Source organism: Sinorhizobium sp. B11 (assembly GCA_039725955.1).
Lineage (GTDB): Bacteria > Pseudomonadota > Alphaproteobacteria > Rhizobiales > Rhizobiaceae > Rhizobium.
This window is the reverse complement of record CP091033.1, coordinates 2,072,851-2,128,683: the sequence shown is the minus strand read 5'-3', so window position 1 is coordinate 2,128,683 and position 55,833 is coordinate 2,072,851. Positions and strand designations below refer to the sequence as shown.

Annotated in this window: 56 protein-coding genes and 2 pseudogenes (2 of these 58 cut by a window edge); 36 read left to right on the top strand and 22 right to left on the bottom strand. The window is 60.8% G+C overall.

Annotation, left to right across the window (positions count from 1 at the left end; translation table 11 throughout):
- The 3 genes from LVY75_09695 to repA (LVY75_09685) form a co-directional block, all read right to left on the bottom strand.
- A protein-coding gene (locus LVY75_09695; GenBank protein ID XAZ20376.1) for a DUF1612 and helix-turn-helix domain-containing protein crosses the window boundary here: on the bottom strand, positions 1 to 1,020 show its 5' portion. Its footprint begins 111 nt before the window's first position; only the first 1,020 of its 1,131 coding nucleotides appear in the window; the start codon lies at positions 1,018 to 1,020; its stop codon lies off the left edge, out of view.
- Positions 1,021 to 1,216: 196 nt separating this feature from the next.
- Positions 1,217 to 2,206 (bottom strand): plasmid partitioning protein RepB, encoded by a 990-nt coding sequence (gene repB / locus LVY75_09690; protein ID XAZ20375.1) that lies wholly within the window; start codon positions 2,204 to 2,206, stop codon positions 1,217 to 1,219.
- Positions 2,203 to 3,399, bottom strand: coding sequence for a plasmid partitioning protein RepA (gene repA, locus LVY75_09685; protein ID XAZ20374.1), 1,197 nt, complete (start codon positions 3,397 to 3,399; stop codon positions 2,203 to 2,205). The genes repB (LVY75_09690) and repA (LVY75_09685) overlap by 4 nt, the downstream gene beginning before the upstream one ends.
- Before the next feature lie 201 nt (positions 3,400 to 3,600).
- Here repA (LVY75_09685) and cobF point away from each other — a divergent pair, with 201 nt between their 5' ends.
- From cobF to LVY75_09660, 5 genes are all read left to right on the top strand, one after another.
- Complete coding sequence (cobF, locus tag LVY75_09680; protein ID XAZ20373.1) at positions 3,601 to 4,365, top strand: precorrin-6A synthase (deacetylating); 765 nt, start codon at positions 3,601 to 3,603, stop codon at positions 4,363 to 4,365.
- Positions 4,366 to 4,442: 77 nt separating this feature from the next.
- A complete protein-coding gene (gene cobG, locus LVY75_09675; GenBank protein XAZ20372.1) occupies positions 4,443 to 5,804 on the top strand; it encodes a precorrin-3B synthase in 1,362 nt (453 codons plus the stop codon).
- Positions 5,805 to 5,806: 2 nt separating this feature from the next.
- A complete protein-coding gene (locus tag LVY75_09670) occupies positions 5,807 to 6,439 on the top strand; it encodes a precorrin-8X methylmutase (protein XAZ20371.1) in 633 nt (210 codons plus the stop codon).
- Complete coding sequence (locus tag LVY75_09665) at positions 6,436 to 7,161, top strand: precorrin-2 C(20)-methyltransferase (protein XAZ20370.1); 726 nt, start codon at positions 6,436 to 6,438, stop codon at positions 7,159 to 7,161. The genes LVY75_09670 and LVY75_09665 overlap by 4 nt, the downstream gene beginning before the upstream one ends.
- Positions 7,158 to 7,922, top strand: coding sequence for a precorrin-3B C(17)-methyltransferase (locus LVY75_09660; GenBank protein ID XAZ20369.1), 765 nt, complete (start codon positions 7,158 to 7,160; stop codon positions 7,920 to 7,922). Before LVY75_09665 ends, LVY75_09660 begins: the two co-directional genes overlap by 4 nt.
- Here LVY75_09660 and LVY75_09655 read toward each other — a convergent pair.
- Positions 7,886 to 8,656: a cobalt-precorrin-6A reductase gene (locus LVY75_09655; protein ID XAZ20368.1), complete on the bottom strand. Its 771-nt coding sequence runs from the start codon at positions 8,654 to 8,656 to the stop codon at positions 7,886 to 7,888. The genes LVY75_09660 and LVY75_09655 overlap by 37 nt on opposite strands.
- Here LVY75_09655 and cbiE point away from each other — a divergent pair.
- Together cbiE and cobM are read left to right on the top strand one after the other, a co-directional pair.
- On the top strand, positions 8,655 to 9,884 hold the full coding sequence (gene cbiE / locus LVY75_09650) for a precorrin-6y C5,15-methyltransferase (decarboxylating) subunit CbiE (GenBank protein XAZ20367.1): 1,230 nt from the start codon (positions 8,655 to 8,657) through the stop codon (positions 9,882 to 9,884). The genes LVY75_09655 and cbiE overlap by 2 nt on opposite strands.
- A gap of 4 nt (positions 9,885 to 9,888) precedes the next feature.
- A complete protein-coding gene (cobM, locus tag LVY75_09645; protein XAZ20366.1) occupies positions 9,889 to 10,647 on the top strand; it encodes a precorrin-4 C(11)-methyltransferase in 759 nt (252 codons plus the stop codon).
- Between the two features lie 2 nt (positions 10,648 to 10,649).
- Here the strand turns inward: cobM and LVY75_09640 are convergent, their stop codons facing one another.
- Both LVY75_09640 and LVY75_09635 read right to left on the bottom strand, forming a co-directional pair.
- Positions 10,650 to 11,462: a TIM barrel protein gene (locus LVY75_09640; GenBank protein ID XAZ20365.1), complete on the bottom strand. Its 813-nt coding sequence runs from the start codon at positions 11,460 to 11,462 to the stop codon at positions 10,650 to 10,652.
- A 152-nt stretch (positions 11,463 to 11,614) separates the two neighbouring features.
- The gene (locus LVY75_09635; GenBank protein XAZ20364.1) at positions 11,615 to 12,643 is read right to left on the bottom strand and encodes a LacI family DNA-binding transcriptional regulator; all 1,029 of its coding nucleotides are present in this window, start codon (positions 12,641 to 12,643) and stop codon (positions 11,615 to 11,617) included.
- A 133-nt stretch (positions 12,644 to 12,776) separates the two neighbouring features.
- Between LVY75_09635 and LVY75_09630 the strand changes: the two genes are divergently transcribed.
- The 4 genes from LVY75_09630 to LVY75_09615 are packed head-to-tail and all read left to right on the top strand — an operon-like array spanning position 12,777 to position 16,264.
- Positions 12,777 to 13,865 carry a fatty acid desaturase family protein gene (locus tag LVY75_09630; protein ID XAZ20363.1) on the top strand — a complete coding sequence of 363 codons (1,089 nt, stop codon included), beginning with the start codon at positions 12,777 to 12,779 and terminating at the stop codon, positions 13,863 to 13,865.
- Positions 13,866 to 13,889: 24 nt separating this feature from the next.
- Positions 13,890 to 14,204 (top strand): MocE family 2Fe-2S type ferredoxin, encoded by a 315-nt coding sequence (locus LVY75_09625; GenBank protein XAZ20362.1) that lies wholly within the window; start codon positions 13,890 to 13,892, stop codon positions 14,202 to 14,204.
- Between the two features lie 8 nt (positions 14,205 to 14,212).
- Positions 14,213 to 15,439 carry an FAD-dependent oxidoreductase gene (locus tag LVY75_09620; GenBank protein XAZ20361.1) on the top strand — a complete coding sequence of 409 codons (1,227 nt, stop codon included), beginning with the start codon at positions 14,213 to 14,215 and terminating at the stop codon, positions 15,437 to 15,439.
- A 21-nt stretch (positions 15,440 to 15,460) separates the two neighbouring features.
- A complete protein-coding gene (locus LVY75_09615; protein XAZ20360.1) occupies positions 15,461 to 16,264 on the top strand; it encodes a 3-methyl-2-oxobutanoate hydroxymethyltransferase in 804 nt (267 codons plus the stop codon).
- A 9-nt stretch (positions 16,265 to 16,273) separates the two neighbouring features.
- Here LVY75_09615 and LVY75_09610 read toward each other — a convergent pair whose 3' ends face one another.
- Positions 16,274 to 16,585 (bottom strand): type II toxin-antitoxin system RelE/ParE family toxin, encoded by a 312-nt coding sequence (locus LVY75_09610; GenBank protein ID XAZ20359.1) that lies wholly within the window; start codon positions 16,583 to 16,585, stop codon positions 16,274 to 16,276.
- Complete coding sequence (locus LVY75_09605; protein ID XAZ20358.1) at positions 16,582 to 16,827, bottom strand: type II toxin-antitoxin system ParD family antitoxin; 246 nt, start codon at positions 16,825 to 16,827, stop codon at positions 16,582 to 16,584. Before LVY75_09605 ends, LVY75_09610 begins: the two co-directional genes overlap by 4 nt.
- A 155-nt stretch (positions 16,828 to 16,982) precedes the next feature.
- On the opposite strand from LVY75_09605, the gene LVY75_09600 reads away from it, so the two are divergent.
- The 11 genes and pseudogenes from LVY75_09600 to LVY75_09550 all read left to right on the top strand — a co-directional run bounded on the left by LVY75_09600 (position 16,983) and on the right by LVY75_09550 (position 27,728).
- The gene (locus LVY75_09600) at positions 16,983 to 17,879 is read left to right on the top strand and encodes a hypothetical protein (GenBank protein XAZ20357.1); all 897 of its coding nucleotides are present in this window, start codon (positions 16,983 to 16,985) and stop codon (positions 17,877 to 17,879) included.
- 71 nt (positions 17,880 to 17,950) lie between these two features.
- Positions 17,951 to 18,923 (top strand): annotated as a pseudogene (gene nadA / locus LVY75_09595) (quinolinate synthase NadA).
- Positions 18,920 to 20,464 carry an L-aspartate oxidase gene (locus LVY75_09590; protein ID XAZ20356.1) on the top strand — a complete coding sequence of 515 codons (1,545 nt, stop codon included), beginning with the start codon at positions 18,920 to 18,922 and terminating at the stop codon, positions 20,462 to 20,464. Before nadA ends, LVY75_09590 begins: the two are co-directional and overlap by 4 nt.
- A gap of 1 nt (position 20,465) precedes the next feature.
- Positions 20,466 to 21,365 (top strand): carboxylating nicotinate-nucleotide diphosphorylase, encoded by a 900-nt coding sequence (gene nadC, locus LVY75_09585; GenBank protein ID XAZ20355.1) that lies wholly within the window; start codon positions 20,466 to 20,468, stop codon positions 21,363 to 21,365.
- 214 nt (positions 21,366 to 21,579) lie between these two features.
- On the top strand, positions 21,580 to 22,392 hold the full coding sequence (locus LVY75_09580) for an aldo/keto reductase (protein XAZ20354.1): 813 nt from the start codon (positions 21,580 to 21,582) through the stop codon (positions 22,390 to 22,392).
- A 244-nt stretch (positions 22,393 to 22,636) separates the two neighbouring features.
- Positions 22,637 to 22,829: pseudogene (locus LVY75_09575) on the top strand (glycerol-3-phosphate dehydrogenase).
- Between the two features lie 354 nt (positions 22,830 to 23,183).
- Complete coding sequence (locus LVY75_09570; GenBank protein XAZ21380.1) at positions 23,184 to 25,139, top strand: toxin; 1,956 nt, start codon at positions 23,184 to 23,186, stop codon at positions 25,137 to 25,139.
- A 102-nt stretch (positions 25,140 to 25,241) separates the two neighbouring features.
- Positions 25,242 to 25,385, top strand: coding sequence for a hypothetical protein (locus tag LVY75_09565; protein ID XAZ20353.1), 144 nt, complete (start codon positions 25,242 to 25,244; stop codon positions 25,383 to 25,385).
- A 12-nt stretch (positions 25,386 to 25,397) separates the two neighbouring features.
- Complete coding sequence (locus LVY75_09560) at positions 25,398 to 26,660, top strand: YcaO-like family protein (protein XAZ20352.1); 1,263 nt, start codon at positions 25,398 to 25,400, stop codon at positions 26,658 to 26,660.
- A complete protein-coding gene (locus tag LVY75_09555; protein XAZ20351.1) occupies positions 26,657 to 27,403 on the top strand; it encodes a toxin in 747 nt (248 codons plus the stop codon). Before LVY75_09560 ends, LVY75_09555 begins: the two co-directional genes overlap by 4 nt.
- A 58-nt stretch (positions 27,404 to 27,461) precedes the next feature.
- Positions 27,462 to 27,728, top strand: a complete 267-nt coding sequence (locus LVY75_09550) for a hypothetical protein (protein XAZ20350.1) — start codon at positions 27,462 to 27,464, stop codon at positions 27,726 to 27,728.
- Positions 27,729 to 27,773: 45 nt separating this feature from the next.
- Here the strand turns inward: LVY75_09550 and LVY75_09545 are convergent, their stop codons facing one another.
- The 3 genes from LVY75_09545 to LVY75_09535 form a co-directional block, all read right to left on the bottom strand.
- Positions 27,774 to 28,181, bottom strand: coding sequence for a helix-turn-helix domain-containing protein (locus LVY75_09545; GenBank protein XAZ20349.1), 408 nt, complete (start codon positions 28,179 to 28,181; stop codon positions 27,774 to 27,776).
- A gap of 221 nt (positions 28,182 to 28,402) precedes the next feature.
- Positions 28,403 to 29,227 (bottom strand): amidohydrolase, encoded by an 825-nt coding sequence (locus LVY75_09540; GenBank protein ID XAZ20348.1) that lies wholly within the window; start codon positions 29,225 to 29,227, stop codon positions 28,403 to 28,405.
- Positions 29,228 to 29,300: 73 nt separating this feature from the next.
- Positions 29,301 to 30,086 (bottom strand): IclR family transcriptional regulator, encoded by a 786-nt coding sequence (locus tag LVY75_09535; protein ID XAZ20347.1) that lies wholly within the window; start codon positions 30,084 to 30,086, stop codon positions 29,301 to 29,303.
- Between the two features lie 368 nt (positions 30,087 to 30,454).
- Here LVY75_09535 and LVY75_09530 point away from each other — a divergent pair, with 368 nt between their 5' ends.
- The 8 genes from LVY75_09530 (at position 30,455) to LVY75_09495 (ending at position 40,102) form a co-directional block, all read left to right on the top strand.
- Positions 30,455 to 31,189: an SDR family oxidoreductase gene (locus LVY75_09530; GenBank protein ID XAZ20346.1), complete on the top strand. Its 735-nt coding sequence runs from the start codon at positions 30,455 to 30,457 to the stop codon at positions 31,187 to 31,189.
- A gap of 60 nt (positions 31,190 to 31,249) precedes the next feature.
- On the top strand, positions 31,250 to 32,527 hold the full coding sequence (locus tag LVY75_09525) for an L-fuconate dehydratase (protein ID XAZ20345.1): 1,278 nt from the start codon (positions 31,250 to 31,252) through the stop codon (positions 32,525 to 32,527).
- 728 nt (positions 32,528 to 33,255) lie between these two features.
- Complete coding sequence (gene repA / locus LVY75_09520; GenBank protein XAZ20344.1) at positions 33,256 to 34,476, top strand: plasmid partitioning protein RepA; 1,221 nt, start codon at positions 33,256 to 33,258, stop codon at positions 34,474 to 34,476.
- Positions 34,473 to 34,670 carry a hypothetical protein gene (locus LVY75_09515; GenBank protein ID XAZ20343.1) on the top strand — a complete coding sequence of 66 codons (198 nt, stop codon included), beginning with the start codon at positions 34,473 to 34,475 and terminating at the stop codon, positions 34,668 to 34,670. The genes repA (LVY75_09520) and LVY75_09515 overlap by 4 nt, the downstream gene beginning before the upstream one ends.
- A complete protein-coding gene (gene repB, locus LVY75_09510) occupies positions 34,670 to 35,662 on the top strand; it encodes a plasmid partitioning protein RepB (GenBank protein XAZ20342.1) in 993 nt (330 codons plus the stop codon). Before LVY75_09515 ends, repB (LVY75_09510) begins: the two co-directional genes overlap by 1 nt.
- Positions 35,663 to 35,869: 207 nt before the next feature.
- A complete protein-coding gene (locus LVY75_09505) occupies positions 35,870 to 37,081 on the top strand; it encodes a replication initiation protein RepC (GenBank protein ID XAZ20341.1) in 1,212 nt (403 codons plus the stop codon).
- 329 nt (positions 37,082 to 37,410) lie between these two features.
- Complete coding sequence (locus tag LVY75_09500) at positions 37,411 to 37,995, top strand: sugar transferase (GenBank protein ID XAZ20340.1); 585 nt, start codon at positions 37,411 to 37,413, stop codon at positions 37,993 to 37,995.
- 118 nt (positions 37,996 to 38,113) lie between these two features.
- A complete protein-coding gene (locus tag LVY75_09495) occupies positions 38,114 to 40,102 on the top strand; it encodes a polysaccharide biosynthesis protein (protein ID XAZ21379.1) in 1,989 nt (662 codons plus the stop codon).
- Between the two features lie 148 nt (positions 40,103 to 40,250).
- Here LVY75_09495 and LVY75_09490 read toward each other — a convergent pair whose 3' ends face one another.
- The 5 genes from LVY75_09490 to LVY75_09470 form a co-directional block, all read right to left on the bottom strand.
- A complete protein-coding gene (locus tag LVY75_09490) occupies positions 40,251 to 41,228 on the bottom strand; it encodes a L,D-transpeptidase (protein XAZ21378.1) in 978 nt (325 codons plus the stop codon).
- A gap of 109 nt (positions 41,229 to 41,337) precedes the next feature.
- Positions 41,338 to 41,688 (bottom strand): hypothetical protein, encoded by a 351-nt coding sequence (locus LVY75_09485; GenBank protein ID XAZ20339.1) that lies wholly within the window; start codon positions 41,686 to 41,688, stop codon positions 41,338 to 41,340.
- Positions 41,689 to 41,926: 238 nt separating this feature from the next.
- Positions 41,927 to 42,664, bottom strand: a complete 738-nt coding sequence (locus LVY75_09480) for a dienelactone hydrolase family protein (GenBank protein ID XAZ20338.1) — start codon at positions 42,662 to 42,664, stop codon at positions 41,927 to 41,929.
- A 309-nt stretch (positions 42,665 to 42,973) separates the two neighbouring features.
- The gene (locus LVY75_09475; GenBank protein ID XAZ20337.1) at positions 42,974 to 43,231 is read right to left on the bottom strand and encodes a hypothetical protein; all 258 of its coding nucleotides are present in this window, start codon (positions 43,229 to 43,231) and stop codon (positions 42,974 to 42,976) included.
- A gap of 123 nt (positions 43,232 to 43,354) precedes the next feature.
- A complete protein-coding gene (locus tag LVY75_09470; GenBank protein ID XAZ20336.1) occupies positions 43,355 to 43,627 on the bottom strand; it encodes a hypothetical protein in 273 nt (90 codons plus the stop codon).
- Positions 43,628 to 44,039: 412 nt separating this feature from the next.
- Between LVY75_09470 and LVY75_09465 the strand changes: the two genes are divergently transcribed.
- A complete protein-coding gene (locus tag LVY75_09465) occupies positions 44,040 to 44,966 on the top strand; it encodes a sterol desaturase family protein (GenBank protein ID XAZ20335.1) in 927 nt (308 codons plus the stop codon).
- Between the two features lie 81 nt (positions 44,967 to 45,047).
- The gene (locus LVY75_09460; GenBank protein XAZ20334.1) at positions 45,048 to 46,091 is read left to right on the top strand and encodes a substrate-binding domain-containing protein; all 1,044 of its coding nucleotides are present in this window, start codon (positions 45,048 to 45,050) and stop codon (positions 46,089 to 46,091) included.
- A gap of 21 nt (positions 46,092 to 46,112) precedes the next feature.
- Here LVY75_09460 and LVY75_09455 read toward each other — a convergent pair whose 3' ends face one another.
- From LVY75_09455 to LVY75_09435, 5 genes are read right to left on the bottom strand one after another with little or no spacing between them, the layout of a single operon-like run.
- On the bottom strand, positions 46,113 to 47,378 hold the full coding sequence (locus LVY75_09455; protein ID XAZ20333.1) for an ABC transporter substrate-binding protein: 1,266 nt from the start codon (positions 47,376 to 47,378) through the stop codon (positions 46,113 to 46,115).
- Positions 47,379 to 47,403: 25 nt separating this feature from the next.
- Positions 47,404 to 48,243: a carbohydrate ABC transporter permease gene (locus tag LVY75_09450; GenBank protein XAZ20332.1), complete on the bottom strand. Its 840-nt coding sequence runs from the start codon at positions 48,241 to 48,243 to the stop codon at positions 47,404 to 47,406.
- Positions 48,240 to 49,166, bottom strand: coding sequence for a sugar ABC transporter permease (locus LVY75_09445; protein ID XAZ20331.1), 927 nt, complete (start codon positions 49,164 to 49,166; stop codon positions 48,240 to 48,242). Before LVY75_09445 ends, LVY75_09450 begins: the two co-directional genes overlap by 4 nt.
- Positions 49,159 to 50,322, bottom strand: a complete 1,164-nt coding sequence (locus tag LVY75_09440) for an ABC transporter ATP-binding protein (GenBank protein XAZ20330.1) — start codon at positions 50,320 to 50,322, stop codon at positions 49,159 to 49,161. The genes LVY75_09445 and LVY75_09440 overlap by 8 nt, the downstream gene beginning before the upstream one ends.
- Entirely contained in the window at positions 50,319 to 51,155 is an 837-nt protein-coding gene (locus tag LVY75_09435; protein XAZ20329.1) for a metallophosphoesterase, read from the bottom strand. The genes LVY75_09440 and LVY75_09435 overlap by 4 nt, the downstream gene beginning before the upstream one ends.
- Between LVY75_09435 and LVY75_09430 the strand changes: the two genes are divergently transcribed.
- A complete protein-coding gene (locus LVY75_09430) occupies positions 51,126 to 51,596 on the top strand; it encodes a hypothetical protein (GenBank protein XAZ20328.1) in 471 nt (156 codons plus the stop codon). The genes LVY75_09435 and LVY75_09430 overlap by 30 nt on opposite strands.
- 37 nt (positions 51,597 to 51,633) lie before the next feature.
- Complete coding sequence (locus tag LVY75_09425; GenBank protein XAZ20327.1) at positions 51,634 to 52,368, top strand: hypothetical protein; 735 nt, start codon at positions 51,634 to 51,636, stop codon at positions 52,366 to 52,368.
- 14 nt (positions 52,369 to 52,382) lie between these two features.
- On the opposite strand, the gene LVY75_09420 is transcribed toward LVY75_09425, so the two are convergent.
- A complete protein-coding gene (locus tag LVY75_09420; GenBank protein XAZ21377.1) occupies positions 52,383 to 53,303 on the bottom strand; it encodes a LysR substrate-binding domain-containing protein in 921 nt (306 codons plus the stop codon).
- A 145-nt stretch (positions 53,304 to 53,448) separates the two neighbouring features.
- On the opposite strand from LVY75_09420, the gene LVY75_09415 reads away from it, so the two are divergent.
- Positions 53,449 to 55,593, top strand: coding sequence for a TonB-dependent siderophore receptor (locus tag LVY75_09415; GenBank protein XAZ20326.1), 2,145 nt, complete (start codon positions 53,449 to 53,451; stop codon positions 55,591 to 55,593).
- Positions 55,587 to 55,833: the 5' end (the start) of an iron-siderophore ABC transporter substrate-binding protein gene (locus tag LVY75_09410; GenBank protein XAZ20325.1), read on the top strand. It continues 659 nt past the right edge of the window; the window shows 247 of its 906 coding nt (coding positions 1–247); the start codon lies at positions 55,587 to 55,589; the stop codon falls past the right edge of the window. Before LVY75_09415 ends, LVY75_09410 begins: the two co-directional genes overlap by 7 nt.

The following is a 55,833-nucleotide window of genomic DNA, read 5'->3' as shown; positions in this document are numbered from 1 at the left end:
CATGGCGGCCGACACCATCGGCCGCGACAGAATGAAATTAGCAAGCTGCGGCAGGCTGCTGTTCGAGCGGCGGCCGCGGAAGCGTAGCTCCATTTGCGTGCGCGCCAGCGACAGGCGATCGATCTCCTTGAGGCCGGTGACGGCACTCTCCCGCATTGCATCGAGAAATGCCTGCAGGCGCGTAATTCGGTCGCGCGAACGCCGGCGTTCGTGACGGATCTGTTTCAGCCCCGTGTTGAACGAAAAGAGATGCGAGGTGACCTTGCCTCTCGCACGCAGGCTGCTCGCAATCAGCAGGCCACCCAGCCAATGCTGGCGGCGCAGGGGCTCGATGCGCTCCCAGGCGTCGAAGAGGATGGCGGCCGTGAGGCTCGGCGGCAGTTCGTCGGCAAGCGGGATCAGACCGCGCCACTCCTGAAGCCGCTCTTCCTCATTCCATTCATCGTCATCGAACAGGCCGAGCGGATCCTCATCGCGCGGCGAAGGGATGGCCTCCGCCAGCTCATCCGCAACGCTCTTGCCCGCGTGGCGATCGAGAAGTCTTTGCGAGCGGGCAAGCAGAGCGTCGAGCTCGGCGATTTCGGCAGCAAGCGGCGCCTCGTCGTCCTCGTCCTCCGGTTCGCTCTCGATGCGCTCTGTACCATCCGCGTTGGGCGCCCTCTCCTGCCCTTCCAGCATGCTGGCGGTCAATACGCCGAGGCCCGCCGGGGTCAGGGCCCAGCCGGGATCGGCGGTCTCGATCCTGCGGCGCGTCCGCAACACGGAATGGGCTATCGTCAGCTCATGGCTCGGTGCGCGGCTATCCATACGGGCGTCGTGCAGAACGAGATCTTCGACATGCACAAGCTCGCCCGCCACCCACAGGGCACCGGCCGCATCGAAGAAATGGCTGCGCGCGGCAAAGCCCTGCCCCACCGGGGAGCGTGCCACACGCTCATCGAGCCGCGCCAGCGCATCTTCCGCCCCGGCAATGGCCGGAAGCAGCGTCTGGAGCATTGCGGCATCAATTTCGTAGCGCATTGTTAGGCTTAATGGATTCTCACAAAGGGAAGCAAAATCCGCATTTCCTTCCGTCAGTTATCTCACTGTGCGAGGGCACGGACAACATCACCGATACCGTTGCAGCAGTTTTCACCCGGTTTTTCGGATCGCATCGCTGCCCACATCGTGATCACCAACAAGATCGGAGCACGGACAACGCTCCGATTGCTCTGCCTCAGTCGGCTTTCCCTGCCTTGTAGGCCTCGTAGAGTTCATCGAGACGGCCGGAAAGATAGGCACCGAAATCGGGCGCATCACCGGTCTTGAGCGCGATGGTGAAGGATGTGCCGGAACTCTTGATCCGACCGGCGATCCTGCCGCCATTGGCGGGCCGCCATTCGTATTCAGTGCTTTCAGCCTTGACTTCTTCCTTCTTCGAAAGCTCCGCGACAACGAGTTCGAAGCGACGGTCGCTCTCGACGGCATTGAAGGTGGAAGAGCCGATCAGCTTCGTCAGACGCGCGGCGGCTGCATCCGTCCAGTCCTGAGCCAGTGCCATCCAGCGTCTGCGACCGATTCCGGGCGCAGCACCCACGGCCTGGACGATATCGGCGGGAATGGCCTTTGCCACGGAGATCAGCTTCGACAATTCCGTCTTGTCGGTCGAGAGCGCCTTCATGATGACGGGACGATCAAACTTCTTGAATTCGAGGTTGAGCGCGAAGACGGCTCGCTCAATATAGGAGAGATTGCGCCGCGCAGAATTTTCGATGCCCTGGGCGATGACCAGATCGGTATCGTCGAGCTTGCGGATGACGGCCTGCACCTTGCGGCCGAGCAGCTTGACGGCCTGAAGACGACGATGACCGTAGGCAACCTGGTAGCGGCCGTCATGATGCGGGTTTCGCCGCACAAGGATCGGCACTTCCTGGCCGTTTTCCGCAATCGACTGAACCAGCTCGTCTTCCATGTCGAGCGGCTCATCGGCGAGGCGATCACGAATGAAGGAAGAATCGATCAGATCAGGATCGAGTTCAACGATGTGTTCGCCCGACAGCAGCGCCTCTTCCATCGCCCTGCTCTCTTCCTCCATGCGGCCGAGAGTCAATGCCATGGTACGCACCGGGCCGGCAGCACCACGCACGGATGTCTCCTCGAAGTTGGCCGCGGCCAACTCCTGCGCCGTGTCGGTGAACAAGCCCTTCAGTCGATCTCGTCTGCTCATCTGCGGCCCCATGCTTTATGGATGCTGGCAAGAATCTCGCCATTGGCGGCGTTAACCGATTCCAGTGCCCGGTCATAGGTGGAGCGGCGAACCTGCCCCTTTTCGATTTCGTAGAGGGTCTGTTTGGTCAGACCGGCATCGGCAATCGCCGTCGATTTCAGGATCGTCGCCGTCAATACGTCATCGCCAAAAAGGCTGCGCAAGAGCGCCACGATCTGCGACTGCGGTCCGTCGAAAGGCTCATGGCGGGTGACGACATATTTGATGAAATCATGCTGAAGGTCGCCGCCGGCCTTGCGCACGACCGAAAGAAGATCCGAGGTCATCAGCAGGAACTGCGACATGGAGGCCACATCGACCATCTGCGGGTGAATGGTGATCAGGAGCGAGGTGGCAGCACAGACGGCACCGAGCGTCAGGTAGCCAAGTTGCGGCGGGCAATCGATCACGACGATATCGTAATCCTTCTCAACCTCCGCAATCGCATTGCCGACGCGACGGAAAAACAGCTCTTCCGGCTTCTGGCGATCGTTCAGCGCCCGCGGTGTCTCGTGCTCGAATTCCATCAGTTCGAGATTGCCGGGCACCAGATCAAGACCATCGAAATAGGTCTTGCGGACGATATCCTTCAGCGGGCGACGATGCGCATCGTATCGGATCGCACCATAGAGCGTATCGCCATCGGCCAGGTCGAACTCCGGCTGGACGCCAAGCAAGGAGGAGAGCGAAGCCTGCGGATCGAGATCGATCGCCAGGACTCGGTAACCTTCCAGCGCCAGGTGCTGAGCCAGGTAAAGCGTGGTCGTCGTCTTGGCCGAGCCACCCTTGAAATTGGTGATGGCAATGGTCTGCAACTTCTCGCCATCGCGCCGCGACGGCAGGTAGGAAAGAGCATCCTTCGGCTTGATCTTCGCCATGTGCTGGCGCAGTTCGTTGATCTGGCTGAGCGTATAGGAACGGCGGCCATTCTGCGACACATCGGGTTGCGGACCTTTGCCATCAAGCGACAGTTGGCGAAGATAGCCGTCGGAGACACCGATCATCTGGGCTGCCTCTCCTGACGTGAAAGTCCGGAGTGTCTTTTGCGAAAGCGGTGGGAAAAGTTTGTCACGCAGCAGCTTGAGCTGACGCGAAAGCTGCGTGGCATGCCGCTCGATGCGAATATCGGTAGTCGATACGCTAATGTTGTCCAAAACACTTGCCCCTTCTTAAAGCGCTTTTTCATCAACATAGCGTCAAAAAGCGTATCGAAGATGACATGATTCGGGGCGAGGCGACAATAAAAACGCTGATAACCATGTGGATAGAAAGTTGGCCGCGGCCAACTCGTCCGCCCACACTTGCGAAAGATCCGCGTTAGCGGCAGAAACCTCTGAAACCCGAGGGGAGATAACATGCGGCACATCCATATTATCGGCATCGGCACAGGCAATCCCGAGCATCTTACCATTCAGGCGATCAACGCGATGAACGCTGCCGAAGTCGTGTTCATTCCGACGAAAGGTGCGGTGAAGTCCGATCTCGCCGCAGTGCGCCGGGACATCTGTGAGCGGTATTTGACCGGCAAAGGCGTCCGCATCGTTGAATTCGAGGTACCGAAGCGCGCAACAAAGGACCGGAGTTATGTCCAGAGCGTGGACGACTGGCATGCCGCGATCGCCCATATCTATGAAGGGCTGATCGGCGACCTGTCGCAACACGGGGCCGGTGCCTTCCTCGTCTGGGGCGATCCGAGTCTCTATGACAGCACGATCCGTATTATCGAAAGAGTGCGCGGCGGCGCCGCCTGCTCTTTCGACTATAGTGTCGTTCCCGGCATCACCAGCATCCAGGCGCTCGCAGCCAGCCATCGCATTCCTCTCAATCTCGTCGGCAAGCCTGTCGAAATCACCACCGGCCGGCGACTGACTGAAACGGGGCTGACACATGAAAGCACCGTCGTCATGCTCGATGGCGAGCAGGCCTTTGCGAAGATCGACGATCCCGATGCCGAGATCTTCTGGGGCGCTTATCTCGGCACGGAGAACGAAGTGATCCGTTCGGGCAGGCTTGGCGATATGGCCGACGACATCCTCCGGCTCCGGGCCGAAGAGCGAGAGCGACATGGTTGGATCATGGACATCTATCTGCTGCGCAAGGGACGCGATTTCGAGGACTGATTGTTCCGGTCGACGAACCGATCTCGCTTTGCTGCCTCCGGCGCGATCATGTAAGAGATGGGCCAAAGGATGGACGAATGCGCAGCGCTGCTGGCAAAACCTTGGACGCAGAGAGGCCTGATGTCGTAGGCATGCAACGCGGCGCCTGCCCAGCGCTTGCAACTCCCATGCAAACCGGCGACGGCCTGATCGTCCGCCTGCGGCCGGCGGGCGGCGCCCTCACGACCTTGCAATTCCGTCAGTTGGCTTCGGCAGCGGCGCGACATGGAAACGGTATTGTTGAAATCACCGCCCGCGGCAACCTGCAGATCCGGGGCCTTCGCAGCGAGTCCGTCGGGCCGCTGGCTGCGGAGATCGATGCTGCCGGCATCATCCTACCTGATGGCGTGGCGATCGAGATATCGCAGCTGCACGGCATCGATGGCAACGAGATCGCCGATGCGGCGGACATGGAAGCAATGCTGCGGAGCAAGCTCGGCGACCTTCTCCGCTCTCCACACCTTGCTCCGAAACTCTCCATCCTGATCGATGGGGGTGGTCAGTTTTCATTGTCCGCTCTTATTGCCGATATCCGCATCGTCGCACAGCCCGAAGGGCAATGGCTGGTTTCAATAGCCGGCGATGAAGAGGGCGCGATCCCACTGGCGCTCGGCACCGCTAGAGCCGCTGTCGACGCAGTAGGCGATCTGCTCCAAATGCTGATTGCACACGGCAGGCGGGCTCGCGCCCGCGACATCGATGCGGCAATGCTGCGCGCGCATTTTCCGCAGATCGATAACATTCGATCCATCCGTCCCGTGCGAAGGAAATCGTCCTTCGTTGGCATCACGAGACTGCTGAACGGCGACGCGGTACTCGGGGCGCGCCTGAAATTCGGCCAGGCAAAGGCCGCCGATCTGATTTCCTTTCTCACTTCGGCTGAAAGCGCCGGCGCAAGGGAAATCCGGCTGGCTCCGGATCGTGGTTTCTTCCTGATTGGTTTAGCCGAGGCGGCAATCCCGGACATTCAAAATGCAGCCGTCGATCATGGCTTGAGCGTCACCGCGAACGAGCCGGCCGAGCAGATCGCTGCCTGCGCCGGGGTGGGGGCGTGTGCCTCGGGCTTCTACGATACCAGAGCTCTCGCCGGCCAGTTGATCGAGCAGGTTCCCGATCTCTTTGACGGCTCGCTGAAGCTTCACCTCTCCGGCTGTGCGAAGGGTTGCGCGCACCGGCGCGCCGATCTGGCGATTGTCGGTTCGGCCGAAGGCTACGGCCTTGTCATCAACGGGCTCGCTTCAGACGGACCGGCCGCAAGGATTGCTGGCGGACAGATCGATTTCGCTATAGAGAGGCTCGCCCGGCTGATCGAAGACAAGAGAGGCGCCGGCGAGTCGAGTGCCGATTGCCTGAGAAGGCTTGGGCCTATTGGTCTCGCCAAGGCGCTGCAACAGGAATAGCAATGCCAGACTACGATTATATCCGCAGCGGAGACGCGATCTACGAGCGCTCCTTCGCGATCATTCGCAGCGAAGCCGATCTGTCGCGTTTTTCGCCTGAAGAAGCCGACGTCGCCGTGCGCATGATCCATGCATGCGGCCTGGTCGAGGCGGCGCAGAATTTCGTCTTCTCGCCCGATTTCGTTCACGCCGCGCGCATTGCCTTGCAGGACGGCGCACCGATCTTCTGCGATGCAGAAATGGTGGCGCATGGCGTGACCCGTGCGCGCCTTCCGGCCAAGAACGACGTGATCTGTACCCTGCATGATCCGCGCACCCACGAGCTCGCCCATCAGACCGGCAATACCCGCTCGGCCGCCGCCCTGCATCTGTGGCTTGATCGGCTCGAAGGCAGCGTCGTGGCGATCGGCAACGCGCCCACGGCACTCTTTCACCTTCTCGAACTGTTGGGGGATGGTGCGCCGAAGCCGGCAGCCATCATCGGCATGCCGGTCGGCTTTGTCGGCGCCGCCGAATCCAAGGATGCGCTTGCCGAAAATTCCTATGGCGTTCCCTATGCGATCGTGCGCGGCCGGCTCGGCGGCAGCGCCATGACGGCCGCCGCCATCAATGCACTGTCGAGGGCAGGCCTATGAGCGGCCGTCTGATCGGCGTCGGCACCGGACCCGGCGATCCCGAGCTTCTGACTGTCAAGGCGGTGCGCGCCGTTGAGAGGGCGGACGTCATTGCCTATTTCGCCAAGCAGGGCAGAGGCGGTAACGGCAAGGCGATTGTCGAGCATCTCTTCAAGCCGGGCATCGAACTGTTGCCGCTCTATTATCCCGTCACGACCGAACTCGACAAAGGTGACCCGCTCTACAAGAGCCGCATCACCGAATTCTACAATACCTCGGCCGATGCCGTTGCCCGTCATCTCGAAGCGGGTCGCACGGTCGCGGTGCTGAGCGAAGGCGATCCGCTCTTCTATGGCTCCTATATGCATCTGCATGTGCGCCTGTCGCAGCGGTATCCGACCGAAGTCATACCCGGCATCAGCGCCATGTCCGGCTGCTGGTCGCTGGCAGGCATGCCGATCGTCCAGGGCGACGACGTGCTCTCCGTGCTGCCGGGCACGATGGGCGAGCAGGAGCTGGCGCGCCGTCTTGCCGATACCGAGGCTGCCGTCATCATGAAGGTCGGCCGTAACCTGCCGAAGATCCGGCGCGCGCTGGAAGCAGCCGGCCGTCTCAAGGACGCGCTCTATGTCGAGCGCGGCACCATGGCCAATGCCGCCATGGTGAAGCTTGCCGAACGAGGCGAGGGCGATGCGCCCTATTTCTCGCTGGTGCTGGTGCCCGGCTGGGAGGCCAGCCGATGAGCGGGCGCCTGTTCGTAGTCGGCACCGGTCCCGGCAATCCGGAGCAGATGACGCCGGAAGCGATGGCCGCCGTCGAAGCCGCCAGTGATTTCTTCGGCTACGGTCCCTATCTCGACCGTCTGACGCTGCGCGCCGACCAGCGCCGCCATGCTTCCGACAACAGGGAGGAACTCGACCGGGCAGGGGCCGCCCTGAGGCTTGCTGCCAACGGCGCCGATGTCTGCGTCGTCTCGGGCGGCGATCCCGGTGTCTTTGCCATGGCCGCTGCCGTCTGCGAGGCGATCGACAACGGGCCGGCAGAATGGCGTGGCGTCGATCTCACCGTCCTGCCCGGCATCACCGCAATGCTTGCGGTTGCCGCCCGTGTCGGCGCACCGCTCGGCCATGATTTCTGCGCCCTGTCGCTCTCGGACAATCTGAAGCCTTGGGCCGTCATCGAAAACCGCCTGGCTCTTGCGGCACAAGCCGGTTTCGTCATCGCCCTCTATAATCCGATCAGCAAGGCTCGCCCCTGGCAGCTCGGCACCGCCTTCGAGCTCTTGCGCCGGCATCTGCCAGCCACGACGCCCGTCATCTTCGGCCGTGCGGCTGGCCGGCCCGACGAGCGGATCACCGTGCAGCTGCTCGAAGGGGCCGATGCTTCCGTTGCCGACATGGCGACCTGCGTGATCATCGGTTCGAAGGAGACGCGGGTGATCCCCCGCGATGGCCACCCGGACCTGATCTACACGCCGCGCTTCTTGGCCGGGGAGACGAGATGATCGATCGCTTCGAGCGCCGCTTCCACCGTTTCGACCGACGTCATGATGGCAGCAGGCGCGCGCGCGATCACGACGACCTTGAGCCCAAGCAGGCGTGCCGCCTCGATCTTCGCATAGGCCGCTGTGCCGCCGCTGTTCTTTGTAACGACGGCATCGATACGATACTGCCGCATCAGGTCGATTTCGCCTTGGAGCGTGAAGGGGCCACGGTCGAGGAGATATTCGGCATCGGCAAGGGCAAGCGGCGGATCGACGGGATCGACGCTACGGACCAGATAGAAATGCTGTGGGGCGATTTCGGCATGATGAGCGCCCTGACGGCCGGTCGTCAGGAAGACGCGGCGCGGGGCCGGCCCAAGTGCGGCAATCGCCGCCGGAATGTCGGCCACGATATGCCAATGATCGCCAGGTTCCGGGATCCATTCAGGACGGACGAGCGCGAGCGCAGGGATACCGGTACGTTCGGCGGCAGCCGTGGCATTTGCCGAAATGCGTTCGGCGAAGGGATGGGTGGCATCGATCAGGAGATCATAGCCTCCTTCCGTCAGGAAGGTCGCAAGACCCTCTGCCCCGCCGAAACCCCCAACGTGAACGGGAACCGGCTGCTGGGCAGGAGCCTCCGTGCGGCCGGCCAGCGACAGGAGAATGTCGAGGTCTTCCCGCGGGGCAAGCGCGGCGGCCAGCCTGCGCGCCTCGCTTGTGCCGCCGAGGATCAGCATACGGGTCTTCTCCATGTCTGACAGCTCCCCCTCCGTCCCGCGCTGGCTCACTCTTATCGGCATCGGCGAAGATGGTCCAGACGGGCTCGGCGAGCAGGCAAAGCGTCTGATCGCCGCCGCACCGGCCGTCTTCGGCGGCGCACGTCATCATGAACTTGCCGGCGCGCTGATCACGGGCGAACGTTTCGCCTGGCAGAGCCCTTTCGAAAAATCGGTCGAGGCGATCGTCGCGCGGCGCGGTGCGCCCGTCGTCGTTCTGGCCTCGGGCGATCCCTTCCTCTACGGCGTCGGCGCAACACTGTCGCGTCGCATCGCTGTTGATGAAATGCGCATCATCCCGGCCCCTTCCGCCTTCAGTCTGGCGGCAGCACGGCTAGGCTGGCCGCTGCAGGAGACAGCCTGTATCTCGCTGCACGGACGCCCACTTGATCTCATCCGCCCGCATCTGCATGCCGGCAGGCATATTCTGGCGCTGACCTCGGACGAGAAGGGCCCGCAGGCACTCGCCGATCTGCTCGTCGCCAATGGCTTTCCCGAGACGCGGCTGACGGTGCTGGAAGCGCTCGGCGGCGGGCGAGAGCGCATCCGCAGCGCTATAGCCTCGGGCTTCGATCTCGACGCGATCGACACTCTGAACGTCTGCGCCCTCGAGGTTGTGGCAGGTCCGGGCGCGCGTATCCTGCCCTATGCCCCCGGTATCGACGACGAACTCTTTGAGCATGACGGACAGATTACCAAGCGGGAGATCCGCACCGTCACGCTATCGGCGCTATCGCCACGGCACGGTGAACTCCTCTGGGACATCGGCGCCGGCTCAGGATCTGTCGGTATCGAATGGATGCTGGCTGATCCGTCGCTGAAAGCAATCGCGATCGAACAGGCGCCGGAACGCGCTGCCCGCATCGCCCGCAATGCCACTGCCTTCGGCGTGCCGCAGCTTGCCCTTGTCGAAGGCACGGCACCCGCAGCACTCGCCGGTTTGCCCGTGCCGGATGCGGTCTTCATCGGCGGCGGTGGCAGCGAGGCCGGCGTCATGGACGCGGCGATCACGGCACTGAAGCGGGGAGGGCGGCTCGTTGCCAATGCTGTTACGCTGGAAATGGAAGCATTGCTGCTCAAAGAATACGGCGCGCGCGGTGGCACGTTGACGAAAATCGAAATTGCCCGCGCCGCTCCCGTCGGCGGCATGAGCGGCTGGCGACCGGCCATGCCCGTCACGCAGTGGTGCTGGATCAAGGAATAGAAGAATGACCGTTCATTTCATCGGCGCCGGACCGGGTGCAGCAGATCTCATTACCGTGCGCGGACGCGACCTGATCGGCAAATGCCCTGTCTGCCTCTATGCCGGGTCCATCGTCTCGCCCGAGCTCCTGCAATATTGTCCGCCAGGCGCGCGCATCATCGATACCGCGCCGATGTCGCTTGACGAGATCGAGGCCGAATATCTCCGCGCCGCCAATGCCGGTCAGGATGTCGCCCGACTGCATTCCGGCGATCTTTCCGTCTGGAGCGCAGTCGCCGAGCAAATCCGCCGGCTGGAGAAACACGGCATCGACTACACGATGACGCCGGGCGTCCCAGCCTTTGCAGCTGCAGCCTCAACGCTCGGGCGTGAACTGACGATCCCGGCCGTCGCGCAAAGCCTTGTGCTGACGCGCGTATCGGGCCGCGCCTCGCCGATGCCGAATGAAGAAACGCTGGAAAAATTCGGCGCGACGGGAGCGACACTGGCAATCCATCTCGCCATCCATGCGCTGGCCGAGGTCGTGACGGAGTTGACTCCGCTCTATGGCGCCGATTGCCCTGTCGCCATCGTGGTGAAAGCCACCTGGCCGGACGAGCGTATCCTGCGCGGCACGCTCGCCGATATCGAAGCAAAGGTGGCGGCCGAGCCGATCGAGCGCACGGCCATCATCTTCGTCGGTCGCTCGCTCGGATCGGAAGATTTCCGCGAAAGCTCGCTCTACGACCCGGCCTATCAGCGTCGTTTCCGCGGTCGCGAATAGGTTCAGACCTTCGCGACGAGATAATCCATGCTTGCCTTCACGGCCGCATTGGGATCCTTCAGTGCATGCACTTCGGATGCGAAGGGCTCGAAGGAGAAGGGGCCTTTGTAGCTTGCCTGCAGCAATGCGCGGATCTGGGCGGCATTGCCGAGCCGGTCGTCGGCATCGACCAGAACACGGTGAGGATCGCGCATATCGGAGACGGAAACCGCAGGATCGCTGACGCCGGAAATATGCACCAGCCCGGTCAGATGGGGGAAGAAGGGAGTTTCGCCGGCAAGGTGATGATGGAAGGTGTCGTGCACCAGCCGGAAGGTTGGCTGCGCATTCAGCGTCTCGATCGCATCGGCTGCTTCCGCCTTTGAGCGCAGCGAGCAGATTTGAAAACCGAGCGGCTCGACGAGACCGACGATACCGGCCGCATCGAGCATCGGTCGGAGTGCCGTCAGGGCCTCACGCAGATTGGCCTGTCGCTCGCCATTGGCTGTTCCCGTGCCGTCATTCTTCGGAACCAGAACCAGCGCCCGCGAGCCGACCGCCCTTGCATAATCGATCAGCTCGCGGGCTTCCCGCTCGCGTGTCGCGTTCCATTCGTTGAAGCGCTGCAATGCGTTGATCGAGATGATTGCGACGCCATGGCGGGCGGCCGCCTGCTTGATGACATCGGGCTTTGTCCCGTCGAGAATGGCATTGCCGGAGAGATCATTGCGGATCTCCACCGCATCGATGTCGAGCGAGGCGGCAAGTGCAAAGAAATCCTCGATCGAAAGCGAAGGTGCCGCCATATGGTTCAGCGCGAAACGGATGGATGCCATGCGAAATCTCCTCCTCGCTCCTCATGCATGAGAAGCATTATGACTGTCTGATCGAATCTCTACTGGAATTTCACGCTCAAGCCATAGGCCGGGCGGGCACAGACTCTATCATCGCTGATAGATTTTCCGGGACAATGATAGAATTCCATCATCTAGATATTCTCCGGCAGGAAGATCTCGAAGGGCAGAAATGATTGGCCGGGAACGGCAATCTCGCCCTGTTCGAGCGCACCCGTCATCAGTGACACCACTTCCTTGCAGAGTGCTGGCAGCGGCGTGCCGATCGCCATGGTGACGATGCCGTCGGCGAGACCGGCCTTGCTGTCTGCCGTCAGCTCGTTGACGATAAGCACGGTGCGGCCGCCGATCCCCTCTTCGCGAAATGCCGAAATCGCCCCCTCCATGCCACCACCGCAGACATAGAGGCCGACGAGATCGGGGTGTTTCTGCAAAAGGGTCAGCGTCGCCTCATGCGTGATCTCAGGCGTTTCGAGATTGATCAGCGTTTCGACCACTTCGAAGTCAGGCGCTTCCTCGCGGAAATAGGAGCGGAATCCCATCTCGCGCAACTCGTGACCATGAAAACGATGGCTGCCGACAAAGCAGGCCACCTTGCCCGGCCGGCGGGCCGCCTTGGCGATCATCCAGGCTGCGGTGCGCCCAACCTTGCGGTTGTTGACACCGACATAGGCGTCCCTGACGCCGGTCGCGAGATCCGAAAGCAGCGAGAACACCGGAATACCGCGTCCCTTCAGTTCCTCGACAGCAGCTGTGACAGCCGGATAATCCGGGCCGACAAGCGCGACCGCCTGGTTCCTTGCGCCGAGCAGCTTGATCTTTTCGATGATGGCGGCAGGTGTTGCGGCGGACGGATGTTCCACCTGCGTCTGGATGCGCGCGTTGGTCACGTTGCGCGCCGCCGTTTCAATTTCGCGAGCGAAGGCCTGGTAGAAGGGCTGGGTCGGCTTTTGCAGCAAGAAGGCCAGCCGATATTGCGGCAGATCCTCGAAGACGCGCTGCCGGATCAGGCCGACGGCGTGATAGCCGATCGACTGGGCCGCATCATAGACGCGCCGCGCTGTTTCCTCCCGCACCCGATGGCGGCCGTTCAGAACGCGATCGACGGTCGCAACGCTGACGCCGGAGGCTTGGGCGAGATCTGATATGGTCGGGCGACGCATGGTTGGTCCTGATAGTTTTCAGTCATGAATGAAAGCCGTTTCTGATGGCTTTTGAGAGAATATATCAAGCCTGCATTGAGGGCTCCGCGAAGTCAACCTATTCTCCGGACCAAGAGCTGGTGAGGAGGAAAGCATGGCTGGCGAGGCAACAAAGCGGGATTACAGCCTCTTGGGGGCGAGCGGCAGGACGGCGGTCGAAACCGGTCTTGCGGCTGCGGAATGGTATCATACCGATGTTGCCCGCAAGGAGATGAAGGCGCTGATGCAGCGTTCCGACAATCAGGCGATCCGCGACACGGCGCTCTGGCTCGGCAGCATGGCGATCTTTGCCACTCTTGGCATTTATTTCTGGGGCTCGTGGATCGCCGTGCCCTTCTTCCTCGCCTATGGCGTGCTCTACGGCTCGGCCTCCGACAGCCGCTGGCACGAATGCGGCCACGGCACCGCCTTCAAGACGCGCTGGATGAACGATGCCGTCTACCAGATCGCCTGCTTCATGATCATGCGCAATCCGGTGACCTGGCGCTGGAGTCACGCCCGCCACCATACCGACACCGTCATTGTCGGCCGCGACCCCGAGATTGCCGTCATGCGCCCGCCGGATCTCTTCCGTCTGGTTCTCAATTTCTTCGGCATCCTCGATGCCTGGCATGCCGTGATCGACATGATCAGAAATTCGGCCGGCGTCATCAGTGGGGCGGAAAAGACCTTCATCCCCGAGATGGAGCAGCCGAAGGCGATCCGCATTGCCCGTATCTGGCTTGCGATCTACGTCGTCACCATCGCGCTCGCCATCTATATGGGTTCGATCCTGCCGCTGATGCTGGTCGGCCTGCCGCGCCTCTATGGCGCCTGGCATCATGTGCTGACCGGCCTGCTGCAGCATGGCGGGCTTGCCGATAATGTCATCGACCACCGGCTGAACAGCCGCACGGTCTATATGAACCCGATCAGCCGCTTCATCTACTGGAACATGAACTATCACGTGGAACACCACATGTTCCCGATGGTGCCCTACCACGCGCTGCCGAAGCTGCATGCGATGATCAAGCACGACCTGCCGGCGCCCAATCCATCGATCTGGTCCGGCTACCGGGAAATGATCCCGGCCTTCCTACGCCAGCTTCGCAACGAAGACTATTTTCTGAAGCGGGAACTGCCGGCAACGGCGCGGCCCTATCGCGAGGAATTCCACGCCGAACTGGCACCCGCAGCCCAATAGAACAAGATCGAGGGAGGAATAGAGATGAGCGGTAACTGGATCGAAGTTTGCGGCAAGGACGAAATCGACGAGGAGGATGTCATCCGCTTCGACCATGGCGGGCGCACATTCGCTATCTATCGCAGCCCGGACGATGAGTTCTTTGCCACCGACGGGCTCTGTACCCATGAGCAGGTCCATCTCGCCGACGGCCTCGTCATGGAAGAGATCATCGAATGTCCCAAGCATAATGGCCGTTTCAATTACAAGACGGGCGAGGCCAAGGGGGCCCCTGTCTGCGTCGACCTAAAGACCTATCCCGTCAAGATCGAAGACGGCGCCGTCTTCATTGCGATCTGAGGTGCGCCATGGCCCATTTCGTCATCATTGGCGCAGGGGAATGCGGGGCGCGTGCCGCCTTCGCACTCCGGGACAAGGGATTTGACGGCGACATCACGCTTGTGGGTTCCGAGCCGCACACGCCCTATGAGCGCCCGCCGCTCTCCAAGGCCGGCCTTGCCGGTACTGTCGACCCGAAATTCATCGCCGCACGGGAAACCTATGAGGCTGGCACTATTCGCCTCCTGACCGGTGTGACGGCAACCGGTCTCGATGCCGCAGCCCATACCGTCGCCCTGTCCGACAGCAGTCTGCTTGCCTATGACCGATTGCTGCTTGCGACAGGCGCCAGTGCGCGTGCCTTTCCCAATGCTCCGAGTGAAAGCAGCTATATCCGGTCGCTCCGCACACATCATGATGCGGTGACACTGCGCGCGGTGCTGCAGCCTGGCAAACGGCTTGCAGTCATCGGCGGCGGCTTCATCGGCCTGGAGGTCGCGGCAACCGCGCGCCAACTCGGCGCCGATGTCATCCTCGTCGAAGGGCTGGAGCGGGTGCTGAAGCGCGGCGTTCCCGAAGACATCGCCCACCTCGTTGCCGAGCGTCACCGCGCGGAAGGCGTCGATCTGCGCTGCGGTGTCTCCATCGAAACCCTGACGGAGCAGAACGGCAAAGCCGTCATCCGGCTTGCCAACGATGAGGTGGTCGAAACCGATCTGGCGCTTGTCGGCATCGGCGCCCGGCCGAATAGCGAGCTTGCCGAGGCTGCCGGACTTGCGATCGACAACGGCATCGCAGTCGATGACCGGCTGCGTACCTCCGCCCCCGATATTTTCGCGGCCGGCGACTGCTGCTCCTTTCCGCTCGCCCTCTATGGCGGCCGGCGCGTGCGGCTGGAATCCTGGCGCAATGCGCAGGAGCAGGGCACGCTTGCCGCCGCCAATATGCTCGGCGCCGATGAACCGGTTTCCGCCGTGCCGTGGTTCTGGTCGGATCAGTATGAGATGACGCTGCAGATAACAGGGCTTGCCGATGGCGCGGCCAGGCATCTGCGCCGCGATCTCGGCGAGGGGGCCTTCATCCTCTTCCATCTCGATGCCGAAGGTCGGCTCCTTGCCGCAAGCGGCATCGGGCCCGGCAATGCGGTCGCCCGCGACATCCGGCTGGCGGAAATGCTGATTGCCGCACGCGCACATCCCGACCCGGCCGCACTGACCGCCACCAATGTCAAGCTGAAGTCGCTGCTCGCTGCCTGACAGTTTTCAAAGGATAATGCGATGAAGAAACATAATCGCGCCACGGTCGCCGACCTCCTGGCGCTCAAGGGAAAACGCCAGCTCACAATGCTGCGCGTCACCACGCTTGAGGAGGCGGAAGCAGCAGAAAAGGCCGGCATCGACATGGTCTCGGTGCCACCGTTCCTGCTCGGGCCGGTCTTTCGCGAGGCGGCACCGACGCCCTTTGCCGTTCCCGGTCTGGAATATGGCGATCATGTCTCGGCTGAAGAATACATGCGCGAGGCCTTCAAGGCGCTGAAGGCAGGCGGCGATGCCGTCTATTGCGCCGCCAGCCTGCAGACCATCCGCCGTATGCGCGATGAAGGCATTCCCGTCTGCGGCCATGTCGGCCTCATCCCCTCAAAGGCGACCTGGACCGGCGGTTTTCGCGCCGTGGGCAAGACGGCTGCTAGCGCTCTCGATGTCTGGCGCCAGACGAAGGCGCTTCAGGATGCCGGCGCCTTCGCAGCCGAGATCGAGGTCGTCCCCGGCGATGTCGCGGCAGCGATTTCCAACCGCACCTCGATGCTGATGATCTCCATGGGCGCCGGGCGCGGCTGCGACGCGCAATATCTGTTTGCCGATGATGTGCTCGGCACGACCAGAGACCACACGCCGCGCCACGCCAAGGTCTATCGCAACTTCGCAGCCGAACATGACCGGTTGCAACGCGAACGCATCGCCGCCTTCAACGAATTCGCCGAGGATGTCCGCTCCGGCGCCTATCCGGAAAAGCGCCATCTTGTCCGCATCGAAGAAGCCGAGTTGCGCAATTTTCTGCATCGGCTGGAGGCAGAGGGCTAGCGCCCGCTTTCAATTCAGAGGCGTATCGCGAAGCCGTGCTTCCACATCCATGCGCTTGTGCAGGATACGGACGATACCTGTCCGGCCACCCTCGAGCCTGCGATAGAACAGGAAGTGCGCGTTGACGGCGAGCTTGAAGATACCCGGCCAGATATCATCGACGGGCCTTCCGCTCCGCGCGCCTATCCCCAGCGCTTCACAGGCCTTGCGGATATCGTCGATATAACGATCCGCCTGCTCCTGACCCCAGTTTTCGAAGGTGTAATCCCAAATCATGTCGAGATCTGCGACGGCGGCCCTGGAAAGGAGGTAGCCTTTCATTTCGTCCGGGTCCGGCGCTTACCGTCAAGGAATCTATCGAAATCGAAATCTTCGGCCTCGCCGCTATCGATGCCGGCGCTGATCGCATCGCGCAGCGCTTTTACTTTCGCCTCATGCTCTTCCAGAAGCCGCAGGCCTGCCCGGATGACTTCGCTTACCGAACCGTATCGGCCTTCGACGACCTGCCGTTCGACGAAGCCAGCAAAATGATCGCCCAAGGCGATGGACGTGTTCTTCGACATGAGAGCCTCCTGAGTTGGTACCAATATATACCAAAATTTGGTAATTCCCAATTCGGCGCGTGTTTCTTTGTTGGGGAGGGTGTAGGCCCATCATTGGCATCGTTTGCGCCCTATGTCAGAGAATAGATCTATCAGAAACAGATTCTCAGGCGCTGGTGACGATAGGCTTTGCACATGCGGAACTGATCGCGGTTCTCGTCGCGGTGACGGGGGATGAGCCGCGCGTCATGACGATCCAAAGTGGCGATGCGCTGCCGTCGGGGCCTTTTGAAATGGGCCATCGCACGCTACAATCGGGCCTGCGTGAATGGATCCAGGAGCAGACCGCCCATCCCGTCGGCTTCCTCGAGCAGCTTTACACCTTTGCCGATCGTGACCGGAACAATGATATCCAGGGCGGTCGCACCATATCGATCAGCTATCTTGGCCTCGTCAATGAGCAGTCGGGGGCCGGGCGGCCGGGCTGGCATGGCTGGTATGAATATTTCCCCTGGGAGGACCATCGCGACGGGCGCCCCGTCATCCTCGGTGAACTGATCGCGCGCCTGCGTCTCTGGGCCGATGCCGATCCTGTCCGGCGTGAATATCGGCATCGCCGCGCCGACTTTACGTTCGGGCTCGACGGCGGCGGCTGGAACGAGGATCTGACGCTGCAGCGGTATGAACTGCTCTATGAGGCCGGACTCGTCGCAGAAGCCGGCGCCAGCAAGGACGACAATCTCGGCCGGCCGATGTTTGCCGATCATCGCCGGATTCTGGCGACCGGCATTGCAAGACTTCGCGCCAAGATCAAATACCGCCCCGTCGTCTTCGAACTCATGCCCGAAAGCTTCACGCTTCTGCAGTTGCAGCGCGCCGTCGAGGCGCTCGCCGGCCTGACCCTGCACAAGCAGAATTTCCGCCGCCTGATCGAACAGCAGGAACTGGTGGAGGAAACGGGCGGAGCGACAAGCGAGACCGGCGGCCGGCCGGCCAAGCTTTTCCGCTTCCGCCAGACCATTCTCGAAGAGCGCGCGCTCGCCGGAACGAAATTACCGCTCTCCCGCAATTGACATATGCTCACAGTGAGAATATCTCTTTGCGCATGATATGCTCAAATCGAGCATAATTAATGGAGCCGGCCATGAACCATCTTGTATCCGCGTCTTCCCTCTATGATCGCGTCAGCCGCGTCATTCCGAAAGCCGAATGGATGATGTTCCAGGACGATGTCGACGCGATCCTGGAACTGAAGCACAAGCGCAATGCCGTTATCCTCGCGCATAACTACCAGACGCCGGAAATCTTCCACGGCGTGGCCGATATTGTCGGCGACAGCCTGGCCCTGGCGCGCAAGGCGATCGAGGTGGATGCCGACGTGATCGTGCTTGCCGGCGTGCATTTTCATGGCCGAGACGGCAAAGCTTCTGAACCCGGAAAAGACGGTGCTGATCCCCGATCTCGGCGCCGGCTGTTCGCTGGCGGATTCGATCACGCCCGAGGATATCGCGCTGTTGCGCCAGGCCCATCCGGGCGTGCCTGTCATTACCTATGTCAACACCTCGGCCGCAGTCAAAGCCGCCTCGGATATCTGCTGCACCTCGGGCAATGCCAAGCAGGTGGTCGAATCCCTTGGCGTACCGCGCGTGCTGATGATCCCGGATGAATATCTTGCCCGCAATGTCGCCAGGGAAACCGATGTCGAGATCATTGCCTGGCACGGGCATTGCGAAGTGCATGAGCTCTTCACCGCCGACGATGTGCGCCAGCTTCGCGAAAACCACCCTGGCGTGACGGTGCTTGCCCATCCCGAATGCCCGCCTGATGTCGTTGCGGAGGCCGATTTTGCCGGTTCCACCGCCGTCATGTCCGATTATGTCGGCGAAAAGAAGCCCGCCCGCGTCGTGCTGCTGACCGAATGCTCGATGAGTGACAATGTCGCCGTGCATCATCCTGATGTCGAGTTCATCCGGCCCTGCAATCTCTGCCCGCATATGAAGCGCATCACGCTTTCCAACATTCGCGCGGCTCTCGAAGAGAACCGCCATGAAGTGACGGTCGATCCGGCGATTGCCGTCGCAGCTCGCCGCGCTGTCGAGAGGATGCTGTCGATATGAGCGATATTGCCGACCAACTTGCAGGCCGCCCCGTCATAGTCGGCAGCGGCCTTGCCGGACTGATGACGGCGCTGACGCTTGCGCCCGAGCCCGTTGTCATTGTCACTCGCGCTGCTCTCGGCGCTGAAACGTCGAGCGCCTGGGCCCAGGGCGGCATAGCCGCCGCGCTCGGCGCCGATGACAATGCCGAACTGCATCTGGCCGATACGCTTGCTGCCGGTGACGGGCTCTGCGACCCCGCCATTGTTGCCGGCATCGTCGCTGAGGCGCCGGCTGCGATCACCGCACTGGAACGGGCGGGGGTCCGTTTTGACAAGGCGGGAGATGGCAGCTTTTCGCTCGGGCTGGAGGCTGCCCATAGCCGCCGCCGCATCGTGCATGCGCAAGGTGACGGCTCGGGTGCGGCGATTGTTCGTGCGCTGGTCGAAGCCGTCATCTCCACACCCTCCATTACAGTGCTCGAGGGGTTGGAGGCGCGCCGCATCCTGACGGATGAGGACGGCGTCATCGGCCTCCTCTGCGTCGGCGAAAATGGCGCCACTATTCTGCCGACACGGCGCATCGTACTCGCCACCGGCGGCATTGGCGGTCTCTATGAAGCGACAACCAATCCGACCGGCAATTTCGGGCAGGGCATCATGCTTGCAGCCCGCGCCGGGGCTGAGCTTGCCGACATGGAATTCGTGCAATTCCATCCGACGGCGCTCGATTCCCGCCGCCGTCCCCTGGCGCTCGTCAGCGAAGCAGTCCGCGGCGAAGGTGCGGTACTCATCAATGAGCATGGCGAACGCTTCATGGCCGGCATTGCCGGTGCGGAACTTGCGCCGCGCGATGTCGTGGCCCGCGCCATCAGTGCCGAACTCGCCCGTGGCGGCAAAGTGTTTCTCGACGCGCGTAGAGCCCTTGGCGATCGTTTCGCCACGCGTTTTCCGGTTATCGACGCACTCTGCCGGGAGGCTGGCATCGATGCCGCGTCCCAGCCGATCCCGGTGCGGCCTGCCGTCCACTATCACATGGGCGGAGTTGCAACCGATGCCGTCGGTCGCAGCTCATTCGCCGGGCTCTGGGTTGTGGGCGAAGCCGCCTCCACCGGCCTGCACGGGGCGAACCGGCTCGCCAGCAATTCTCTGCTGGAAGCAGCCATCATGGGCATGCGGGCGGCGCGCGACATTCTTGCGACCCCGGTTGCAAAATCCTCGACAGCCGAGATTACAGGGATGCTGCCTGCGGCAACCGACCCTTCGCTTGTCAGGCCAATCGTCTCACGCCATCTCACCGTACTGCGCAATGCGGGCGCCATCCATGGCGCCGTCGCAAGCCTGCTGCCGCTCGCAGAAAACGACGGGCCGGCCTCGGATCCGGCGGTCGTCGCGCTGCTGATTGCCGTCTTCGCCAGCCTTCGGGCGGAATCGCGCGGGGCGCATGCCCGCACGGATTTCCCGCTGAAACGGGCGGAAGCCGTGCGGCACAAGTTGACACTTGCCGATGCCTTGGAAATTGCCCGGGCGACCGCCTCCCATCCCCTTGCAAGGAGTGCCTGAGATGAACCTCGCTTCCCTTCCGCGCGTCATTGTCGAGCCGCTGGTGCGCGCAGCCCTCGCAGAAGACCTCGGCCTTGCCGGCGATATCACCTCTGCGGCCGTCATCCCCTTCGATCATCGCTCGACAGTCGTCATGGCCGCCCGCCAGCCGGGTGTGGTCGCCGGTCTCGATGCCGCAGAGCTTGCCTTCCAGCTCGTTGATCCCGCCATTATGCTTCGCCGGCATCTGCCCGATGGTGCGGCCGTGGAACCGGGCAGCGTGATTGCCACCATTGAAGGGCCGTCGCGCGGCCTTTTGACGGGCGAACGCACTGCCCTGAATTTCCTCGGCCATCTCTCGGGCATCGCCTCGGTGACGGCCGGCATCGTCACAGCGATCCGCGACACGAAAGCCTCGGTCGTCTGCACCCGCAAGACGACACCAGGTCTGAGAGCGCTCGAAAAATATGCCGTGCGGGCCGGCGGCGGTATGAACCACCGCTTTGCGCTCCACGACGCCGTGCTGATCAAGGACAATCACGTCGCCATTGCCGGCAGCGTTTCGGAAGCCATTCGCCGCGCCAAGGCCGGTGTCGGCCATATGGTCAAGATAGAAGTGGAGGTCGATACGCTCGACCAGCTGCACGAGGCAATGGGCGAGGGGGTCGATGCCGTCCTCCTCGACAATATGACGCCTGATCAGCTGCGCGAGGCCGTCAGGATCGTCGCCGGTCGGGCGATCACCGAGGCCTCCGGCCGCGTCACACCGGCAACGGCACCGGCCATTGCCGCCTCTGGCGTCGACCTGATCTCGGTCGGCTGGCTGACCCACAGCGCCCCGGTTCTTGATATCGGCCTCGATTTTGTCGAAGCCACTGCCGAAAGCGCGATACCCCTGCGCCGGGTTGCCCAGGCATTCTAGGAGCGCTCAGCTTTCCAGGATCTGAAACCGTGAGGATGATCTGGTAGCCGGTTCCGGCCGGCTGCCATCAGTGCGAATTTGCGCCCGTGTTGTCTCCGAACCGTTGTCAGGACTTCCCCGAAATCCATCAGCGTTTTTCGCTGGACACAGCCCCGGCCTATTGCAAAGCTTCGTGAGCCCGCTGGAGGAGTGAGGCGAATTGGAGGAAATAGATTTGCAAAAACATGATGTTATTCCGTTGATGGGATTTGGCACGTTTGGGCGCAACGGCAAGGAGGGTATCGATGCAATCCTGTGCGCGCTCGAAACCGGCTATCGGCACCTGGATACTGCGCAGACCTATGACACCGAATTCGAAGTCGGCGAAGCGCTGCGCCGTTCGGGCCTTGGTCGAGACGAGTTTTTCCTGACGACGAAGATTTCGACCGATAATTTCGGCCCCGGGGCGCTCGTCCCGTCGCTGGAAAAGAGCCTTGAAGCGCTGAAGGTCGATCAGGTGGACCTGACGCTGATCCACTGGCCATCGCCCAACGGCCGCATTCCGCTCGAGGTCTACATAACCCAGATCGCCGAGGCGCAGGCCCGCGGCCTGACGAAGCTGATCGGCGTCTCGAATTTCACGATCGCCCTTCTCGAAGAAACCGAAGCCCTGCTCGGCAAGGGAAAGGTCGCCAACAACCAGTTCGAGCTTAACCCGATCCTGCAGAACAAGAAGCTCGCAAACTATTGCCGGGAAAAGGAAATCCTCGTTACATGCTATCTGCCGATCGCCCGTGGCCTTCTATCCGACGAACCGGTGCTGCGCGCAATCGGTGAACAATACGATGCCACACCGGAACAGGTGGCGATCGCCTTCGAACTTGCCAAGGGCTATTGCACCATCCCGACATCGGGTCGGCCGGAGCGCATTCGCTCGAACTTCAAGGCAAGTTCGATCAGGCTTTCTGCCGAGGAAATCGCCCGCATTGAGACGATCGACCGCAATCACCGCGTCGTCGACCCAGACTGGGGTCCGAAGTGGGATTGATCTCGCGCACCAGTCGAAGCGTGCCTGCCCGCCGTCCACGGCCTGCCCCTTGACGCCGATCCTTCGTCGATCCTCTCCAGCCGATGTTCGGAAAGATGCTGGTAGGTGGTGAGCTAGCCGCCGTAGACATCTCGCGGGACCTCTCCCGCCTTGCCCTCGGCCGTCACGACATAATCACGCGTCGCCTCCCGCGCCCTCGAGACGGCATCCGTAAGCCGGCCTATAAAAGCGACAGCCTACTTCGGCGCCTCTGCCGGGCGGGGATTTTCCAGTGCAGGGGCTATGAGGACGAGGTCGTCAAGCTCAAGCCCGGCTATCTGTTTCTGGCGGATGCTCATGCCCGCCGGCTTGTCCGCCGCTACGGCACAAAGCTACGGCCCGGCAATGCCGCAAATGTCGACGATCTCGGCCGACTGTTCGGATCGGACCTCTACGAACCGGGGTCTGCTACCTGATCGATCTGTCATGAATGGCACGTTTCCGCTGGCAAGTTTTATCGCGGGGGAAACCGCGCCTTGTTCAATGTCACCAGAGCGGCGGGACTTGACGAAACGTGGGCGTAGCGGCGATGCGCACGGCTGGACGATGCACCGATATGAGACGCTGTCTCATGCCCATATGCAGTATTCGTAAAGTCTGTTGGGAGCCAGACACCGGCCGGAGCGTAAATATTCGATGAAAATCTTGCTCGGGCGAAGCAAAAGCGCTTCCAGTTGCTCGCTATTCACTCTAACATCAGGTGATCGGCCGGTCTGTTTCAGGCGTTCCGGCTTTTGAAGGTGAGAACCGTGATGGACGGGTCAACCGGGGAAGTGAAAGCGAACAGATTATGTCTGCTCGGCAGGCCGCGATTGCTGGCAGCCGGGACCGAGCTTCCTTTGCCCGAAAAGTCCTACTTCCTCTTGGCAATGTTAGCGCTGTCGTCGGAGCCGTTGGTCGACCGAGAAACCATTCGATGCCAGCTCTGGCAATCCGAGCTTCCTGAAAAACGAGCCGGCAGCCTCCGCCAACTTCTGTCGCGCATCGAGCAAAGCATTCCGGAGGGACTGCCGCCACTGCTCATTGCCACGCGCACCCATCTTGGCCTTGCGCCCGGCTGGGAGATCGACCTCAATATCCTCAAGCAGAAGGATATGCTGGAACCGGATCAAAGCGGTATCCTGCTCGGTGAGCTGCTTGAAAGCGTCAAGTCCCCGACACAGGGTGCCGAGGACTGGTTAACCTTCGAGCGGCAGCGCGTCGACGAAGCGCGTTCGGCGCATCTTGCCCGTATTCTGGAAAATCAAGGTGAGTGGTCGGACGAGGAGCGCATCGCTTTTGCCAAGCGCCTGATCGAGCTTGACCCCGCCAACGAGGTCGCGTGCCGGGCACTGATGCGGGCCCATGCCCGTATGAACGACCTGCCGGCAGCGCGTCAGGCCTATCTGAGATATCGCAGCCAGCTCAAAGATGATTTTGATATTGAGCCGGACGAAACCACAACAGCGCTCGCCCGCGAACTGGGTATCTTGTCGGCTGCCCAGCCGGCGGCAGCCGAACATCCGCGTTCGGCGTCGGAATTGCTGATCGATCCGACAGGCCAGCCGCGCATCGTCATTCTGCCTCCCGAAAGCATCCTCACTGATCCGCTGATGGAACGTGTTGGCCGGGCGCTGCTCGAAGATGTTACGATCGGACTGAGTCAGCAGCGCGGCTTCAAGGTGATTGCGGCTCATACGAGTCTGGAAATGCTGAGCCGGGCGCTCGATCCGGCGCGCTCGACCGTCGGCCCCCTCGACCTGTCCTTCGACTACGCCGTTTATGTGACGATCCAGAACAGAGACGAAGACGTCTACGCAACCTGCCGGCTGACGCGCACGGCGACCTCCGAAGTGCTCTGGGCAGTCGAAATTCCTTTTGCGATGCAGAAGATCAGCGAGGCGTTCAGCCAGCTCACCCGACGCATCGTCATGACGCTTGCCGATACGATCGAGCGTTATGAACTGGCGATGCCGCTCGGCGACGTACCGGCGTCCGCCTACCGCCTCTATCTGGAGGGCAAGCGTCTAATTTCACAGACAGACCTGCAGCACCTGCGCCAGGCGCGTAAATGGTTCAAGTCGGCGCTCAGCCGGTACGAACATTTCTCGCCGGCTCATGCCGGCATGTCACGTGCGCTCGGCATGGAATGGCTAATCCGCGGGATGCGCGACCGGGACCTGCTGGACGAAGCCTACAGCGCTGCAAGGATGGCGCGGCAAACCGACCCGAACAGCGGCCGCGCCTTCCGTGAACTTGGCTTCGTGGCACTCTACCGACGCCGTTTCGAAGAAAGTCTTGATTCCTTCCAGCAAGCCCAGGATCTCAATCCCAACGATGCCGATATTCTGGCGGACTTCTCCGATGCGCTTTCCCATGACGGCGATTTCGATCGGGCGCTCGAGCTCAGCCGCGCGGCCTTCAAGCTAAACCCGCTGCCGCCGGACTATTATTACTGGAACCTCGGCGGCATCCACTTCATGCGCGAAGAATATGAAAAGGCGATCGACGCGCTGGAGCCGGTGAAGTCAAAACTAGCAACGGCCCGCCTGCTTGCAGCAGCGCACGCCATGGCGGGCGATGCCACGAAAGCCAAGAACTACGCCCGCGTCGTTTTGGAAAGCTTCCCTGATTTCCGCAGTGAAGAGATCCGTCATTTCGTCCCCGATCGCGATCCGTCATTCACGGATCCGTTGATAAAAGGCCTGCAACTTGCTGGTCTTCCCTGATACAACGCCTTTTAATGAAGCCTGTAACGCTTAAATGACGCAGGCAATGTTCTTTTCGAATGGTTAACGGCGGCAAGCCGCCCAATCATTTGGAGAGAGATCATGAAAACCGTTGAAACCAACGCTGCAGCCCAGGCCCCCGCACTCCGTTTCTCCGCAGCTGCCAAAGCAGCCGTGAAGCAGGATGAACTCATCGTTTCGGCAAATGGCCTTGAAAGCCTGACGCATGCGCTGAGGTTCCGCTAAGGATTTATCAGCATGTCTGCTTTGGCCGACGTCGAAACGCTTGCCGCTGATCTCGACAGAGCATCGGCAGGCGTCAACAGCTATCACGACCGGTCGATGACACCGGCGCAGACGTTCGCGGCGATCCGGCCTCATCTGCGCGAATTCGGCATCACTCGCGTCGGACTGCTGACAGGCCTTGACGTGCTGAATATTCCCGTTGCCTTCGCCACGAGGCCGAACAGCCATACGCTGTCGGTTTTCCAGGGCAAGGGTATCGACAAGGAAGCGGCGATGACCTCGGCGGCCATGGAGGCGATCGAGACCCGCATCGCCGAAATTGCCCCTGCCGACCTGACGCTTGCCAGCGTCGAAACCATGAGGGCCGAGCGGGCCACGATCATCGACCTCGACAGTGTCGCGCGTTGCGCGCCTGAAGAGATCGGCAATGGCCAGATTGCCTGGTGCTCCGGCCTCGATCTGCTGTCAGGTAGCACTGCTTTTGTGCCCTGGTGGCTTGTCGGCCTCGACCATCGTGGCGAGCGTCCGCCGGGCTTTGAACAGTCGAGCGATGGGCTTGCCTCTGGCAATACGCCGGCGGAAGCCGTGCTGCATGGTCTATGCGAACTGGTCGAGCGTGATGCCTGGGCGCTGACCCAGCTCAAGTCGCCCGAACAGCTAAAACAGAACCGCGTCGATCCGCTTGCCTTCGGCGATGCGGTCATCGACGTGATGGTTGATCGGATTCGCCAGGCCGGCATGCGCCTCTTGCTAATCGACATGACCACCGATATCGGCATTCCCGCCTTTCTCGCCGTCATTATTCCCGGCAATCTCTCCGATCGCGTCGATGCCCGGTGGACGCAGGTCTGCGGCGGTTGCGGCTGCCACCCCGATCCGATCCGCGCTGCCCTTCGCGCCATTACCGAGGCGGCCCAGAGCCGGTTGGCGGCCATTGCCGGCAGCCGTGACGATTTCTCGCCGAAGATCTACCAGCGGATCGACCGCAGCGCCGGCATGCGCCAGGTCGTCGATCTCTGCAACGATGATGCGGCTCTGAAACCCTTCCCGATACGCCCGCAACGCCCGGCGACGATCCAGGATACGATCCGCCACATTGCCGGCCGGCTGAGGGCGGCCGGCATTACCCAGATCATCGCCGTGCCGTTCCCGCATCCAACCCTTCCGGTTTCGGTGGTGCGCGTCATTGTGCCGGGCCTTGAGGTCGATATCAGCGGCCAATATATCCAGCTTGGCCTGCGCGCCGTCAACGTCATCAGGGAGGCTGCGGCATGAAGGTCCTCTTCGTCGGTCCGAGCCTTGCGAGCGAGATTGCAGATGCCCGAAAGCAGCATCCTGATGTCGATTTCCGTGCGCCGGCGGCCTGCGGCGACATTCTGAAGGCGGTCCATGAAGGGGCGACGGCGATCGGTCTGATCGACGGCTATTTTGGCGACCTGCCATCCGTGTGGCACAAGGAAATCCTCTTTGCGCTAGAAAATGGCGTTGCCGTTGCTGGCGGATCCAGCATGGGGGCGTTACGCGCTGCCGAGTGCTGCGCCTTCGGCATGGTCGGCATCGGCTCGATCTTCGAAGACTACGAATCCGGTAGGCTTCTCGACGATGAGGCGGTAGCGCTCGTCCATGCGCCGCAGGAGCTCGGCTGGCTGCCGCTTTCCGTTCCTTGGGTCGATTTCGAGCCGACGATTGAAGGCCTGCATGCGAAGGGCGAAATTACCGTCAGCGAGCGCAAGAAGCTGCTCCTTGCCGGGCGTTTCCTGCATTTCTCCGAACGCACCTACGCCAAGGTGGTTGAAGAGTCCCACTTTGCTCGCAAACCGCGGCGCGAACAGATCCTGACCGTGATTCGCGCCAATCGCGTCGAACGTAAGCGGGCCGATGCAAGGCTGGTGCTGGAATGGCTGCAAAAGGGAGAGTTTGCGTCAACGAAACGTGACTGGAGCTTTGCTGCGACCTCGCATTTCGAGCTGCTGCAAGTCGAAGTCACGCAACAGATGCGGCCTGTAACGCTCGAATAACGGTTCCAAGCCCAAGGTATCTCGCGTGGGGATATGACTGTTGTCGAGGGCGAAAACGATGTTCGAAAAAAGGGATCAAGAGGTAAGCAGGGAATACGCAAGACTCTTCCGACTGCTGTCTGCAGCCAAGGAGGAAGCTGAAAAACTTCAGCTGCGCAATCTCATGCACCTGACAAACATGGCGTTGCTGCAGGTGGTCATCGATTGGGATGGCATCGATCCGGATAGGGAACTCGATGCAAACCTCGAACAACTCCTGGGCAGCAAAGCCAAGATCGCAATGAAGGACGCTGGCGAAAATCTGATCGTGATCGATCGCCATTAGCCCTGATAGGGGCGCGACGGAGCGCTAAAAAATCAGTTCGACGTGCTATTCGGCAGCGTCGATTTCCGTTTGCTCGGTGGTGGCAATTGCCTGGACGAGCTTGAGGATTTTCTTGCGAAGCTGCTCGTTCTTGATCGAGAAGAAAGCAGCGTTTAGCTGGACGCCTTCACGCGAAATGACGAATTCTTCGCTCGGAGCGGGATTATCGTTCGCGTTGGCGGCAGGCGCCGTCAGGTCATCGAAAAAGGTCCTGACATCGACGCTGAGTGCGCCGGCGATTTCGACGAGCATGCTCGCAGAAACGCGGTTGGAGCCCTTTTCGTATTTCTGGATCTGCTGGAAGGTCACGCCAACGCGATCGCCCAATTCCGTCTGGGAAACCTTTCTCAGCAGTCGCTGTATACGGATCGTCTTGCCGACATGAACGTCCACGGAATGCGGTTCTTCTTTCATCTGATATTCCCTCCTGCGAAAACCGGGCCGAAAACTTTACGAGGCCCGCAACAACAACTTTTAGCCGAGTTAGTTCAACCTAGCAATTGTTTGGATGTAGTTTAGGTTGGATCAAAACATCGCGCCATCCGAGAGCCCCTACGGATTGCACGCCGCGACAGATCACTTCAAACGAGAATCTGGAAAAATTGAACTCTGGAAGGGCGTGCAGCGGGCGAAATTCAGAGCGTCCACAGACGCTGCGCATTGTCGTGAAGGAGCCTCGCGCGCTCCGTTTCCGCAGTGCCTGATAATATCGCCTGGGTGGCCGCGACCCAGGTGGAAAGCCCGTTTGCCAGCGTGCAGACCGGCCAGTCGCTCCCCCAGACCACACGATCCCAGCCGAAGCTTGCTATGACGTGCTCGATATAGGGCCGCAGGTTTTCCGCCGTCCAGGCTGCCGGATCGGCATTGGTGACGATGCCGGAAATTTTGGCGACGACATTCGGCCGGCGGGCGATTTCGGTTATACCGCGGCTCCAGGGCTCGAAGGCGTTCGACTTGATATCCGGATTGCCGCAATGGTCGAGGATGAACTGCACATCGGGTGCAGCGTCAGTGAGCGCCGCCACCTTGCCGACCTGATGCGGCAGCGTGCAGAGATCGAAGGTCAGGCCGGTGCCGGAAAGCCTTCTGACATTCTCGCGGAAGAGTGCAGCTTCCGAGACATCGTCTGGCACCACATGCAGCACACGCCGGAAGCCCTTGACGAAGGGATCGGCCTTCTGTCGCTCCAGATAGGCGGCAAAACCGTCTTCTTCCGGCCGGCAGGAAACGATTGCACCGGCCACCAGGTCGCCGAGGCGGCTGACATAGTCGGTTTCGGCCTGCATGATCACCGGATCGACATCCACCTCCATGTGCAGAACCTTGGTGATGCCGCAGCGCTTGGCCTCGGTCGCATAGGTCTCATAGAGAAAATCGCGGTCGAGAGCAGGCACGTTCGCGAGCCAGGGATAATGCAGCGCCGACCGGTCGATGACATGCAGATGTGTATCGATGAACACGCTCTTCTCCTCCAGAGGTTGGCAGCAACCTATGCCTGGTGAATGGATTGTTCAAATAAAAATTCGGCCGGCCTTAAGCCTGCACGGCAATCGTTGCGCCGGCGAGCGCCGAGAGTTCAGCGGCCGTCTTCTGCACCATGCCGATCGCCTGAGTGATGTCGGGTGCAGCCGGCGCATTCACCAGCGCGATATAGGGGCAGGTCAGCGCCGCAATGCCGCGCCCGTCCGGCCCGAGGATCGGTGCAGAGAGATTATAGACACCGGCCGTCTGGGCACTTGCCATCATCTCATAGCCGCGCTCGCGGATCTGGTTCAGCCGCTCGTAAAATTCCGCGCCAAGATCGGCGTCTTTGCGGCTGCGCGCATGCTCCGAAATCATCATCTCGCGTTCTTCATCGCTGCGGAAGGCAAGCAGCACATGGCCGGACCCCGTGTCGAAGAGACTGATGTGGGAACCGACGCGGATCGACAGGCCCCAATAGTCCGGCGCCTCCTGCTGGGCGATGACGACGGCAGCGCCCCGGTCGAAGACGGCAAGATGGTTTGCCTGGCGCGAGCGCTGGGCGAGATCGCGCATCAGCGGCGTCGCATAAGAGGCGAGCCGTCGCACCGGCGCATGTAACTGCGCCAGGCCGAAGAGTTTCAGGGTGAGAGAATAACGGTCACCATCGAGCCGCGTCACGTAACCTCGCTTCACGAGACGATCGAGCATGCGGTAGAATTCATTCGGGCTGCGCTCCAGCCGCTTGGCGATTTCCGCCTGCGTCAGGCCGCTGTCGACGCCGGCCAGAAGTTCGAGAATATCAAGACCCTTGTCGAGCGCCGGAGCGCGATAGCGATCTGACTCTTCGGTCTCCATTCTTCCCTCCTGTGAATATCATTCTGCATATACGCAGACGGGCGGACGGAAAAGAGAAAGTTCGCGCTTGACCACGATGCAATCGTCTGTTTGTCTATAAACAGACAAATCAAGGGTGAGGATGTTGTTCGGCGTAGGTCTTACGCCGGACGATCGCAGTTCCCGGAAAGGCTCGCCAAGGCGAGACAAAAATAAGATAACGGGAGAGGGAGGAGGCCATGCAGCGCGTGGATATCGTGATTGTCGGCCTGATGCGACGTCGCCTGAGAGCGCGCGCAACCGGGTGCGGCCTTTCTCCCGACCAATCCTTTTGAGATCGACTTCAAGTATCACCGCCAGTGCGGGAAAATCCCCAGAGAGGCCATGACATGACAAGCAATCTTTCCGGCAAGACCGTTCTCATCACCGCAGCCGGTCAGGGCATCGGCCGCGCGACGGCGCTTGCCTTTGCCGCAACTGGCGCCAAGGTGCATGCGACCGACATCAATACCGACGCCCTCGCGACCCTGGCGGCAGAGAACAATATCTCCACCCATAAGCTGAACGTGCTCGACGAGGATGCGGTCAAGACGCTGGTGGCCGGGATCGGCGCTGTCGACGTGCTCTTCAACTGCGCAGGCGTCGTCCATAACGGCTCGGTGCTGGAGATGCCGGACACCGATCTGGAATTTGCTTTCGATCTCAACGTCAAGGCGATGATCCGCACCATCCGTGCCGTGCTGCCGGGCATGCTGGAACGCAAGGACGGTTCCATCATCAACATGTCTTCGGTCGCCTCAAGCATTAAGGGCGTGCCGAACCGCTTCGCCTATGGCGTGACCAAGGCCGCCGTGATCGGGCTGACCAAATCGGTCGCCGCCGACTACGTGACGCAAGGTATCCGGTGCAACTGCATCTGCCCCGGCACCGTGGAAAGCCCCTCGCTGCAGGACCGCATGCGCGCTCAAGGCGACTACGACACTGCGCGCGCCGCCTTCATCGCCCGCCAACCGATGGGGCGCCTCGGCACGCCGGAGGAAATTGCCGGTCTCGCCGTTTATCTCGCCGGTGCGACCTATACTTCCGGCCAGGCCTACGCCATCGACGGCGGCTGGACGATCTGAGCTTTCGCATGGCCAGCATCTTTCGAACGAAGGATGCTGGCCCCCAAAGGGAAGAATATCATGACCCGCATCACCGATATCAGAGTTTTCGACCTTCGCTTTCCCACCTCGCAAAGCCTCGATGGTTCCGATGCGATGAACCCGGATCCGGATTATTCCGCTGCCTATGTGATCCTCGAAACCGACAAGCACGGCCTTGCCGGCCACGGCCTGACCTTCACCATCGGCCGCGGCAACGACATCTGCTGCGCGGCGATCGAGGCGATGCGGCATCTGGTCGTCGGCACCGAGCTTTCGGATGTGCTGGCCCATCCCGGCAAATATTGGCGGCATCTGACCAGCGACAGCCAGCTTCGATGGATCGGTCCTGAAAAGGGCGCGATCCATCTGGCAACCGGCGCAATCGTCAACGCCGTCTGGGATCTGCTTGCCAAGGAGGCCGGCAAACCGGTCTGGCGCCTCGTTGCCGAAATGCCGGCCGAAGTGATCGCCGATATCGTCGACTACCGCTACCTCACCGACGTGCTGACGCGCGACGAGGCGATCGCCATCCTCAGACAGGCCGAGCCCGGCAAGGCTGCGCGTATCGCGACGCTCGAGAAAGAAGGTTATGCCTGCTACACGACCTCGGCCGGCTGGCTCGGCTACGAGGACGAGAAGCTGCGCCGGCTCTGCCAGGAGGCGATCGATGCCGGTTTCAACCATATCAAGATGAAAGTCGGCCGCGATCTGGAGGATGATATCCGCCGCTTGAGGATTGCCCGCGAGGTGATCGGTCCAGACCGTTACCTGATGATCGACGCCAACCAGGTCTGGGAGGTCGGCCAGGCGATCGACTGGGTCAAGCAGCTTTCCTTCGCCAAGCCCTTCTTCATTGAAGAGCCGACAAGCCCCGACGATGTCGCCGGCCATCGCAAAATCCGCCAGGGCATTTCCCCGGTGAAGGTTGCGACCGGCGAGATGTGCCAGAACCGTATCATGTTCAAGCAGTTCATCGCCGAGGGTGCGATCGACATCGTGCAGATCGATTCCTGCCGCATGGGCGGGTTGAACGAGGTGCTGGCCGTGCTGCTGGTCGCCGCCAAATTCGGCCTGCCGGTCTGGCCGCACGCCGGCGGCGTCGGGCTCTGCGAATATGTGCAACACCTGTCCATGATCGATTACGTGGCGGTGTCAGGCACCAAGGATGGCCGCGTCATCGAATATGTCGACCATCTGCATGAACATTTTCTCGACCCCTGCATCATCAAGGATGCCGCCTATATGCCGCCGACCCGGCCCGGCTTCTCAATCGAGATGAAGCCGGCCTCGATTGCCGACTACACATTCAACGGCTAGGGCGGGCGGCATCACGTCTTCTCGGCTGCCCGCTGGGGATAGAGCATGCCAGTCATTGCGGAAACATCCTGGATCCTTTATAAGATTGATCCACGAGGATGGGCTTGAAAGAGCCCATTTCGGATGCTTCGGCAGGGTATTTGGCGTGTTCCTAGCGCGCTGTTTTTTCTCACATCTTTGATCGAAACGGAATCAAATACGCAGATTGATTCCGCCACACCCCTGTTCGATTTTGGCACGCCCAACCATCGACAAAGGGGTGTCAGACAGCCTTTCGATCAATCCGCGTTCCTGAGGCATGATCTCGTCTTCGGGATTTCGAAACAAAGGCGCCCTTCGCCTTCGTCGATGCCCGCAGAGGATTGCGGCAATAAGGCCCTCGCGCCTTTCGTCATCAGATCCTTTGCCGGCAAAGATTAGGAATCGGTAATAGCTGATTCTTCTCAATGGGATGCGGCAGGGACCGTCTGCCGGATCAAAACATAGGCTTTGGCGTATCGATAACAAAAATGATGAGAGGATGGCACAGCTTTGCAAGGCGAATCGGATTTCTGTTAACTGACGGAGATATCAGGGGAAATTGTAATCCTTCTGTCGTAAACTCGTGATCGTGACCGCCGCCGCTAAAGCCTTGTTCTGCCGGAGTACCTTGCCAGAATCGCTGCGATCGGTAATCGTCACGGATAAACAGCCGTTTCTGGTGTTTTTCCGTGATGAAAGATTAGAGCGTGAGCAAGCCACAAAGGACTTCTCGGACCCTTCAGCGTAGCGTCGATGAGACGATCGGCGCCCATGCGTCGACGATCAGTTCGCAGTTGCAGGCGATCAGCGAAGCCCTGTTTCCGCCGACTGCGAGCAAGACCCTGCGCCGCTTTACCTCCGGCGAGGCGGCCAAGCTGATCGGCGTTTCGGATTCGACCTTGCGGAAGATGACGCTTGCCGGCGAAGGCCCGCAGCCCGATGTCGGCAGCAATGGCCGACGCCTCTATTCCTTGCGTCAGCTCAATGAACTGCGCGCCCTGCTAGCCGCCTCCGCTCGTGGGCGTGAGGCGCATGACTTCCTGCCGCGCCGCAGGCAGAACGAACATCTTCAGGTCATCGCAGTCACCAACTTCAAGGGTGGATCGGGCAAGACCACGACCTCGGTGCATCTTGCGCAATATCTGGCGCTGCAGGGCTACCGCGTGCTCGCCCTCGATCTCGACCCGCAGGCCAGCATGTCGGCCATGCTCGGCGTCATGCCGGAGACGGATGTCCGTTCCAACGAGACACTCTATGCGGCAATCCGCTACGATGAGGAGCGGCGTCCCCTCTCTGAGGTGGTGCGCAATACCTATTTCGATGGCCTGGATCTGATCCCGGGCAATCTCGAACTCATGGAGTTCGAGCATACGACGCCACGCGCGCTGATGCGCGGCTCCCGGGATGGCGAAGGCGTCTTCTTCATGCGTGTCGCCAAGGCGCTCGACGATGTTGGCGAGAACTACGATGTCGTGGTCCTCGACTGCCCGCCACAGCTCGGATACCTGACGCTGAGCGGCCTTTGCGCCGCAACCTCGATGATCGTCACCGTACATCCGCAGATGCTGGACGTGGCTTCCATGAGCCAGTTCCTGCTGATGACGCATGACCTTCTCTCCGTCGTGCGCGAAGCCGGCGGCGAGCTCAATTATGATTTCATTCGTTATCTGCTCACCCGCTACGAACCACAGGATGCGCCGCAGACGAAGGTCGCGGCTCTTCTGCGCAATCTGTTCGACGATCACGTGATGATCAATGCGATGGTGAAATCGGCAGCTGTCTCCGACGCCGGTCTTACCAAGCAGACGCTCTATGAGATCGGACGCGAGAACCTGACACGGTCGACCTATGACCGCGCGATGGAAGCCCTCGATGCCGTCAACGGAGAAGTCGAGACGCTGATCCGGCAGGCATGGGGGCGCACATGACGTTTCCCGAGATCGATATCAACTCCTCAGGCTTCACTGGCAATCACGACCTGTTGGGAGCTCCCAACAATGGCTGCCCCGCTGTGAGCATCTCGCAAAATTTCCTCCATCTGTCGGTAGCCGATGAGCACGTTGGGAGCTCCCAACTGCGTCTTTCCGGCCTGCCCGGATTTGATTGGAAAGGAGAGAATTGATGAGCCGGCGCGATACCGTCAATTCGATCTTCATGCGCAAGGCCGAGACACCGGCGGCGTCGGCCGGCATCGAGAAGAACCCGGACCGAGTGCGCACCGGTGCCGTCTCGGCCATGGGTGCATCGCTTCAGGAGATGACGGAGGCGGCGCGTGCCGCCGGCCGTCTCCAGGCACAGATTTCCTCGGGATTTTCCGTTCTTGAAATCGATCCCTCGGATATTTCCAATTCCTCGATCAGCGATCGTATCCCGGTCGAGCGCGATGCCGACTTCGATGCGTTGGTGACAAGCATTTCCGAACATGGTCAGAAAGTGCCGATCCTGGTCCGTCCCGACCCTGAAACGGAAGGACGCTACCAGATCGCCTACGGTCGTCGCCGACTGCGGGCTGCTGCCAAGCTCGGCCTTAAGGTCAAGGCGATCGTTCAAAGCTTGAGCGATACCGAACTGGTCATTGCTCAAGGTAAGGAAAATCTCGATCGCCAGGATCTCTCCTTCATCGAGAAGGCGCTGTTTGCCTATCGTCTGGAAGAGGCTGGCTACCCCCGAGATGTCATCATGGCAGCGCTTTCGACCGACAAGGCCGATCTCAGCCGTTATATCTCGGTCGCCCGCGGCGTACCGCAGACCGTGATCCTGGCAATCGGCCCGGCACCAAAGGCAGGTCGTGCCCGATGGCTCGCTCTCGTCGAGGCCCTCTCTTCGTCACCGAAGAAAGTCCACTCGATCATCGAGGACGACGCCTTTGCCGATCTCGACAGCGATCAGCGTCTGCAACGTGTGTTGTCGAAAATGGCAGCGCGCGATCAGAAGAAGGTGGCGGGCGATATCTGGAAAACGCGGCAAGGACAGAGGGCAGCGCAAATCGAGCGCTCCGGCAGCAAGACGCGCATCACGTTCGATGAGCGCATGGTGCCTGAATTTGCCGATTATCTCACAACCCGGCTGGATGAGCTCTTCGAAGAGTTCGGCGCCGTCAGGTCACAACGATAACTGTTGGCAGGCTAAGCCGCTGACAAGGATTTGACTGTTAGGAAAAGGAGCCAATAGGCAAAGAAAAAGGCCCCCGAACAAAACATCCGGAAGCCCTCTTCTCTCGTTTAGCACCTAGAGAATCGCACTTCCCGGAATCGCTGTCAAGGTTTTTGAACGCCGTTTTGGCGGGCGCTGATGATTTGCCTTTGTATAAGGTGAACCACGATGGATACGGGATTTGTGACGACGCCTTTCGGGCGGCGGCCAATGTCGCTTGCCTTGATGAGAGGTCAGCTTCAGGCCGAATCAATTAAACCAGATAAGTCCGTCGACAAGTGGAAGGTGTTTCGCGACGTCTGCGAAGCACGTCCGCTGCTCGACATTTCCGACCGCACACTCGCTGTGCTGAATGCCCTTCTCTCCTTCTATCCCGAAAACCATCTCTCCGGTGAGGCGAGCATGGTTGTCTTTCCATCCAACCGGCAGCTGATCGTGCGGGCACACGGCATTGCAGTCACCACGCTGCGTCGGCATCTGGCGGCTCTTGTCGACGCCGGGCTGATCATCCGCAAGGACAGCGCCAATGGGAAACGTTTTGCCCGCCGGAAAACATCCGGTGAACTTGAGGATGCCTATGGCTTCAGCCTGGCGCCGCTTCTTGCCCGCAGCGAAGAACTGGCTGCCATGGCTCAAAGGATCGAAGCCGACCGGACGGCACTCCGGCGCGCGCGCGAGCGGCTGACGATCTGCCGCCGCGATGTCCGCAAACTGATTGATGCCGCAATCGAGGACGGTGTTCCCGGTAATTGGGACGACATCGAGGCTGCTTATGTACATCACCTCGCATACCTTCCCCGCAACGCATCGGCTTCCGATCTCGACAGTATTCGCCTGAACCTCGAAACCCTTCGCACCGACATCGTCAATCTGCTGACGAACTTCGATAATTTCAAAAAATTGAGCGCCAGTGTGGTCCAAAACGAACCGCACATACAGAATTCAGATATAGACTCTCTTGAATTAGAATCCTTACCGACGGCGCAGGCGGAAACACTGCGGGTTACGACCGGGATGGTTCAACCAAACGGACCTCAGAAAATATTTCCTCTTGCCCTCATTCTGCAGGCTTGCCCGCAAATCAGCGATTACGCTCAGGGAGGATCGATCAGGGGCTGGCGAGATTTCGTGACCGCTGCCGTCGCCGTACGGTCCATGCTGGGGATCACGTCAGAGACCTATCAGGCCGCTTGCGAAAGCCTCGGTCGGGAACATGCGGCTGTCGTAATTGCCTGCATGCTGGAACGAGCAAACCATATCAACTCGCCGGGCGGCTATCTGCGTGACCTTACCCGCAAGGGAGCGCGAGGAGAGTTCTCGCTAGGCCCAATGCTGATGGCGCTGGTACGGCAGAATAGCCCGGTTGCACGGAGGGCATGAATTGTCTGAGCAACGAGGATTACGAGCATCATTGACCTTATTTCGATGGAGATGATTTCTCGACAACTACTCCAAGGATTTAGGTGTTTCTCCGGAATGCCTCTAGGACATGAGAGGGCAGGTGTCGGAAATGATCGGCGGATTCATTTCCGCAAGCGCGCGAACTAACTGTGATTTCAGTGACTTAGGTGATGAAATGTTTTGAAGGAAGTGACGCAATTGTTGCCGCAAATGTCTGAGAAACAATGATAAATGCGCTGTAAGGCAAAAAGGTTCGTTGACGTGAATTGTGTGGAGACGATAGGGCAAGGCCGGCCGATGGAGGCCGCATGTACAAAAGAGCGAGGGCTGGCTTGAAGCGGGGAGCGGATATTTTCCTAGTGGTGGTCGCCGGCGTGTTCCTCATCGTACCGATCGTGATCGTCGCGCTTTGGGTGCGCATGACCTCTCCGGGACCGGCGATCTACTGGTCAAATCGCGTTGGGCGTCGCAACCAGATCTTCCGAATGCCGAAATTTCGCAGTATGCGGATTGATACGCCGACGGTCGCCACACATCTGCTCGACGACCCCTCCCGCTATCTGACGCCGATCGGAGCATTTCTGCGCAAGTCGAGCCTCGACGAACTACCGCAGCTCTGGTGTATCCTGAAGGGCGAGATGAGCTTCGTCGGCCCGCGGCCCGCGCTCTATAACCAGAACGATTTGATCAAATTGCGCACAGCCGAAGGTGTCGATGCGCTTCTACCGGGGCTGACAGGTTGGGCGCAGGTCAATGGGCGTGACGAACTGCCGATCCCCGAAAAGGTGAAGTTCGATGTTGAATATCTGCAGCGCCGCTCCTTCTTGATGGACATCCGCATCCTGGCGATGACCGTTGACAAAGTATTGAGCAGGAAGGGCATAGCGCATTGAGGCTACGACCTGAGGTTATAAACAGATTGCGTGCGCGACCACCGATTATTTTGGTTGCACATCAAATCGAAAAGGACAAGAAGAAGTCAGGCTGGAATGATGGGTGGGCAGTATAAACATGCATGAAGACCCTTCAAACGAAGGATCAAAGACCAGCCGGCTCTGGTTGTCGATGCAGGATCTGGTGGGGCCGCTCTTGGCGATGCCGCGTCCAGCCAAACGCATTCTTGCGCTTGTCGTCGATTCCAGCTTCTGTGTCCTCACTATCTGGCTCGCCTATTGTTTCCGCTTGAATGAGTGGACGATCCTCACGGGCGTGCAGTGGCTTGCCGTTTTCGTGTCACTGTGCCTGGCGCTGCCGATCTTCATCGTCATGGGCATGTATCGGGCGATCTTTCGTTATGCCGGCATTGCTGCATTCCTAGCAGTCCTGAAAGCGATAGCGATCTATGGCGTTGCCTTCGCAACCATCTTCACCGCCCTCAGTGTTCCAGGCATACCGCGCACGGTCGGCATTCTGCAGCCGTTACTTCTTCTGATCGCAATCGGCCTCTCGCGCCTCGGCATCCGTTATTGGCTCGGCGATACCTATCAGCGTATCCTGCACCAGGGTGCAATGGCTAAGGTATTGATCTATGGTGCGGGCAGTTCAGGTCGGCAACTTGCCGCTGCGCTGACCAACAGCGCCGAGCTCAACGTCGTTGGTTATCTTGATGATGACCCGAAGCTCAAGGGCGGCATCATGGGCGGCCTGTCGATATATGATCCCACCGACCTGACCGAACTCGTGCAGACGCTGAATGTTCACAACGTGCTCCTGGCTCTGCCCTCCGTATCGCGCCAGCGCCGCAACGAGATCCTCGAGCAGATCCGCAAGGCGCGAGTGAACGTGCGCACGCTGCCGGATCTGACCGCCCTTGCGCAGGGTCGCATCGCCGTTTCCGACATTCGCGAACTCGAAATCGAGGATCTGCTCGGACGCGAGGCCGTGGCGCCGCGCCAGGAGCTACTCGACAAGGCCACACTTGGCAAGGTGGTGATGGTGACGGGCGCCGGTGGCTCGATCGGTAGCGAGCTATGCCGCCAGATCCTGCGGTGCGGCCCGACGCATCTCATCCTCGTCGATCAGAACGAATACGCCCTCTATGCGATCCACGGGGAGTTGTTGAAGTTTTCGGAGCTTTATCAACAAAAGGTGCAGATCGTGCCGATCCTCTGTTCGGTGCGTGACCGCGACCGCATGGAGCACATCATCATGAGCTGGCGGCCGCAGACGCTTTATCACGCGGCCGCCTACAAGCATGTGCCACTCGTTGAACAGAATGCTGTCGAAGGCATCAAGAACAATGTTATGGGCACGCTGATAACCGCACAGGCAGCGGAGAAATACGGCGTGTCGAATTTCGTGCTGATCAGCACCGACAAAGCCGTCCGTCCGACCAATGTGATGGGCGCCAGCAAGCGCCTTGCCGAAATGGTGCTACAGGCGCTGTCGGCTAAAAAGGAAATCGGCACGCACACCAATTTCTCCATGGTGCGCTTCGGCAACGTGCTTGGTTCCTCAGGGTCAGTCGTGCCGTTGTTTCGTCAGCAGATCAAAGATGGCGGGCCAGTGACACTGACACATCCTGATATCACCCGCTACTTCATGACGATCTCGGAAGCCTCGCAGCTCGTCATCCAGGCGGGCGCCATGGCCGATGGCGGGGATGTCCTCCTGCTCGACATGGGCGAGCCGGTGCGCATCGCCGATTTGGCGCGCCGGATGATTGATCTTTCGGGTCTAACGGTGCGCAGCGACGATAATCCCGACGGCGACATCGAGCTCTCAGTCACGGGTCTTAGGCCCGGCGAGAAGCTCTACGAGGAACTCTTGATCGGCGATAATCCCGAGACGACGCAGCATCCGCGTATCATGAAGGCGCGCGAGGATTTTCTCTTCTGGCCGGAGCTTTCCAAACGCCTGAAGGTTCTTGATGCGGCTCTCGACCGTAACGACATACCTGCCGCCCGGCTGATGCTTGCCGAGCTCGTCTCCGGTTACGCCTCGACCGGCGAGGTGACCGATCTTGCACTCAGCGCAGCCGAGGCCAATACGGCGGCGTAATCGATGGTGTGTTGTGTGCCGGGCCTCTTTCCTTCCAGCTTCAGGCATTCGTCCGGCTGTCTGTTGTCAAGGCTGACCCTCGCCAGGGATAACAGTAGCCGCATCGAGATAGAGCGAGGTCGGCGCGACCGCCGTATATGAAGATCGCTTAGTCGACGAAGTTCACGATGACGCCGGGCTTCACCATGCCAGCAAGTTCCTCGACATCCCAGTTCGTCAGCCGCACGCAGCCGTGCGAACCGGCCTTGTCGATCAAGGATGGCTCTGGCGATCCGTGGATACCGTAGGTCGGTTCGGAGAGGTCAATCCATACCGTCCCGACGGGGTTATTAGGGCCACTCGGCAATTGCAGGAGCTTCCTGTTATGACCCTGCTGAAAATTCACTTTGGGGTTATAGGTATATTTGGGCTCGCGGGCGACGCCGTTTATCTTGTGCCGGCCCGCAGGTGAGGGGTTGTCGTCGCTGCCGATCGTCGCCGGGTAGACTGCAAGAACGGATCCGTCGCCCGCAAAGGCCAGCACCTCACCGCTTTTCCTGTGAGCCTCGATACGCTTGACCTTCCCCGTTCTTGGCGCACCAATGATTGCCACCGAGACTGTTTCGCCCGGGACGAACTGAGCGCCGGGGTTCAGTGTCTTGAGCAGGTCGATATCCATATGGAATCGCTCAGACAGCCGCTCGGCGACGCTGGTGTAGCCGAGATGCGTCATCCTGGCTTGTTTGGCATAATCTTTCGGAATCTCGTCGACGAGATCGGCGGCATCATCCTGTTCAATCACGTAGGGTCCGATGACCTTTCGATCGTCGGGGAGCCGGGCGAGCATCTGCGGGTCGGGCTTTCCATCGACTGGGAGCGACTGCATGATCTCGAAGCCCGCAATCGCCTTCACGACGTTGTCGCCGTAGAAACCGTCAATCACTCCGGGCGATGACCCGGCTCGATCAAGCAGAACCTGGAGATGGATGATGGCGGGAACTGGCGATGCTGATCGCCCGCTCGGGGGAGCTGGGGAGATTTCGTCGATCGAGGCGTTATTGATGGTCTCGGCCGCAAATTGCTGGGCGTTGCCGACACCGAAGATTGAAAGCGATATGAAGCCGAATACGAGCATGGATTTGATCATGCTGTTTAAAACAACGGCGGACAAAAAAGTTCCTTGAGTCTCTATAGTAACATGAAACGCCCTCGGTCAGGTCTTACGACCGAGGGCATCTCGTATCCGCCGGAAGCCGTTATCGCAGCGTCGGGCAGCCGCGAACGTTGGCAAAGCTGATCTCGTCGGGACCCCGACGCGTCCAGCCCTGAACGATCACGCGCCGTGGCGTGACGTCGACGACGCGAGCGCGGCGGAAGCCGAAATCACGCGCCTTGTCCTCTGCCCATCGGGGATCGCAGCCGCCGCGCGGCGGACGACCCCAACCGGGCGGCGAAGGAGGCCGGCCCCAATCCCTGTCAGACTCGAAGCGCGGTGGCGGGCCTCTGTCATAACCGTCGTAATATTGCGCTGACGCGATGCTCGAGGTGGAGGCTGCGGTGCCGAGGGCAAGCAGAATGCCGATGGCAGATTTCGTGAAGTTGATCATCAATCCAATTCTCGTTGGGGCAAACGCGTGCGAGGGTAGGGCGCATCATGGCAAACTGATGGCCAAGGGCGCTGTCTCAACGCAGCGAGATAATTTCCCTTGAAAGCCAATGGGTTAATGTCGCCCTCCCGCCTGTGTATAACGTGCGCATGATCACGACTTCACGCCAGCAAAGCCTGAATACTCAATGGCAATGATCAAGAACCCGCTCGAGACCGGGTGGTCGCGCTCGCCGATCTCAGCCGAGCGTTTCCGAAAAAAGTTCGAGCAGGCGCTTCCAGTGTCGCTCGGAGCCCTTTTCGCTGTAGGTCTCGCCGCGGTCGGGAACCGTCCAGCCATGCGACATGCCGACATAGTTCTCGATGATGTGGTCGACGCCGCCGGTGCGGAGCGCTTCGGCAAGCCGTGCGGATTGTTCGGGCGGAAAGCTGCCATCGACGCCGGCAACGCCGACATAGACGCGTGCCCTTATCTTACTAGCGAGGCGATGCGGGCTGTCAGGCGCTTCGCTCGCGAGATTGCCGCCGTGGAAGCTTGCGGCAGCCGCGATCCTGTCGGCATAAGTGGCCGCTGCCGTCAGAGCCCGGCCGCCGCCCATGCAATAACCGACGGCACCGACCGGACCGGAAACGCCTTCGGCCTCCAGGGCGTCGAGGAAGGCTGCGCTGTCGCGCTTCGTCATCTCTTGCGTCGTCTCGCGGATCATCTTCATGATCTCGGCACGTGCGGTCTCATTACCGAAGGAGGAGCCGTCGAAGGGGCCGTAGGAGCCGAAACGGTAGAAGAGATCGGGAGCAAGCACGATATAACCGGCATTGGCCAGACGCCTGCCCATGATATCGGTCGCCTCACGCGGTCCGAGCGCATCCATGTAGTAGAGAATGCCGGGCAGGAGCTTGCCCTCGCTGCCCTCGGGGCGGAAAATCGACGCCCTGACAACGCCCTCAGCCGTCGTGATTTCAGTTTCGCGTTTCATGGGCCAATCCCTTTGATTTTATTGAAGCAGCCTTCAAGCCGATGCCGCCAATCTGGCAAAGGCCGGCGACAGTCTCAAGACACGAATGCGTGGCTGAGACCTCGTTCTCTGATAACTGAGGGGCGTATCCGGCCCTCAAGTTCAAAGGGATTTTCTGGTCAAGCCGATCGCCCGGCCTGTCAGGCTTCCGTCAAGCCAACCTGTGCTGAGTTCGGTGATTTTGAACACTTGAGTGAAATTCGATGCTGCGCAGCTATGATGCCGAGAAAAGAGAGCGAACTCGCCATTGGCGCACGACCCGCAACATTATCACGCGCCGAGTGCAGGCCGTCCGGAAAACGAAATCAGTTCCTTGACGTGAGTAGCAATGCGCCCTTCGCGGCTGGCGTGTTCTGCTTCCCAACCGAATTTCCAGGCGTCATGTCGCGCAAGCCAATCGCCGAGGGCGCTGGTGTCATCAATGGGTATCCTGTGAGCTTCGAGATATGGGTTCTCGTGCACCTTCAATCCGAGCACTCGAGCTCGAGAACCCGCTTCCTGCAAATCGATCAGCTCTTCAATCGTCATACGCAGCCCTCATCGTGCGGTGAAACTAACATCATCGCCCGCTCACGCAAGCGATTGCTAATTAATGGGTTAATCTGCGAAATTAGGGACGGCGATCTGGTGGAATGAGCGAGCCAGCAGTTGTCAAAGCCGGTTTTGCGGTGGCAGCAGATCGATGTCCGATGAGGTAATCCAGACCCGTCCATCAAATGCCAGTTCGCCGTCCATGAACTTGCGGTCGGCGATACCCTCGTACAGGTCGAGCCTCTCGATGAGACCCTGGGTCATATCACCAGTAGAGGAAGGAAGAGCATCGCCCGCGATGCATACGGCCTGATGCAGGTTTCCTTCCGCCATGATGAGAACAGCATGAGTGCCGCAAAGGCGGATCTTCCCGGGCACGGTTACGAGCGACATTTTGGCCTCCTACAAAGCTACGGGAGAGTGTTGCTGCGTCTCCTGAAGGCTAGGGAGCCATGGTTAATCAAAGGTTAACGTCAATCAATTTGGCAATCGGTTGGTCCCCCACGTCAAATTGACGTAGCGCGAGCCTTGGAAGTTTATGTTCGCGCTCGCAGTGACAAGACTGCAAAAAATACTGCCAATCTGGTGACGACTGATACGATTGCCGATCATCCAGATTTGCTGAACTCTATCGGATCTTCGGCGCAGCCATGCAGACTCGGGCGTGCATTCTGCCGCGATCAATGGCATGAGTGGCGGGAACACCGGGCGGGGCGTTACCTGATCGATCCGTGCAGCGAGGGCGGCGCGTGATCGAGGGAAGAATTGGGTAACGCGCTCGAGGCCGGCGAGCTCCTGAGGGGACATGACATTGACGTCGAAAGCTGCCGCAGCCGCGAGGTACATTCTTGCCTATCTATCTTGGCCGCTGGTGTTTTTCTCCGGCCTAACCGGCGCCTATTTCGCCTTCGCTGGCGACCGGCCGATGGTTGGCTTTTCGGCGGTCTATGCGGGCGCGGTCCTGCTTCTCTTCCTGCTCGAACGCATCATTCCCTATGAGCAGCGCTGGCTGCAGGCGGATGGCGAAACGGCCAACGATATCGCCCATACGGTTCTGACCAAGGGGCTGGTGCAGCTGGCAGCACTCGCGGCGGCGATCTTTCCGATGCTCGCCGCAGGCCTGCTGCAGCCGCTCGCCGCCATGCAGTTCAGTCTCTGGCCGTCATCCTGGCCGATGATTTTCCAGGCGACCCTCGCCGTCATCATTGCCGAGTTCGGCCTCTACTGGGCGCACCGCATCGCGCATGAACGGCTGTTCTTCTGGCGCTTTCACGCGCTGCATCACAGCGTCACCCGCCTCTGGGTCATCAATACCGGCCGGTTCCACGTCATCGATTCCCTGTTCAAGATCGCGCTGAGCCAGATCCCGCTCTACCTGCTCGGAGCCCCGCTGCAGGTCTTCTGGTGGCTCGGCGCCGTCACGGCCTTCATCGGTATCCTGACCCATTGCAACGTCGACATGCGGACCGGCCTTTTCGATTTCGTCTTCTCGACGCCCCGGCTGCACCGCTGGCACCATTCGAAGGATCTGCGCGAAGGCAATACTAATTACGGCGAGAATGTCGTGCTGTTCGACCAGCTGTTCGGCACCTATTTCAACCCCGATCGCCCATCCTCGACCGATATCGGCATCAAGGGTCAGATCGCTCCCGGCTTCGTCAGCCAACTGACGCAGCCCTTCACCAAGGACGGCGTGCGGCAAATCCTCGGCCTTAAGCCCAAGCGGGGTTGAGACCCGGCCCTGGTCCGTCATCATTTCATGACAATCGGCCCGTAAGAGCCTGCAAACCTCAACGGAAACGGACGGACGGCGATGACGACGTTGAAGCAGGTTGCGCTGAGGGCAGGATGTTCCATGGCGACGGCAAGCCGGGTGCTGAACCTCAGCGGTCCCGTCAGCCGGGCCGCCGCCCTTCGCGTACGCCGTGCGGCGGCAGAAGTCGGTTATCGGGCGGCCACGCCTTCGGCCCGCAGCGGCCGCCGTCCTGTTATCGGCGTGCTGGTGCCGAGCGTCACCAATCCGGTCTTTGCCTCGTCGCTCTCAGGCATCCAGAACCGCATGCTGGTCGCCGGCCACAGCGTCCTCATTGCGCAATCGAATTACGATCCCGATCAGGAGGCCGATGCCGTGGCAGGGTTGCTCGGCGAGCGGCCGACCGGGTTGATCCTGACGGTTTGCAATGGCGAGACGAGCCCGGCGCTGGCACAGGACCTGCCGCCGACGGTGCTGCTCGGCAGCTCCCCGACGGCCCGATATCCGGCTGCCGTCACCGTCAACAATTATGCGGCCGGCTGCCGGTTGACCGAACATCTTCTCTGCATGGGGCACCGGCGGATCCTCTATGTCTCGGGCAGCTTCAAGGCGTCTGACCGCGCGCTCCTGCGCTACCGCGGTTATCTGCAGACGATGGCGGCGGCCGGTGTCTCCCCGCTCGAGGCCATAGAGGTGCCCTTCGTCAGCGGTTACGACCAGATGGATCTCGGCGAGGCCCTGCGGACATTCGCGCCGACCGCCATTATCGGCTCAAACGACCTGATCGCGCTCGGTGTCATCGGCGCCGTCAATCGCGAGGGCCTGCGGGTGCCCGAGGATATCTCGGTTGCCGGCTTCGATGGCATCGCCATCGGCAAGCTCATCAATCCGACTTTGACCTCGATCGAAATGCCGGATCTCAGCATGGGCGCGACGGCGGCATCGCTGCTGCTCGATATCGTCGAGAATAACGCTCCGTTGAGACACCTGGAATTGTCGCATGCCTTGCGCCCCGGCGGCACGGTGCGGAACCTCCAGAAAGAAGAAACCGCCGCACCCCTTATGGGATGCGACGGTTCCGGATCGAGACCGCGGGCCGCTTGAGCCCGCGACCCATTACAAAAATCAGCTGCGCGGCAGCATGCCTTCGACGTCTGAGGCTGCGTCGTCGAGGGCTTCCTTCGGCTCAGCCGAGCCATCGACGATGCGCGACAGGTTGTCGACGATCGTCTGGGTGACCTTGACGCCGTTGGTGCCGGGGAAGGCATACCAGGGGATCATGCGCGGCATCTGGCTGAGGCCGGCCTGGAAGAGCGGGTTCTTCTTGTAGAAGTCGCCGAGATATTCGGCCGACTTGGCGGCAAGCTCGTTATTCGGCACGTAGCCGGTGCCGGGAACGACGACCGAGGCGCCATATGGGCCGGCGGCGAACTTGGCGAACTTCCAGGCTGCTTCCTGCTTGGCCGGATCCTTGGCGAGGGTGACGACGGCGTTGCCGCCGGTCGGCAGGTGGCCCTTTTCACGGTCGATCAGCGGGATCTGGGCGGTGCGCAGGTCGAACTTGGCGCCGACATTCTTGATCGTGTTGACGAGCGCGCCCGTCGTCTGGAATTCGAAGCCGACCTTGCCGGCTGCAAAGGCCTGTTCGCCCGCTGCCTTGGTGAAAACCGGCATGCCGCCTTCCTTGACGAAGCGGCTGATCAGTTCGACGGCCTTCTGTCCCTCAGGACCGTTGAAGGTGACCTTCTGCTCGTCGTCGCTCAGCATCTTGCCGCCAGCGCCGAAGAGGAGGGCCGAGAACATCCAGTCGTCGCCCTGCCAACGGAAGTCCATGCCATCGACGCCGTTGCCGAGCGCCTTGATCTTGCCGGCGAGCGCGATGACTTCGTCCCAGGTCTTCGGCGGGGTGTCGGGATTGCCGCCGGCCGCCTTCACGAGATCGGCATTGTAATACATGATCGGGTTGGAGGTGGCGAAAGCGAGGCCAACCTGCTTGCCCTTGACCTGGGCGAGCTTCAGGATCGTGTCCGAGAAGCCCTGCTTGGCCATGTTGCCTTCCTTCTGGACCAGCGGTGTCATGTCGACGGCGACATTGCGCTCGTTCAGCATGCGCAGGCGGTTCAGGCCGATGAAGGTGACGTCGGGCATTTCGGACGTGCCGGCCTGGCGCAGGATCAGCTGGATGCCGTCTTCATAGGTCGCCGAAGGCGCGGCGAACTGAATCTTGATATCGGGGTTTTCTTCCATGAACTTCTTCGAGATCGTGTCCATCACGTCCTTGAAGAAACCCGGCATCGGGTAGTGGATCGTCAGCGTCGTTTCAGCGTGGGCAGGCAGGGCTGCCGCCACGGACAGAGCCGCTGCTGCGAGGAACTGGGTGAAATGCTTCATCGCTCGTTCTCCTGGGTTCAGCCGGTCAGCCTTTGAGACCGGTCATGGTGATGCCCTCGACAAAGCGTTTCTGTGCGAACAGGAAGGCTGCAACGAGGGGAATGGTGATGATGATGGTGGCCGCCATCAGTGCGCCGTAGTCGTCGCCGGCTTCCGCGGCGCGGAAGTTCATCAGGCCAAGCGGCGGCGTGGCATAGCCGGGCCTCGAGATGACGATCAGCGGCCAGTAAAGGTCGTTCCAGTGGGCGACGACCGAAATGATCGCGAAGGCCGTGACCGCCGGCCAGGCATTCGGCACGATGACGCGCGAGACGATGCCGAGTTCGGACATGCCGTCGAGGCGGGCGGCATGGATCAGGTCATCGGGCATGGCGCGGAAGAATTGCAGGAACAGGAAGATCGCAAAGACCGAGATGGTGAAAGGGGCGACCAGCGCCGTATAGCCGTTGAGCAGCGACAGGCCGTCGAAGGCGACATAGAGCGGCAGGGCCGTGGCATGGATCGGCACCAAGAGGCCGAGCAGCACCAGCACCATCATCAGCCTGGCGGCGCGGAATTTCAGCTTCGCCATGGCATAGGCGCAGGGGATGGCGACCAGCACCTGAAAGACGAAGATCAGCGCGCAGACGACGAAGCCGTTCCAGAGCAGCGTGCCCATCGCCACCTTATCGAGAGCCTTGGTAAAATTCTGCACGTAGAAAAAATGTGTCGGGATCAGCGAGAGCGCTGCCGTGAAGATATCGTCCTGCGATTTGCCGGCTGCCGAGATCATGAAGATATAGGGCGCGAGGAAGACGATCGCGCCGAGAAGAAGCAAGGCAAGGCGGATCAACCGGCCGAGGGTGAAACGAGAGCGCGTCTTCATGAATAGTGCACCCGCCGGTCGAGGAAGCGGTATTGCAGGAACATCATGACCACGAGGATGGCGAGGAAGACGACCGTCATGGCCGAGGCATAACCGACCTTCATGTAGACGAAGCCCTCCTGGTAGATGGTGAAGAGCAGCACTTCGGAAGCGTGGTTCGGGCCGCCATCCGTCAGCGTCTTCACCGTCTCGAAGGTCTTGACCGCATTGATGACGCTGATCGTGGTGACGAAGAGCGCCGTCGGCCCGAGCATCGGCCAGGTGACGAGCATGAAACGGTCGAGCGGGGACTTGGCGCCGTCGATCTCGGCGGCGGCATAAAGCTCGCGCGGGATCGCGGTGAGGCCGGCGAGGAACAGTACCATGTTGAAGCCAACCGTCTGCCAGACGCCGATGATGGAGAGGCTGTAAAGTGCCGTTGCCGAGGAGCCGAGCCAATTTGGCTTCGGCAGGCCGGCGAGACCGATCAGCGCATTGAGCGGGCCGATGGTCGGGTGGAAGAGATATTGCCAGACGGTCGCCATGGCGACGATCAGCGAGACGACGGGCAGGAAATAGGCGGTGCGGAAGAAGCTCTTTCCCCAGCCCTCGCTCTCGATCAGCATGGCGACTCCGAGGCCGAGCAGGATCGAAACGGGCGCGACGATCGCGGTATAGACCGTCGTGTTCCACAGCGACTTGCGAAAGGTGCGGTCCGTGAACAGCTCTGCATAGTTCTCGAAGCCGACGAAGCGGAACTTGCCGGCGCCAAGCTCGAAATCGGTAAAGCCGAGGACGAGCACGGCGACGATCGGCAGCAGCACGAAGAGTACGATGAGGACGATTGCAGGCGTTGCCAGCAACCATGCGGTCTGCGCCTCGCGCCGCTCATGCTTTACCGCCGATGCGACCGGGCGGATCTCGCCGGCAGCGATACTAGCCATGAGCCTTCTCCCTGGCGGTATCGGCAGGAAGGGCGTTGGTGCGCAGACGACGACCATCGGCTGCAAAGACCATCGCCTTGTCGGGCTGGAAGGAGAGGGCAACCGTCATTCCGGCGGCAAGGCCTGCGGCATCAGCTGGCGCAAGCTTGGCAAGCACGGTCTCGCCGATCGCATTCAGCCGGCAGAACAGGATCATCTCTGACCCGAGGAATTCGAGGCGCTCGATGCGGGCGGGAAGCGAGGTCTCGCCCTCGGCGGCAAGCCGCACGAATTCCGGACGGATGCCGACCGTTACCTCGGAACCGGCGGGATTGGTCTCTTCCAGCGCCAGTCGGATATCGCCGAAGGCGACTGTTCCGTGCTCGGCGCGCGCCGGCAGGAGATTGATGCGCGGCTGGCCGACGAAGCGGGCGACTTCGATATGGGCGGGATCTTCATAGATGACCTGGGGTGCCGCCAGCTGCAGCAGCTCGCCGCCGATCATCACGGCGACCCGGTCGGCCATGGAGAGCGCCTCGGCCTGATCGTGGGTGACATAGACGGTCGGCACGCCGGCGCGGCGATGCAGCTCCACGATCTCGCCGCGCGCGTGGACGCGCAGGTTGGCGTCAAGGTTGGACAGCGGCTCGTCCATGAGGAAGACGCTCGGATGGCGCACCATGGCGCGGGCGAGGGCCACGCGCTGCCGCTGGCCGCCCGACATCTGGCCGGGCTTGCGTTCCAGGAGATGATCGATCTTCAGGGCCTTTGCCGTCTCCTGCACGTCCTTGGAAATGCCGGAACGAATGGCGCGGTAGCCGGGCATGACCGGGCCGAGGAAGGGCAGGCGCTGCACACGGCTCAAGCGCCGCATGGCAAGCGGCACGGCGATGTTCTGGCCGGCCGTCAGGTGCGGATAGAGCGCGTAGGACTGGAAGACCATGGCGATGTTGCGGTCGGCCGCCGCCACGTCGGACATTTCCCGCCCGCCGATGACGATCTCTCCGCTATCGGCATGATCGAGACCGGCAAGGATACGTAGAAGCGTACTCTTGCCGCAGCCCGAGGGGCCGACGAGGGCGATGAATTCGCCTGGCTCGACGTCGAGGCTGATATTCTTCAGGATGGCGTTATCGCCATAGGATTTCCTGATGGCCGAAAGGGAGAGCGCACTCATTGCGCCGGCTCCTTTTGCACCTTGTGGGCCTCGTGCGGATAGACTTCGGCCACGACGTCATCGAGCACATGCGCCTTCATGCCCGATACGGCGACAATCTCGCTCGTGACATCATCGCCGAGATCGTGAAGCACGGCGCCGATGAGCTTCTCGCCCGGCATCTCGCGCTCCATCGTGCCGATAATGAAGGAGGCCGCTGGACCCCAGACGAGTGAGGTGTCGTTGAAGCGGCCTTTCCAGGCCCAGTGCAGGTGGCCGCTGGCATAAAGCGCGACGTCATGGGCAGCGATCAGATCATAGAGCCTCTGGCGCTGTGCCGGGCGGATGCTCCAGTAGCCGGTGTCGCCTTCATCAGGCGTGTCGACAAAGAGCGGCTTATGGGCAAACATTGCAACGCGCCGGCCGGCGCGTGTGGCAAGTGCTCTTTCGAGCCATTCAAACTGCGTTTCCTGCTCGTCGTTTTCCATGCCCATCAGCAGGCTGTCGAGGCCGATCAGGCGCCAGTTGCCGGCATCCTCGAGCCAGTAATCGGGGCCTACGAGGCTGCGCCAGCGGGCAAGCCTTGTCGCATCGACGGGCTGGAGCGAACCCGGAAGATGGCCGACATCATGATTGCCGGGAACGATCAGCATCGGGATCTTCACCTGCCGCATCAGATCCATGCAGAAGGTGAGGTCCTCGTCCTTGTCGGCGCCATCGACGGCGAGGTCGCCGGTATGGATGACGAGATCGGCGCCGCTGCCGTTGATGAAGTCCGCAAGCGGCTGCCAGTTGCCGTTGAAATGCGGTATCGACGGGCTGAAATGCGTGTCGGTGATCTGGACGATTTTCATGCCGGCGCTCTCCGATGGGCCCGCGGCACCTTTCCGGCGGCAGGCAAATACTCTTGCCGCCTCTTTAGAGCCCGCCAATGTCAGGCGGGTTACAAGCGTTTCCACCCTTGTTCCATTTATGTCGTGCAATTGTCATGGAGCCGGTTGCAGCCGAAGCCAGATTGGCAATCCATCAGTCCCATCCGCCCTGGTGAGGATAAATCCACGCGCAAAGGACTGACCGATGAAAGCACTGATGGAGAACAGGAAACGGAGTTGGCCGCGGCCAATTCTTATCGGCTGCACCAATGGCGCAAGGACCGCAACCGACAAGCGGCGAACGGCGCAATGTGGAGAGGGCCATGTTCGATTGTTCATGCTGCAGAAGCTTCGACAATCTCGGCCGAACTGATATTGGGGGGAGCCACCAGCATTTTACCGATCGGCTTCTCGCGTCCTTAAGAGCTGTCTGGCAATTTCTCCTGACGACGGAGAGATCATGACCCGCAAGAACTTCGCAATATACAGCAGTGTGTTCACCGCCCTGTGGATTGCCGTTGCGGTCGGTTTTCCGCTTCTCCTCTTTGCGGCCGTGAAGATGACAGCCTGCGCCGCCGATACCTGCGGCGCCGTCGCTCTGATGTTCGGCCTGTTTGGCCGTATCCTCCTCGTGTTCGTCTACGCTATCGCGATGCTGATATTGATCGCAAAGCGATGCGCGCATGCCGGTTTGAGTGTCTTGTGGACGCTTGCCGGGTTGCTGTGGTTGCTTGCGGCCCGTGATGTTCTTCTTGCCGGCTTCAATTTCTGGGCCGTCGGCTTTTCCCTCGGCATATTGTCCTTCAGGGCTCCCGTAACGATGCTCTTCTTCTTCGCCTTCATCATCTTCCTTTCTATCTGGAAGGGCGAGGACGAGAACCGCGACGGTGCGCTGACCATTCCCTGGCGGCTTGCAGGCATCAGCGCGTTTGTCTCGGCGATGATCGCCGGGGTCATCTGCATCCCGATCGTCGCATCGTTCGGCTGGATCGTGGGCTTGCCGTCGGCCTCCGCGATCGATCTGATGTTTCTGATGGACCGCGTTCTGAGCCTCAGGATCGGGGAGCACTGGATCACCTATGTCGGTGAGCTATGGGTGCTGCTTGCGATCTTCGTCTGCGCCCTGGCATACCTCGTCTTCAGCCAAAGACGTGCGGATAGACGCTCAGCGCCGCCGAACCCGAAGCCTGTGTGATCGCATTCCGGCGATCAGTTACCAGGCGATGGTTGGTGCTCGCGATGTCGGGCGATAAAGGCTTTGACCGCCGGAGCGCCTTCGCCCCTGCGATAGGCGATCGCCACGTCCGAGGTGACAGCGACGCTGCCGAGCGGCCTGTAGTAGATGTCAGGCAGTTCCACGCGGCTCATCGATTGCGGCACCAGCGCTATGCCCATGCCGATGCCGACGAGGGCGGCGATTTCGGTGAAGTCGTGCGCCACCGCATCGACGGTTGGTTCGAAGCCGGCCTCACGGCAGGCCTGTAGCGTGTTGCGGTGAAAGCCGACGTCCGGCGGCTGGCGCGGAGTGATGAACGTCTCCTGCGTCAATCGAGCCAGCGTATCGATCGGGCGCTCTGCGAATTCATGGCCGTCGGGGATCATGGCGACCAGCGGTTCGCGCAGCACGACCTGTACGGAAACACCTGATGGGATCGGGGCCGGTGCGCGGATATAGCCGAAATCGAGCAGGCCGTCGGCAATGCGCTGCAACTGCTGGCGCAGTTCCATTTCCTGCAGTTCGACCTCGACATAGGGATAGTCGCGCTTGAAATCCCTGATAGAGCCGACGACGGCACCGGAATAGGCGGCCGACGCCACATAGCCGATCGAGATGCGTCCGCTTTCGCCGCGCCCGGCGCGGTTGATGGCGGCAACCGTCGCTTCCGTCTGGGCGAGCACTTTCCTAGCCTCCTGAAATAGGGTCTCGCCCGAATGCGTCAGCTGCACGCCCCGGCGGCTGCGATCGAGCAGCGGTGTGCCGACAATCTTTTCAAGGCTCCTGATCTGCTGACTGAGACCCGGCTGGGCGATGCCGAGCCTGGCAGCCGCACGTTCGAAATTCCGCTCTTCGACCAGGCTCACGAAGTATCGCAGGTGCCGGAGTTCGAAGCCGGGGTCGTTCAGCGCCATCATGTTCTCCTGGAAGAATTCAAATCTATGAGATCGGGCGCATTTCATAATCCAGACTTATGAAAAATTCGAGCCGCGTTTATTGGACCTCCGAAAAATAACATGATTAAAAAAATCCAGTTTTACGGCATATAACGAGTCCCCAATGACCGGTTCTCTTCATCTCCTCAAATTTGCTTCCACCACAGCGCTGGCAAGCGCGCTTCTGGCGCCGCTGTTTCCGGCGGTCGCGCAGGATACCGGTCCGACGACGCTTGCCCCGATCGTGATCAGCGGCGCCAAGGACGAGGACCCGACAGCGCCGGTAAGGGGCTTCGTTGCCAGGACGAGTGCGACGGCCACCAAGACCGGCACACCGCTTCTCGAAACCCAGCAATCCATATCGGTACTGACTGCCGATCAGCTGAAGTCGCAGGATGCCGAAACCGTCGGCCAGGCGCTCGACTATGTACCCGGCGTCGTCGGCGAACCCTACGGCGCCGATCCGCGCTTTGATTCACCGCGTATTCGCGGTTTCGACAGCCGCCAGGCGCAGTTCCTGAACGGGCTGCGGATGATGCGCACGGCAGGTGCGCCTGCGGTCGACCCCTATCAGCTCGAGCGTATCGAAGTGCTGCGTGGCCCGGCTTCCGTCATGTATGGCCAGGGCAATCCCGGCGGCATGATCAATCTCATCAGCAAGCGGCCGGTCTTCGAACGTTTCGGCGAAGTCGGCGTGCAGGCCGGCAGCTACGATACCTACGGCACCTATTTCGACTTCGGCGATATCATTCCCGGCAATTCCGATTTCGCCTATCGCCTTACGGGGCTTGCGAGAGCGGCGTCGGCGCAGGTCGAAGAACTGGACAATGACCGCTATTTCATTGCGCCTGCGCTCACCTGGCAGCCCGACGACGATACCAGGCTGACGATCCTGACCAGCATCCAGCACGACAATCCGAGCACGCCATCCGGCCTGCCGGCGCAGCTCACGCTGAATGCGACCGATACCAACCGCCTGTCGCGGGATTTCTTCGTCGGCGACAAGAGCTTCGATACGTCCTCACGGACGCTCACCAATCTCGGTTATGAGTTCGAGCATCGGCTGAATGATACCTGGACCTTCCGCCAGAACCTTCGCTACCAGAATTTCGACTGGAACTATCAGGCGCTCGGCATGTCGACGACTGGCCTGACGGGCGGGCGGACGATCAACCGCAATGCCACGATCCAGGATGAGTCGCTGAACACGTTCAACGTCGACAACAACCTGATTGCGGAATTCGATACCGGCGAGATCCAGCACAAGATGCTGTTCGGACTGGACTACCGCTATTACGACAACAATGTCGGCACGCAGTTCTGGCGCGCAACGCCGCTCGATGCCTTCAATCCGGTCTATGGCTCGGTCAACCTGATTGCGCGCACGCTCAGTACAAAAGTCGATTCGCAGATGACGCAGGTGGGCCTCTACGTCCAGGACGAGCTTGCCTATGAGAACTGGCGTGCGACGGCAGCGCTTCGGCAGGACTGGGCAAGCACCGAGGGGACATCGACGAACCGGCTGACGGGCATTTCACGTCCTCTCGATCAGGACGATCACAAGCTGACGGGCCGGGCCGGTCTCAGCTATGTCTTCGATAGCGGCATCGCCCCCTATATCAGCTACGCCACCTCCTTCGAGCCGGTGCCGGTTTCCGCAACGAGCGGCATTCTCCAGCCGACGACGGGCGAGCAGGTGGAAGTGGGCATCAAATATCAGCCGGAGGGCTGGAACGGCTTCTTCACCATCGCCGCCTACGACCTGAAGCAGGAGAACGTCCTGACGACTTACGCTCTGCCGGATGGCACGACGAGAACCGGTCAGATCGGCGAAGTCGATGTCAAGGGTATCGAACTCGAGGGCGTTGCCAGTCTCACAGACGGCCTCGACCTGCGCGCCGCCTACACCTACATGCAGGCCGAAATCGTCGGCGGTATCGACGACGGCAAGCGCCCGGACAATGTGCCCGAGCATGCCGCAAGCCTCTGGCTCGACTACACCTTCCCCGAGGATACGGCGCTCGAAGGCTTCGGTCTCGGCGGCGGCGTGCGTTATGTCGGCCAGCGCTACGGCGATATCAAGAACACGCTCGATCTTGACGCCGTGACCCTCTTCGATGCAGCAGTGCATTACAAGAAGGACAATGTGACCGCCTCGCTGAACTTCAAGAACCTTGCCGACAAGGACTATGTTGCAAGCTGCAGCTCCTTCGGCTGCACCTATGGCGATGGCAGAACGGTGATGGGCAAGCTGACCTTTCAATGGTGAGTGAATTTCGAGACGAAAACGGACGAGGCATCAGCCGTCGGCGGGCGCTTGCCCTGCTGGCGGCCTTCGCCGTTCCGGGAAAGACCCTTGCGGAAACACCGAAGCGCATCGCGGCGATCGACTGGGCTATGCTGGAGACACTGGTCGCGCTCGGCGTCATGCCGGTCGCTGCGACCGAACTCGTGCAGTTCCGCAAGGATGCGGTCGAACCTGTGCTCGATCCCTCGGTTGCCGATCTCG

Excerpts from the sequence above, each read along its gene's own strand:
- LVY75_09430 (XAZ20328.1), top strand. The coding sequence starts at position 51,126 with ATGCGTGTCGGTGATCTGGACGATTTTCATGCCGGCGCTCTCCGATGG.
- LVY75_09605 (XAZ20358.1), bottom strand. The coding sequence starts at position 16,827 with ATGTCGAAGAACACGTCCATCGCCTTGGGCGATCATTTTGCTGGCTTC.
- cobM (XAZ20366.1), top strand. The coding sequence starts at position 9,889 with ATGACCGTTCATTTCATCGGCGCCGGACCGGGTGCAGCAGATCTCATT.
- LVY75_09465 (XAZ20335.1), top strand. The coding sequence starts at position 44,040 with ATGACATTGACGTCGAAAGCTGCCGCAGCCGCGAGGTACATTCTTGCC.
- LVY75_09420 (XAZ21377.1), bottom strand. The coding sequence starts at position 53,303 with ATGGCGCTGAACGACCCCGGCTTCGAACTCCGGCACCTGCGATACTTC.
- LVY75_09610 (XAZ20359.1), bottom strand. The coding sequence starts at position 16,585 with ATGAAAGGCTACCTCCTTTCCAGGGCCGCCGTCGCAGATCTCGACATG.
- LVY75_09630 (XAZ20363.1), top strand. The coding sequence starts at position 12,777 with ATGGCTGGCGAGGCAACAAAGCGGGATTACAGCCTCTTGGGGGCGAGC.
- LVY75_09620 (XAZ20361.1), top strand. The coding sequence starts at position 14,213 with ATGGCCCATTTCGTCATCATTGGCGCAGGGGAATGCGGGGCGCGTGCC.
- repB (XAZ20342.1), top strand. The coding sequence starts at position 34,670 with ATGAGCCGGCGCGATACCGTCAATTCGATCTTCATGCGCAAGGCCGAG.
- LVY75_09515 (XAZ20343.1), top strand. The coding sequence starts at position 34,473 with ATGACGTTTCCCGAGATCGATATCAACTCCTCAGGCTTCACTGGCAAT.
- LVY75_09440 (XAZ20330.1), bottom strand. The coding sequence starts at position 50,322 with ATGAGTGCGCTCTCCCTTTCGGCCATCAGGAAATCCTATGGCGATAAC.
- LVY75_09565 (XAZ20353.1), top strand. The coding sequence starts at position 25,242 with ATGAAAACCGTTGAAACCAACGCTGCAGCCCAGGCCCCCGCACTCCGT.
- LVY75_09655 (XAZ20368.1), bottom strand. The coding sequence starts at position 8,656 with ATGGAGAAGACCCGTATGCTGATCCTCGGCGGCACAAGCGAGGCGCGC.
- LVY75_09635 (XAZ20364.1), bottom strand. The coding sequence starts at position 12,643 with ATGCGTCGCCCGACCATATCAGATCTCGCCCAAGCCTCCGGCGTCAGC.
- LVY75_09435 (XAZ20329.1), bottom strand. The coding sequence starts at position 51,155 with ATGAAAATCGTCCAGATCACCGACACGCATTTCAGCCCGTCGATACCG.
- LVY75_09665 (XAZ20370.1), top strand. The coding sequence starts at position 6,436 with ATGAGCGGCCGTCTGATCGGCGTCGGCACCGGACCCGGCGATCCCGAG.
- cbiE (XAZ20367.1), top strand. The coding sequence starts at position 8,655 with ATGTCTGACAGCTCCCCCTCCGTCCCGCGCTGGCTCACTCTTATCGGC.
- LVY75_09445 (XAZ20331.1), bottom strand. The coding sequence starts at position 49,166 with ATGGCTAGTATCGCTGCCGGCGAGATCCGCCCGGTCGCATCGGCGGTA.
- cobF (XAZ20373.1), top strand. The coding sequence starts at position 3,601 with ATGCGGCACATCCATATTATCGGCATCGGCACAGGCAATCCCGAGCAT.
- LVY75_09485 (XAZ20339.1), bottom strand. The coding sequence starts at position 41,688 with ATGATCAACTTCACGAAATCTGCCATCGGCATTCTGCTTGCCCTCGGC.
- LVY75_09425 (XAZ20327.1), top strand. The coding sequence starts at position 51,634 with ATGACCCGCAAGAACTTCGCAATATACAGCAGTGTGTTCACCGCCCTG.
- LVY75_09500 (XAZ20340.1), top strand. The coding sequence starts at position 37,411 with ATGTACAAAAGAGCGAGGGCTGGCTTGAAGCGGGGAGCGGATATTTTC.
- LVY75_09495 (XAZ21379.1), top strand. The coding sequence starts at position 38,114 with ATGCATGAAGACCCTTCAAACGAAGGATCAAAGACCAGCCGGCTCTGG.
- LVY75_09660 (XAZ20369.1), top strand. The coding sequence starts at position 7,158 with ATGAGCGGGCGCCTGTTCGTAGTCGGCACCGGTCCCGGCAATCCGGAG.
- cobG (XAZ20372.1), top strand. The coding sequence starts at position 4,443 with ATGCGCAGCGCTGCTGGCAAAACCTTGGACGCAGAGAGGCCTGATGTC.
- LVY75_09590 (XAZ20356.1), top strand. The coding sequence starts at position 18,920 with ATGAGCGATATTGCCGACCAACTTGCAGGCCGCCCCGTCATAGTCGGC.
- LVY75_09525 (XAZ20345.1), top strand. The coding sequence starts at position 31,250 with ATGACCCGCATCACCGATATCAGAGTTTTCGACCTTCGCTTTCCCACC.
- nadC (XAZ20355.1), top strand. The coding sequence starts at position 20,466 with ATGAACCTCGCTTCCCTTCCGCGCGTCATTGTCGAGCCGCTGGTGCGC.
- LVY75_09570 (XAZ21380.1), top strand. The coding sequence starts at position 23,184 with ATGGACGGGTCAACCGGGGAAGTGAAAGCGAACAGATTATGTCTGCTC.
- LVY75_09625 (XAZ20362.1), top strand. The coding sequence starts at position 13,890 with ATGAGCGGTAACTGGATCGAAGTTTGCGGCAAGGACGAAATCGACGAG.
- LVY75_09530 (XAZ20346.1), top strand. The coding sequence starts at position 30,455 with ATGACAAGCAATCTTTCCGGCAAGACCGTTCTCATCACCGCAGCCGGT.
- repB (XAZ20375.1), bottom strand. The coding sequence starts at position 2,206 with ATGAGCAGACGAGATCGACTGAAGGGCTTGTTCACCGACACGGCGCAG.
- LVY75_09550 (XAZ20350.1), top strand. The coding sequence starts at position 27,462 with ATGTTCGAAAAAAGGGATCAAGAGGTAAGCAGGGAATACGCAAGACTC.
- LVY75_09545 (XAZ20349.1), bottom strand. The coding sequence starts at position 28,181 with ATGAAAGAAGAACCGCATTCCGTGGACGTTCATGTCGGCAAGACGATC.
- LVY75_09455 (XAZ20333.1), bottom strand. The coding sequence starts at position 47,378 with ATGAAGCATTTCACCCAGTTCCTCGCAGCAGCGGCTCTGTCCGTGGCG.
- LVY75_09475 (XAZ20337.1), bottom strand. The coding sequence starts at position 43,231 with ATGACGATTGAAGAGCTGATCGATTTGCAGGAAGCGGGTTCTCGAGCT.
- LVY75_09560 (XAZ20352.1), top strand. The coding sequence starts at position 25,398 with ATGTCTGCTTTGGCCGACGTCGAAACGCTTGCCGCTGATCTCGACAGA.
- LVY75_09460 (XAZ20334.1), top strand. The coding sequence starts at position 45,048 with ATGACGACGTTGAAGCAGGTTGCGCTGAGGGCAGGATGTTCCATGGCG.
- LVY75_09640 (XAZ20365.1), bottom strand. The coding sequence starts at position 11,462 with ATGGCATCCATCCGTTTCGCGCTGAACCATATGGCGGCACCTTCGCTT.
- LVY75_09505 (XAZ20341.1), top strand. The coding sequence starts at position 35,870 with ATGGATACGGGATTTGTGACGACGCCTTTCGGGCGGCGGCCAATGTCG.
- LVY75_09555 (XAZ20351.1), top strand. The coding sequence starts at position 26,657 with ATGAAGGTCCTCTTCGTCGGTCCGAGCCTTGCGAGCGAGATTGCAGAT.
- LVY75_09415 (XAZ20326.1), top strand. The coding sequence starts at position 53,449 with ATGACCGGTTCTCTTCATCTCCTCAAATTTGCTTCCACCACAGCGCTG.
- LVY75_09615 (XAZ20360.1), top strand. The coding sequence starts at position 15,461 with ATGAAGAAACATAATCGCGCCACGGTCGCCGACCTCCTGGCGCTCAAG.
- LVY75_09470 (XAZ20336.1), bottom strand. The coding sequence starts at position 43,627 with ATGTCGCTCGTAACCGTGCCCGGGAAGATCCGCCTTTGCGGCACTCAT.
- LVY75_09480 (XAZ20338.1), bottom strand. The coding sequence starts at position 42,664 with ATGAAACGCGAAACTGAAATCACGACGGCTGAGGGCGTTGTCAGGGCG.
- LVY75_09535 (XAZ20347.1), bottom strand. The coding sequence starts at position 30,086 with ATGGAGACCGAAGAGTCAGATCGCTATCGCGCTCCGGCGCTCGACAAG.
- LVY75_09490 (XAZ21378.1), bottom strand. The coding sequence starts at position 41,228 with ATGATCAAATCCATGCTCGTATTCGGCTTCATATCGCTTTCAATCTTC.
- LVY75_09670 (XAZ20371.1), top strand. The coding sequence starts at position 5,807 with ATGCCAGACTACGATTATATCCGCAGCGGAGACGCGATCTACGAGCGC.
- LVY75_09450 (XAZ20332.1), bottom strand. The coding sequence starts at position 48,243 with ATGAAGACGCGCTCTCGTTTCACCCTCGGCCGGTTGATCCGCCTTGCC.